This window comes from Pseudoalteromonas sp. SG45-3, assembly GCF_014164075.1.
Classification (GTDB): Bacteria; Pseudomonadota; Gammaproteobacteria; order Enterobacterales; family Alteromonadaceae; genus Pseudoalteromonas; species Pseudoalteromonas distincta.
This window is the reverse complement of sequence record NZ_JACJEN010000024.1, coordinates 1-55,796: the sequence shown is the minus strand read 5'-3', so window position 1 is coordinate 55,796 and position 55,796 is coordinate 1. Positions and strand designations below refer to the sequence as shown.

At 39.8% G+C, this 55,796-nt stretch carries 52 protein-coding genes and 1 rRNA gene; 22 read left to right on the top strand and 31 right to left on the bottom strand.

Annotation, left to right across the window (positions count from 1 at the left end):
• The 24 genes from H5126_RS19115 to rpmH all read right to left on the bottom strand — a co-directional run.
• Window positions 1–81: ribosomal RNA gene (locus H5126_RS19115) — 16S ribosomal RNA — on the bottom strand; the annotation flags it as partial.
• 647 nt (window positions 82–728) lie between these two features.
• The gene (locus tag H5126_RS19110) at window positions 729–2,522 is read right to left on the bottom strand and encodes a choice-of-anchor I family protein (RefSeq protein ID WP_182721357.1); all 1,794 of its coding nucleotides are present in this window, start codon (window positions 2,520–2,522) and stop codon (window positions 729–731) included.
• Between the two features lie 157 nt (window positions 2,523–2,679).
• The gene (locus H5126_RS19105) at window positions 2,680–3,285 is read right to left on the bottom strand and encodes a DUF1240 domain-containing protein (RefSeq protein WP_024597174.1); all 606 of its coding nucleotides are present in this window, start codon (window positions 3,283–3,285) and stop codon (window positions 2,680–2,682) included.
• Window positions 3,282–4,226, bottom strand: a complete 945-nt coding sequence (locus H5126_RS19100; RefSeq protein ID WP_024597175.1) for a hypothetical protein — start codon at window positions 4,224–4,226, stop codon at window positions 3,282–3,284. Before H5126_RS19100 ends, H5126_RS19105 begins: the two co-directional genes overlap by 4 nt.
• 112 nt (window positions 4,227–4,338) lie before the next feature.
• On the bottom strand, window positions 4,339–5,697 hold the full coding sequence (gene glmU / locus H5126_RS19095; protein WP_182721356.1) for a bifunctional UDP-N-acetylglucosamine diphosphorylase/glucosamine-1-phosphate N-acetyltransferase GlmU: 1,359 nt from the start codon (window positions 5,695–5,697) through the stop codon (window positions 4,339–4,341).
• Between the two features lie 304 nt (window positions 5,698–6,001).
• A complete protein-coding gene (locus H5126_RS19090; RefSeq protein WP_004335277.1) occupies window positions 6,002–6,424 on the bottom strand; it encodes a F0F1 ATP synthase subunit epsilon in 423 nt (140 codons plus the stop codon).
• A gap of 13 nt (window positions 6,425–6,437) precedes the next feature.
• Window positions 6,438–7,823, bottom strand: a complete 1,386-nt coding sequence (gene atpD, locus H5126_RS19085) for a F0F1 ATP synthase subunit beta (RefSeq protein ID WP_004335274.1) — start codon at window positions 7,821–7,823, stop codon at window positions 6,438–6,440.
• A 33-nt stretch (window positions 7,824–7,856) separates the two neighbouring features.
• Complete coding sequence (gene atpG / locus H5126_RS19080; RefSeq protein WP_024597176.1) at window positions 7,857–8,717, bottom strand: F0F1 ATP synthase subunit gamma; 861 nt, start codon at window positions 8,715–8,717, stop codon at window positions 7,857–7,859.
• A 60-nt stretch (window positions 8,718–8,777) separates the two neighbouring features.
• A complete protein-coding gene (gene atpA, locus H5126_RS19075) occupies window positions 8,778–10,319 on the bottom strand; it encodes a F0F1 ATP synthase subunit alpha (protein ID WP_004335270.1) in 1,542 nt (513 codons plus the stop codon).
• 14 nt (window positions 10,320–10,333) lie between these two features.
• The gene (gene atpH, locus H5126_RS19070; protein ID WP_004335267.1) at window positions 10,334–10,867 is read right to left on the bottom strand and encodes a F0F1 ATP synthase subunit delta; all 534 of its coding nucleotides are present in this window, start codon (window positions 10,865–10,867) and stop codon (window positions 10,334–10,336) included.
• 16 nt (window positions 10,868–10,883) lie between these two features.
• Window positions 10,884–11,354 (bottom strand): F0F1 ATP synthase subunit B, encoded by a 471-nt coding sequence (gene atpF, locus H5126_RS19065; RefSeq protein WP_004335264.1) that lies wholly within the window; start codon window positions 11,352–11,354, stop codon window positions 10,884–10,886.
• A gap of 41 nt (window positions 11,355–11,395) precedes the next feature.
• Complete coding sequence (gene atpE, locus H5126_RS19060; protein ID WP_007585980.1) at window positions 11,396–11,638, bottom strand: F0F1 ATP synthase subunit C; 243 nt, start codon at window positions 11,636–11,638, stop codon at window positions 11,396–11,398.
• 61 nt (window positions 11,639–11,699) lie between these two features.
• The gene (gene atpB, locus H5126_RS19055) at window positions 11,700–12,557 is read right to left on the bottom strand and encodes a F0F1 ATP synthase subunit A (protein ID WP_024597178.1); all 858 of its coding nucleotides are present in this window, start codon (window positions 12,555–12,557) and stop codon (window positions 11,700–11,702) included.
• Window positions 12,558–12,571: 14 nt separating this feature from the next.
• Entirely contained in the window at window positions 12,572–12,952 is a 381-nt protein-coding gene (locus H5126_RS19050) for an ATP synthase subunit I (RefSeq protein WP_004335240.1), read from the bottom strand.
• Window positions 12,953–13,094: 142 nt separating this feature from the next.
• Complete coding sequence (locus H5126_RS19045; RefSeq protein ID WP_154904168.1) at window positions 13,095–14,021, bottom strand: ParB/RepB/Spo0J family partition protein; 927 nt, start codon at window positions 14,019–14,021, stop codon at window positions 13,095–13,097.
• Between the two features lie 20 nt (window positions 14,022–14,041).
• A complete protein-coding gene (locus tag H5126_RS19040; protein WP_004335235.1) occupies window positions 14,042–14,827 on the bottom strand; it encodes a ParA family protein in 786 nt (261 codons plus the stop codon).
• A gap of 14 nt (window positions 14,828–14,841) precedes the next feature.
• Window positions 14,842–15,462, bottom strand: a complete 621-nt coding sequence (rsmG, locus tag H5126_RS19035) for a 16S rRNA (guanine(527)-N(7))-methyltransferase RsmG (protein ID WP_004335232.1) — start codon at window positions 15,460–15,462, stop codon at window positions 14,842–14,844.
• A gap of 15 nt (window positions 15,463–15,477) precedes the next feature.
• Window positions 15,478–17,367: a tRNA uridine-5-carboxymethylaminomethyl(34) synthesis enzyme MnmG gene (mnmG, locus tag H5126_RS19030; RefSeq protein WP_004335230.1), complete on the bottom strand. Its 1,890-nt coding sequence runs from the start codon at window positions 17,365–17,367 to the stop codon at window positions 15,478–15,480.
• A gap of 428 nt (window positions 17,368–17,795) precedes the next feature.
• Window positions 17,796–18,245, bottom strand: coding sequence for an FMN-binding protein MioC (gene mioC / locus H5126_RS19025; protein ID WP_024604761.1), 450 nt, complete (start codon window positions 18,243–18,245; stop codon window positions 17,796–17,798).
• A gap of 1,061 nt (window positions 18,246–19,306) precedes the next feature.
• A complete protein-coding gene (gene mnmE, locus H5126_RS19020; RefSeq protein ID WP_007584209.1) occupies window positions 19,307–20,671 on the bottom strand; it encodes a tRNA uridine-5-carboxymethylaminomethyl(34) synthesis GTPase MnmE in 1,365 nt (454 codons plus the stop codon).
• Window positions 20,672–21,066: 395 nt separating this feature from the next.
• Window positions 21,067–22,704, bottom strand: coding sequence for a membrane protein insertase YidC (gene yidC, locus H5126_RS19015; protein ID WP_024597181.1), 1,638 nt, complete (start codon window positions 22,702–22,704; stop codon window positions 21,067–21,069).
• 8 nt (window positions 22,705–22,712) lie between these two features.
• Window positions 22,713–22,988 carry a membrane protein insertion efficiency factor YidD gene (yidD, locus tag H5126_RS19010; protein WP_004335219.1) on the bottom strand — a complete coding sequence of 92 codons (276 nt, stop codon included), beginning with the start codon at window positions 22,986–22,988 and terminating at the stop codon, window positions 22,713–22,715.
• A 129-nt stretch (window positions 22,989–23,117) separates the two neighbouring features.
• Window positions 23,118–23,540, bottom strand: a complete 423-nt coding sequence (gene rnpA / locus H5126_RS19005) for a ribonuclease P protein component (protein ID WP_004335217.1) — start codon at window positions 23,538–23,540, stop codon at window positions 23,118–23,120.
• Window positions 23,541–23,547: 7 nt separating this feature from the next.
• Window positions 23,548–23,682, bottom strand: a complete 135-nt coding sequence (rpmH, locus tag H5126_RS19000) for a 50S ribosomal protein L34 (protein WP_004335215.1) — start codon at window positions 23,680–23,682, stop codon at window positions 23,548–23,550.
• A gap of 518 nt (window positions 23,683–24,200) precedes the next feature.
• Between rpmH and dnaA the strand changes: the two genes are divergently transcribed.
• The 8 genes from dnaA (at window position 24,201) to H5126_RS18960 (ending at window position 34,449) form a co-directional block, all read left to right on the top strand.
• Window positions 24,201–25,583, top strand: coding sequence for a chromosomal replication initiator protein DnaA (gene dnaA / locus H5126_RS18995; RefSeq protein WP_004335207.1), 1,383 nt, complete (start codon window positions 24,201–24,203; stop codon window positions 25,581–25,583).
• A gap of 13 nt (window positions 25,584–25,596) precedes the next feature.
• The gene (gene dnaN, locus H5126_RS18990) at window positions 25,597–26,700 is read left to right on the top strand and encodes a DNA polymerase III subunit beta (RefSeq protein ID WP_004335206.1); all 1,104 of its coding nucleotides are present in this window, start codon (window positions 25,597–25,599) and stop codon (window positions 26,698–26,700) included.
• A 15-nt stretch (window positions 26,701–26,715) separates the two neighbouring features.
• Window positions 26,716–27,810 carry a DNA replication/repair protein RecF gene (gene recF / locus H5126_RS18985; RefSeq protein WP_004335205.1) on the top strand — a complete coding sequence of 365 codons (1,095 nt, stop codon included), beginning with the start codon at window positions 26,716–26,718 and terminating at the stop codon, window positions 27,808–27,810.
• A 12-nt stretch (window positions 27,811–27,822) separates the two neighbouring features.
• The gene (gyrB, locus tag H5126_RS18980) at window positions 27,823–30,249 is read left to right on the top strand and encodes a DNA topoisomerase (ATP-hydrolyzing) subunit B (RefSeq protein WP_024597183.1); all 2,427 of its coding nucleotides are present in this window, start codon (window positions 27,823–27,825) and stop codon (window positions 30,247–30,249) included.
• 140 nt (window positions 30,250–30,389) lie between these two features.
• Window positions 30,390–31,292, top strand: a complete 903-nt coding sequence (glyQ, locus tag H5126_RS18975; RefSeq protein WP_004335201.1) for a glycine--tRNA ligase subunit alpha — start codon at window positions 30,390–30,392, stop codon at window positions 31,290–31,292.
• A 1-nt stretch (window position 31,293) separates the two neighbouring features.
• Window positions 31,294–33,363 (top strand): glycine--tRNA ligase subunit beta, encoded by a 2,070-nt coding sequence (gene glyS / locus H5126_RS18970; protein WP_165743947.1) that lies wholly within the window; start codon window positions 31,294–31,296, stop codon window positions 33,361–33,363.
• A 74-nt stretch (window positions 33,364–33,437) separates the two neighbouring features.
• Window positions 33,438–33,887: a hypothetical protein gene (locus H5126_RS18965; protein ID WP_182721040.1), complete on the top strand. Its 450-nt coding sequence runs from the start codon at window positions 33,438–33,440 to the stop codon at window positions 33,885–33,887.
• A gap of 67 nt (window positions 33,888–33,954) precedes the next feature.
• Window positions 33,955–34,449 (top strand): hypothetical protein, encoded by a 495-nt coding sequence (locus H5126_RS18960; RefSeq protein ID WP_182721039.1) that lies wholly within the window; start codon window positions 33,955–33,957, stop codon window positions 34,447–34,449.
• A gap of 6 nt (window positions 34,450–34,455) precedes the next feature.
• Here the strand turns inward: H5126_RS18960 and tusA are convergent, their stop codons facing one another.
• The 3 genes from tusA to fadB form a co-directional block, all read right to left on the bottom strand.
• Window positions 34,456–34,695, bottom strand: coding sequence for a sulfurtransferase TusA (gene tusA / locus H5126_RS18955; protein ID WP_058548180.1), 240 nt, complete (start codon window positions 34,693–34,695; stop codon window positions 34,456–34,458).
• 244 nt (window positions 34,696–34,939) lie between these two features.
• Complete coding sequence (fadA, locus tag H5126_RS18950) at window positions 34,940–36,109, bottom strand: acetyl-CoA C-acyltransferase FadA (RefSeq protein WP_024597185.1); 1,170 nt, start codon at window positions 36,107–36,109, stop codon at window positions 34,940–34,942.
• Between the two features lie 4 nt (window positions 36,110–36,113).
• Complete coding sequence (fadB, locus tag H5126_RS18945) at window positions 36,114–38,273, bottom strand: fatty acid oxidation complex subunit alpha FadB (protein ID WP_138489862.1); 2,160 nt, start codon at window positions 38,271–38,273, stop codon at window positions 36,114–36,116.
• Between the two features lie 192 nt (window positions 38,274–38,465).
• Here fadB and H5126_RS18940 point away from each other — a divergent pair, with 192 nt between their 5' ends.
• The 8 genes from H5126_RS18940 (at window position 38,466) to H5126_RS18905 (ending at window position 46,260) form a co-directional block, all read left to right on the top strand.
• On the top strand, window positions 38,466–40,352 hold the full coding sequence (locus H5126_RS18940; RefSeq protein ID WP_149601906.1) for a transglycosylase SLT domain-containing protein: 1,887 nt from the start codon (window positions 38,466–38,468) through the stop codon (window positions 40,350–40,352).
• Between the two features lie 310 nt (window positions 40,353–40,662).
• Window positions 40,663–41,985 (top strand): Xaa-Pro dipeptidase, encoded by a 1,323-nt coding sequence (gene pepQ, locus H5126_RS18935; RefSeq protein WP_182721038.1) that lies wholly within the window; start codon window positions 40,663–40,665, stop codon window positions 41,983–41,985.
• 86 nt (window positions 41,986–42,071) lie between these two features.
• Window positions 42,072–42,686: a YigZ family protein gene (locus tag H5126_RS18930; RefSeq protein WP_182721037.1), complete on the top strand. Its 615-nt coding sequence runs from the start codon at window positions 42,072–42,074 to the stop codon at window positions 42,684–42,686.
• A gap of 96 nt (window positions 42,687–42,782) precedes the next feature.
• Window positions 42,783–44,234, top strand: a complete 1,452-nt coding sequence (locus tag H5126_RS18925) for a TrkH family potassium uptake protein (RefSeq protein ID WP_004335179.1) — start codon at window positions 42,783–42,785, stop codon at window positions 44,232–44,234.
• Between the two features lie 45 nt (window positions 44,235–44,279).
• Window positions 44,280–44,939: a flagellar brake protein gene (locus tag H5126_RS18920; RefSeq protein WP_182721036.1), complete on the top strand. Its 660-nt coding sequence runs from the start codon at window positions 44,280–44,282 to the stop codon at window positions 44,937–44,939.
• A 464-nt stretch (window positions 44,940–45,403) separates the two neighbouring features.
• Entirely contained in the window at window positions 45,404–45,616 is a 213-nt protein-coding gene (locus H5126_RS18915) for an EF-hand domain-containing protein (protein WP_004335175.1), read from the top strand.
• Between the two features lie 140 nt (window positions 45,617–45,756).
• Window positions 45,757–45,969: a calmodulin gene (locus H5126_RS18910; protein ID WP_004335174.1), complete on the top strand. Its 213-nt coding sequence runs from the start codon at window positions 45,757–45,759 to the stop codon at window positions 45,967–45,969.
• Window positions 45,970–46,044: 75 nt separating this feature from the next.
• Window positions 46,045–46,260, top strand: coding sequence for an EF-hand domain-containing protein (locus H5126_RS18905; RefSeq protein WP_024597191.1), 216 nt, complete (start codon window positions 46,045–46,047; stop codon window positions 46,258–46,260).
• Between the two features lie 81 nt (window positions 46,261–46,341).
• On the opposite strand, the gene trkA is transcribed toward H5126_RS18905, so the two are convergent.
• From trkA to def, 4 genes are all read right to left on the bottom strand, one after another.
• Entirely contained in the window at window positions 46,342–47,718 is a 1,377-nt protein-coding gene (gene trkA, locus H5126_RS18900; RefSeq protein ID WP_154904167.1) for a Trk system potassium transporter TrkA, read from the bottom strand.
• A gap of 86 nt (window positions 47,719–47,804) precedes the next feature.
• Window positions 47,805–49,100 carry a 16S rRNA (cytosine(967)-C(5))-methyltransferase RsmB gene (rsmB, locus tag H5126_RS18895; RefSeq protein WP_004335167.1) on the bottom strand — a complete coding sequence of 432 codons (1,296 nt, stop codon included), beginning with the start codon at window positions 49,098–49,100 and terminating at the stop codon, window positions 47,805–47,807.
• On the bottom strand, window positions 49,093–50,046 hold the full coding sequence (gene fmt / locus H5126_RS18890; RefSeq protein ID WP_182696206.1) for a methionyl-tRNA formyltransferase: 954 nt from the start codon (window positions 50,044–50,046) through the stop codon (window positions 49,093–49,095). The genes rsmB and fmt overlap by 8 nt, the downstream gene beginning before the upstream one ends.
• A gap of 21 nt (window positions 50,047–50,067) precedes the next feature.
• On the bottom strand, window positions 50,068–50,574 hold the full coding sequence (gene def, locus H5126_RS18885) for a peptide deformylase (RefSeq protein ID WP_004335162.1): 507 nt from the start codon (window positions 50,572–50,574) through the stop codon (window positions 50,068–50,070).
• Window positions 50,575–50,692: 118 nt separating this feature from the next.
• Here def and H5126_RS18880 point away from each other — a divergent pair, with 118 nt between their 5' ends.
• The 6 genes from H5126_RS18880 (at window position 50,693) to hemF (ending at window position 55,640) form a co-directional block, all read left to right on the top strand.
• Window positions 50,693–51,811, top strand: coding sequence for a LysM peptidoglycan-binding domain-containing protein (locus tag H5126_RS18880; protein ID WP_138489867.1), 1,119 nt, complete (start codon window positions 50,693–50,695; stop codon window positions 51,809–51,811).
• 31 nt (window positions 51,812–51,842) lie between these two features.
• The gene (gene dprA / locus H5126_RS18875; RefSeq protein WP_182721035.1) at window positions 51,843–52,934 is read left to right on the top strand and encodes a DNA-processing protein DprA; all 1,092 of its coding nucleotides are present in this window, start codon (window positions 51,843–51,845) and stop codon (window positions 52,932–52,934) included.
• A 1-nt stretch (window position 52,935) separates the two neighbouring features.
• Entirely contained in the window at window positions 52,936–53,409 is a 474-nt protein-coding gene (locus H5126_RS18870; RefSeq protein ID WP_004335158.1) for a DUF494 family protein, read from the top strand.
• Between the two features lie 114 nt (window positions 53,410–53,523).
• Entirely contained in the window at window positions 53,524–54,099 is a 576-nt protein-coding gene (locus tag H5126_RS18865) for a type I DNA topoisomerase (RefSeq protein WP_004335155.1), read from the top strand.
• Window positions 54,100–54,124: 25 nt separating this feature from the next.
• Entirely contained in the window at window positions 54,125–54,688 is a 564-nt protein-coding gene (locus tag H5126_RS18860; protein ID WP_004335153.1) for an L-threonylcarbamoyladenylate synthase, read from the top strand.
• A 1-nt stretch (window position 54,689) separates the two neighbouring features.
• Window positions 54,690–55,640, top strand: coding sequence for an oxygen-dependent coproporphyrinogen oxidase (gene hemF / locus H5126_RS18855; RefSeq protein WP_024594982.1), 951 nt, complete (start codon window positions 54,690–54,692; stop codon window positions 55,638–55,640).
• Window positions 55,641–55,796 lie beyond the last annotated feature (156 nt).

Here is a 55,796-nt window from a genome sequence, read left to right as displayed (position 1 = left end):
TACTTTCTGTTACCGCTCGACTTGCATGTGTTAGGCCTGCCGCCAGCGTTCAATCTGAGCCATGATCAAACTCTTCAATTAAAAAGTTTTATGTCTTTCGACAGCTCAATGAATTCTGAATTTTTGTTTTTGTTGCCAAAAACGAATTGACTGTGCGTTATTATTTTCACTTTTAAAAAGTGAAATCAAAACAGCTCAAGGCTGAATCTTTTAATAACATATGGTCACTCAGTTTCAATTGAGACTCTAATTTGTTTGCCTCGCTACCTAAGTAGCTTGGCTGTTAGAACTCAATCTGTACGAGTGCCCACACAGATGATTGCTTTATATTGTTAAAGAACGTTTTGAGCCGCTTTAGCGCCTCAAGGGATGCGAATAATACACCCTTTATTTTTCGAGTCAACACTTAGTTTTAAACTTTCTATTTGGAAGATTTAAAACCGAAGTTTTACTTAACTCTCTGAGTAGTTCGTGCCTCGCTATGCGTTGGCGTTTCCTGTCTCAGTGGGGTCGCATTATAGGGAGATTCGAGCGGGGGTCAATGTTTTATTTCAGCTTTTTGATAATTAAATGAATTTAGTATGAAAGCTATACAAATAAAGGGCTGCAGGATACTTTTAGTTTAAAAAACACTCATAATATAAGTATCTATTGATGATGTATTAGTAAGGTTTAAACTAAGCTGTATGTTAAACAAACAACACACAGCTTTATTTAAAATTAAAGATTTATTTAGATGCTATTTCCCATACGGCAATAGAGCCTGATATTTCATTTCCAACAATTAAGAGTGGATTTCCTGTTGCACTTTGCTCTGCTGAAACGAATACCATTCCTTCAGGTGCCAAATCGCCTGTAATATTCGCTCCTTTAATTAAGCCTCTATTATAGAAGTAGTCTTCAAATTGCACATTGTATGGATTAGTAATGTCGTAAACCATAATACCGCCCATACGTTCTAATCCAATAAAAGCAAATGTACGATCGTCAATTTTACCAATAGCCAACGCTTCAGGCTCTGCGCCTTTATCATCTGAACGTGAGTCACCTTTGTTTTCATCTTCATTATTGTTAAATAATTCACCATGCACAGATGCTGTTATACGTGCTATATCGTCACCTGAATCAAAAACCACCAGCCCATTGCTATCCCAAATAGTAAAAGAACGTGCGCCATAGCCGTAAAGCGATTCGTATTGTCCGTCGTTATTGGTATCGCCTTTTATTGTTGTTACTTTTAAGCGACCAATATCATCATCGTCGTTATTTAAGTAATCAAAATTAGCAGCAAGAGTTAAGTCTTCAACGCGGCTTTCATCTATATAAGCTAAGCAGCCATCGTCTTCATCGTAATCAAGTCCGCCCTTTGCTATACAGTCTGCTTCATCCGTTGTATCAAAAAAGTATTCTCTTGCGTCACCTTCGTTGGCAGTGACTATAAAGTTAGCGCCTTTCCAACTAAAGCTTGAGATAGTATCGGGCTGGTACATACCATAGAGCCCTGGGTATGATTTAAAATTAACGCCGCCATCTTTATCTGAGGCATCAAGTTGTAAGCTTGACCACTCTTTAAAGCCTAAGCCCTTTAGCTCAAGACTGTTGTCTTGTAGGTTAACTATTGCAAGTGCATTGTTTTCTTGAATAGATACATAAGCATATTTGTTATCTTTAGAAATGCTAACGTACTCGGGCTCTAAATCCATAGCTACTGTGGTATTTATTAGATTACCGTTAATAGTACGACCATTTGGATTTGCAAAAACGACCCCTTGCGCTTCTAGTTCGGTTTGTTTGTTGTTATAGGCTTTAAAATCAATATTTATTGCTGTATCAGCTATTACATTATTTGTTATATCGATAATACTAATAGAACCTTCAGGATCTACGCTGTAGTCGCCACTTGGTTCACCTTCGTTAGCAACCACTGCCTTTGCGCCATCGTGGGTGAACGTCACCATGTCTGGTAAAAATCCGACTGTAACATTTTTAATAAAGACAGGTGATTCGCCGCTTATATCGTAAAAAGCAATTTGACCTTCATCACCCGTGCTTTCAGCAGCCATTGCAACCGCTAGTAAATTATTGTTTTCATCAATAGCAATGCTGTTTGCATCGCCTTGGGTGTTCTCGTTTAAAGGTAGCGTAATGACCGAGGTTAAGTTAGTGGCGCTTATAACCCCTTCGTTATCTTTAACAAGTGCGGCAGTATCAAAGGTGTCTGCGGGTAAAATATTAACAACAGCGTCATCACCTGAACTGTTAATAGCGTAAATCCATTTTTTAGATGCTTGATATGCAACTATTTCAGCTGCACCTTCTGGGCTTTGTGCATTTAATACACCTCTACCCACAAGGTTAATATTTAATGCTGAATTGGCATTTATACCATTTAACCCATTAATTCCATCTGTGCCTTGTTCTCCCTGTAATCCTTGAGAGCCGTTTTGACCATCGTCACCATCAAGTGAGCAACCAGTAAGAACAGATATAAGTGACAGCGCAATAATTGATTTTTTAAACATGTGATTTTCCTTAGTATTGTATTTGCTAAATATCAACACACAGGCATGACAAGATTATGGCAGTTTTATTTTGATTAGCTTTCGGCAATAAAAAAGCGAGTGTTAAACTCGCTTGCAGCTAAGGAGTAGCTTATTACCCATGAAATCAGCTTTGTAACTAAAAGCTATTAATATGCTCATTACGCCTTTTTCGAGTTTCTTCTATAAACTCTTTTAGCTCATCAACAGAAGGTTCAATACCTTGTTGGTTTTTTTGCTCGAACCAATCGGCTATATCACTGATTATGACAGAGCCACCTTGTAAGCATAACTCATCGTTTTTTAGCCAAACATCAGGCGCTCGAAGTGAGGGTCCGGTGTACCAACTACAATAAGTGTAACCTTTGCTTTTTAAATTAGACTCTATAACAAGATTCGTCGGGATTGATAGAATTAATAAAACAATTAAACCTACAACTGCACTTTTAAATGCATTAATTAAAGTTAACTTTATATCAAACCCCAAAAAACGCTGTAAAGTTGATAAAAACGTTAAAAATAAGCAAGGTAATAATAAAAAAGATAATAGTATGGTGGCTTGCTCTTTGATAAAAAATTGAGGCTGACTAACTAAAAATATAGTTTCCACTTCGGAAAAAAAGTTTAAGGCTATCTTGTAGCACAGTCCCCCACTAACAATTAACAAGAAAAAAACAGATGCTAATTCTTTCATATTTGCAAGAGATAACTTTTTATCTGCTTTTTTCCATTCTAAAAACTTCACAAGTTATAAGACCTAGTTTTTTTAAACATAGGAACTCCAAAGGTTTCATGTAAAAATTCATTTGGATTTTCTTTATATTCGCTATTAATTTTTTGCGCTCCAGCCTTAATTTTAACTACACCACTCTGTATCTTATTTTCAATATTTCTTAACTCATCAGAAAGTACTTTTACATAATCACTGGTATCTGAAAATGCAATTGAAAAAGCCACCCCAACGATTACAACAACCAACAAGGGCACTAATACTGTACCTGCAATTATTGTTGCTAAACCTGCTGATGCTGCTGATGCGACACCTAATATTGTACTAGTAGTCACAATAGCAGCTCCAACTACAGCCATATCCACGGCTACACCTGCCACTAAGTCATGCCATGTTTTTTGATCGTTTAAAAGGTAGTCTGTAGCATGAAATGTCACTGAAATTACTAGAGTGAGCACAAACCCACCCTTCATAGCTTTTGCAGCTTCTAATTTACCGACACCGATAGTAAAAAGTTTGGGGTTACTTGCTAAATAACGAGTACCCGTTAAATGAGCTTTGATACCAGGATAAGAAGACATTATAATAGCAGGGGAACCATTATAAACTTTAATTTTAAACTTACCAAAAACATTACCTTGGCGCTGCATTGCAGCCGCTATAATGGCTAATGCCTTCATATCATCAAATAAAGGGTATAACCCACCCCCTGTCTTTAATGGATCTTTAATTCGTTTCCATTTACTTGATAGTGAATTATGCTCTTCCAGTAACTCATCAAGCCAATCAACCACTTCTGAACGAGATTTACCTTGCTTCATCTTTACAGAAATAATGTATTCTACAAACTCTGCAGAATTCATTTGTATCAGCGTGTGATTGTTACCTGATAGAAGACTTTTAATTTGATTTTGACGTTGCCTTTCGGCAATAGCACGGCGAGCATATGCAGACATAGGAGTTCCTTAAGTGTATTTTTTAATCCGTTAATCATAAGTTTAAATAATAGTCAAAATATAAGCAATAAAAAAGCGAGTATATAACTCGCTTTAAAAAGGTGTTGGCTTATTATTTTTTAACAGGTCGTTTCCAGCCAGTTAAATTACGCTGTTTAGAGCGTGCTATTGCTAATTGGTCATCTTCAACGGTACTGGTGATCACAGAGCCTGCACCAATTGTTGCAGTTGCACCTATATTTACAGGGGCAACGAGTGATGAGTTAGAGCCAATAAAGGCATTATCGCCAATAATAGTTTTTGCTTTATTAACACCATCGTAGTTACAGGTAATAGTGCCTGCACCAATATTTACTTTTTCGCCAATTTCAGCATCACCTAAATAACTTAAGTGGTTGGCTTTAGAGCCTTTACCTAATCGGGTTTTTTTCATCTCTACAAAGTTACCAATGTGCGAGTCTTCTTCCATTACAGCGCCAGGGCGAAGGCGAGCATAAGGGCCCAGCGTACATTTAGCAGCTACGCTTGCATCTTCAATTAGGGTATTAGCCTTTATTACCACGTTATCGCCTATGGTACAGTTTTTAAGTACACAGTTAGGGCCAATTTGTACATTGTTACCAAGGGTTACATCACCTTCAAAGATAACGTTTATATCAACTAATACGTCTTCGCCTGTTTTAACATTGCCACGCACATCTATACGGGCAGGGTCGGCCAGGGTAGCGCCATTTAACATTAACTCTTCTGCTTGCCATGCTTGGTAAGCGCGCTCTAAGCCTGCAAGTTGTACACGGTTATTTGCGCCTTCAACTTCCATTGCATGATCTGGCTGCGCGGAAGTGATCTCTACGCCTTCACTGTGAGCCATTGCAACGATATCTGTTAAGTAGTACTCGCCTTGTGCATTATTGTTAGATAAGTTACCTAACCATGTTTTTAATAGCTTACCGTTAACAGCCATAATGCCTGTATTTACTTCGTTAATAAGTAACTGCTCTGAGCTTGCATCTTTTTGCTCAACAATACCGACTAACTTACCACCAACACGAAGCATGCGACCATAGCCATTTGGGTTTACCAAATTTACCGTTAATACCGCTAAACCATTTTTAGGTGTTGCAGCTAATAAACGCTCTAGAGTTGATTGTTTTGTTAGCGGTACATCGCCGTATAAAATCAATACTGTGTCTTCATCGTTAATATGAGAGTTGGCTTGCGCTACTGCGTGGCCAGTACCGAGTTGTTCTGCTTGAAGTACCCAATTTACATCGTTATCGGCAAGTTGTTGTTGTAATAGATCGCCGCCGTGTCCGTAAACTAAGTTTGTAGTCGTTGCACCTAATGCCATCGCATTATCAATAACGTGCTGTACCATTGGTTTACCTGCAACATTGTGCAAAACTTTAGGTAGAGCAGAGCGCATACGAGTACCTTTACCCGCAGCAAGAATAACAGTTGTTAGAGCCATTAAAACAATTTCCTTTTTCCGTTGTTTTAGCTAAATAAGTATTATGTTTGTGCAGAAGATTACGTAAATCACTTCTTGTGCAGATACTCAGTAGGTTAGTTTATTCGTACTGAATCTTGACTGAAAAACACACTTAATTGGATGACGTTATTGTAGCGAGGATTGGTGAAGGATATAAGTGATAAAGCACAGATAATAGTCTGATAGACCTGTTATTTAACAATTATAAATAAGCGATACACCATGTTTAAATTACAGACACAAAAAAGCCCACATAAAGTGGGCTTTTCAAAACCGGATAGGCTTACTTGTGACGTAATTGCTGAATTACGCGTAACTGAGCAACTGCTTCTGCCAGTCGCGTAGCCGCTTGTTGATAATCAAACTCAACAGCTGACGAATTCGCCATATGTTCTTCAGCTTCACGTTTAGCTTTTTGTACAGAATCTTCATCTAAATCTTCACCACGAACCGCAGTATCTGCAAGAATCGTGATGTGATTTGGTTGAACTTCTAATGTACCGCCAGCAACATATAACACATCTTCGTGACCATATTGCTTAACTAAACGTACCATACCAGGTTTAAGGGCAGTTAGTAGTGGAGCATGACCTAGGTTTACACCCAGCTCGCCTTCACTACCAGATACTTGAATCGATTCAACAAGACCAGAGAACAAGCTCTGCTCTGCGCTTACTACGTCAAGATGTACAGTCATAGCTGTCATACTACCCTCCTAGTTACATGCCTTTGGCTTTTTCTTGAGCTTCTTCGATAGAGCCAACCATGTAAAACGCTTGCTCTGGAAGCTCATCAAACTCGCCGTTTAAAATGCCTTTGAAGCCAGCAATTGTATCTTTCAGTGATACGTATTTACCAGACGCGCCTGTAAACACCTCTGCCACGAAGAATGGCTGAGATAGGAAACGTTGGATTTTACGTGCACGAGATACAAGTTGCTTATCTTCGTCAGAAAGCTCGTCCATACCTAGGATTGCAATGATGTCTTTAAGTTCTTTGTAACGCTGAAGAACTGTTTGAACGCCACGTGCTGTATCGTAGTGCTCTTGACCAATTACTTGTGGGTCAAGTTGACGCGAAGATGAATCAAGTGGATCTACCGCTGGGTAGATACCAAGTGATGCGATATCACGTGAAAGTACTACTGTTGCGTCTAAGTGAGCAAAGGTAGTTGCTGGAGATGGATCCGTTAAATCATCCGCAGGTACGTATACCGCTTGGATTGATGTAATTGAACCAGTCTTAGTTGAAGCGATACGCTCTTGAAGCACACCCATTTCTTCAGCAAGTGTAGGCTGGTAACCTACCGCTGACGGCATACGACCAAGAAGTGCAGATACTTCTGTACCAGCAAGTGTATAACGGTAGATATTATCTACGAAGAAAAGTACATCGCGACCTTCATCACGGAACTTTTCAGCCATAGTAAGACCTGTTAACGCTACGCGTAAACGGTTACCTGGAGGCTCGTTCATCTGACCGTATACAAGCGATACTTTATCAAGTACGTTTGAATCGTTCATCTCATGGTAGAAATCGTTACCCTCACGTGTACGCTCACCAACACCTGCGAATACTGAGTAGCCGCTGTGCTCGATTGCGATGTTACGGATAAGTTCCATCATGTTTACAGTTTTACCAACACCGGCACCACCGAATAAACCAACTTTACCACCTTTGGCAAACGGACATACAAGGTCGATAACCTTGATACCAGTTTCTAAAAGCTCAACTGAACTTGATTGCTCTTCGTATGAAGGCGCTGCACGGTGAATAGACATACGGTCTTCTTCGCCGATTGGACCCGCTTCATCGATTGGCTCACCAAGTACGTTCATGATACGACCAAGTGTTGCTTTACCAACTGGAACTTGAATCGATTCACCTGTATTCATAACTAAAGCACTACGACGTAAACCATCAGTAGTACCCATAGCGATAGTACGCACTACACCGCCACCTAGCTGTTGTTGAACTTCTAAAGTCAAACCAGCTAAATCGCCATCTGTTACTCTTAGTGCGTGGTATACCGCTGGCACGCTATCTTGTGGAAATTCAATATCCACAACGGCGCCGATAATTTGGACGACCTTACCTAAACTCATGTCTATTCCTCTCGTTAATCTTTACCCGAAGCATTAAACTGCTGCTGAGCCAGAACAAATCTCACTAATTTCTTGTGTGATTGCTGCTTGGCGAGCCTTGTTATAAACAAGCTGTAGCTCGTCCATAAGGTCACCTGCGTTATCAGTTGCAGCTTTCATTGCAACCATACGAGCAGCCTGTTCTGAGGCAGCATTTTCTACCACACCTTGGTATGCTTGAGACTCAATAAAGCGTACTAACAAAGACTCTAAAATAGCCTCTGGGTTTGGCTCGTATAAGTAATCCCATGTGTGAGCAGATACTTCTTCTTCAGCTTTTGGCAAAGGGAGTAACTGATCTATAATTGGCTCTTGCTTCATGGTATTAACGAATTTGTTATATACCAAGAATAAACGGTCTATTTTGCCTTCAGAAAATGCATCAAGCATAATTTTTACAGGACCAATAACGTCTTGTACTGAAGGTTTATCTCCTAGGCCCGCTTTTTTAGCGAGTAGTTGACCACCAAAACGTTGAAAGAAGCCTGCTGCCTTACTACCTAAAGTAGCAAATTCAGCATCAACACCTTTCTCTTTCCACGCTTTAACATCAAGTGCAACTTTCTTAAACTCGTTTGAGTTTAAACCGCCACACAGACCACGGTCTGTAGAGATAACAATATAACCAACTCGTTTCACTTCACGTTCTTTTAAGAACGGGTGAGTAAAATCAAGATTTGCTTGAGCAACACGACCAATTACTTCACGTAATTTATTAGCGTATGGACGGCTTGAAGCAACGCGTTCTTGCGCCCTTTTCATTTTAGACGCAGCAACCATTTCCATTGCGCTAGTGATCTTTTGAGTGTTTTTAATACTCCCGATCTTGCTTTTAATCTCTTTTCCGCTGGCCATGACTCTCTCTCCGAATCAAGGTGTGCTTTAGTTTCCTAAAGCGCACCATTAATAACTAAATTACCAAGTTTGCGTAGACTTGAACTTCGTAAGAAGTTCTTTAAGCTGCGCTTCGATCTCGGCATTCAAGTTACCAGTTTCATTGATTTGAGCCACAAGCTCTGCGTATGTGCTAGTTGCATACGAAAGTAAAGCTGCTTCAAAGTCACCGATTTTCGCGATTTCGATGTCTTGAAGGAAGCCTTTTTCAGCAGCAAATAACGACAAAGACATTTCAGCAACAGACATTGGCGCGTACTGTTTCTGCTTCATTAGCTCTGTTACACGCTCACCATGCTCAAGTTGAGCACGAGTTGCATCATCAAGGTCAGACGCGAACTGCGAGAACGCAGCTAATTCACGGTACTGAGCTAGGGCTAGACGAATACCGCCACCTAGTTTCTTAACGATTTTAGTTTGTGCAGCACCACCAACACGCGATACCGAGATACCAGCATTTACTGCCGGACGGATACCTGAGTTGAATAAGTCAGTTTCTAAGAAGATCTGACCATCGGTGATAGAGATAACGTTAGTCGGTACGAACGCAGAAACGTCGCCGCCTTGAGTTTCAATGATTGGCAATGCCGTCAATGAACCAGTTTTACCTTTCACTTCACCATTAGTGAACTTTTCAACGTAATCTGCGTTTACACGCGATGCACGCTCTAAAAGACGAGAGTGAAGGTAGAATACGTCACCTGGGTATGCTTCACGGCCTGGTGGACGCTTAAGTAGTAATGAAATTTGACGGTAAGCAACTGCTTGCTTAGACAAATCATCATATACGATTAATGCGTTTTCACCACGGTCACGGAAGTATTCACCCATAGTACAGCCCGCGAACGGTGCTAAGTACTGAAGTGCCGCAGATTCAGAAGCAGATGCAACAACTACGATAGTATTTGCTAGTGCACCATGCTCTTCTAATTTACGAACTACATTTGCAATAGTAGATGCTTTTTGACCAATCGCAACGTACACACACTTAACGCCTGTGTCTTTTTGATTGATGATTGCATCGATTGCTAGTGCAGTTTTACCTGTTTGACGGTCACCGATGATAAGTTCACGTTGACCACGACCAACTGGAATCATCGCATCGATAGATTTATAACCAGTTTGAACTGGCTCATCTACTGATTTACGCTCGATTACACCTGGTGCAATTTTTTCTACAGGTTCAAACCCGTCGTTATCTAAAGCGCCTTTACCATCGATTGGAGCACCTAGTGTGTTTACAACACGACCAAGTAGACCAGGACCAACAGGAACTTCTAAAATACGACCAGTTGTATATACTTTTACGCCTTCAGTAAGGTCAGCGTACGGACCCATTACTACTGCACCAATTGAGTCGCGCTCAAGGTTTAGTGCGATAGCATAACGGCTGCCAGGAAGCTCAATCATTTCACCTTGCATACAGTCAGCAAGACCGTGGATGCGGATGATACCGTCAGTAACAGATACAATAGTACCTTCGTTACGAGCTTCACTTACAACTTCGAACTTCTCAATACGTTGTTTGATCAGATCTGAAATTTCAGTGGAATTAAGTTGCATGCTCTTTTTCCCAATTACGATTGTAGTGTTGTAGCTAAGCGGCTTAATTTACCGCGAATAGTACCGTCGATTACAGTGTCGCCAGACCTAATAATAAGTCCACCAACCACTGACGCGTCTTCACTACAATTCAGCTTAACTTTGCGTGCGAAACGTTTTTCAAGTGCCGCTACCAATGACTCTTGTTGCGCAGCAACAAGAGGAGTTGCAGAAATCACATCTACTTCGATTTCTTTATCGTATTCTGCTTTAAATTCAGCAAATAACTCAGCAACGTCAGGTAGAGCTGTCAAACGTCCATTTTCAGCCATCACCTTAACTAGGTTCTGACCTTGTTCGTTGAGCTGCTCAGCACAAAGTTGAATAAATAATTCAGCTTGTGCAGTAGCTGTAGGCATACCTGCTAAAGCAGATGATGCTTGTTCATTGCTGGCTACGTGGCCTGCAAAGAACAACATATCATTCCAGCTTTCTAGAGTGCCTTTCTCAACGGCAAGTTCAAAAGCCGCTTTAGCGTATGGGCGAGCGATAGTAGTCAAATTAGACATGCTCATACCCTCCTAATTACAGCTCAGCGACAAGTTTTTCAACGATGTCACTATGTGCGGCTTGATTAATTTCACGCTCTAAAATACGTTCTGCACCAATCACTGCCAGAGTTGCTACTTGCTTACGTAGCTCTTCTGTTATGCGATTACGTTCAGACTCAACTTCAGAGTGCCCTTGAGCAATGATACTTTCACGCTCTTGCTGACCACGAAGTGTTTCTTCGTCAACAATTAGCACTGCACGCTTTTTAGCTTGATCAATGATATCAGCCGCTTGAGCTTTTGCATCTTTAAGCTGTTCAGCAGCTTTCTTTTGCGCAAGTTCTAAGTCTTTTTCGGCTCTATCAGAGGCAGCTAAACCATCTTCGATTTTTTTCTGGCGAGCTTCAATTGCACCGTTCAATGGTGGCCATACGTATTTCATACAAAATAATACGAACACCGTAAACGCAATCAATTCACCGATAAGAGTGGCGTTTAAATTCACAACCGCTCCTCCTTAAATAGTAAGCTGTTCAAAAAATAAAATTAAAGTACGAACAACAATACCATAGCGATACCAACACCAATCATTGCTACAGCATCGATTAGACCAGCAAGAATAAACATCTTAACTTGTAGCGAAGGTGCAAGCTCAGGTTGACGCGCACATGCTTCAAGGAATTTACCGCCCATGTTACCAAAACCGATTGCTGTGCCGATTGCACCAAAACCGATTAGTAAAGCTACTGCGATGTATTTTAAGCCTGTTAATAATTCTAAAGCTTCCATTTATTTCTCCAAAGTTTCAATTGTAAAGTTAAAAGTAAAAGTAAAATTGTAAATCTAAAAATTAGTGATTATCTGAACTTGCCATGCTTAGGTATACGATTGTTAGCATCATAAATACGAATGCTTGCAATACAATTACTAAGATGTGGAATACAGCCCAAACAAAATGCAATGGTAATTGCATAAATCCGATAGCGCCGATCAAGATGAAAATCAATTCACCTGCATATAAGTTACCAAACAGACGTAGCGCTAATGAAAACGGTTTAGAAACCAGCGCAATCAGTTCAAGTAATAAGTTAAACGGGATTAAAAGGATTTGTAGTGCAGTATTATTTGAACTAAACGGGTGAAGTGTTAGTTCTTTAATAAAACCACCGATTCCTTTTATTTTAATTGAGTAGCCTATCATTAAAATAAATACACCCAGCGCTAGCGCTGCAGTCATATTAATGTCAGTCGTTGGTACAATTTTCATGTACACATCGTGTGAATCCATACCAAACGCAGTCTCACCAACAAAACCAGCTAATGCAGGTAAAAAGTCAACCGGTATTAAATCCATTAAGTTCATTAAAAATATCCAAACGAATATTGTTAATGCTAATGGTGCAATAAGCTTGCTTTTACCATGGAAAGTATCACGTACGTTGTCACCAACAAACTCTACTACCATTTCAATGAAACATTGAAATTTTCCAGGTACACCTAGTGTTGATTTTTTAGCGGCACTACGAAAGATCCATAAAAATATAAGACCTAAACCGATAGACCATGCGAGGGTATCTATATGCCATGTCCAGAAACCACTATCCGTACATGCTTTATTGAAGGCGAGACCTGTATCGGTCGAACACATCTTAGCATTGGTCAAATGGTGCTGGATATGGCCAGATAGAGTAACTTCTTCTGCTGCCATGTTATATCCCAAAGTTAATGTTTAAAAAAAACGGGTGCGAACAATCCAGTAAAGAGCGCCAGTATATAAGTACTAAAAAAGGGTAATAAAATTACCGGAAAATGCTTCAGTACTAGCGCAAACAATACAATTGTTAGCATAAATTTTAATCCGTTGCCGCGTTTCAACGAGGCATACGCTTGATTTGCTCGACTTGCACCCATATGTCTGAATGCATAAAGACCAAATACAAAGTGCGGAAGTACTGCGACAACTCCACCAGCGAGTGATGAAAGCGCGGCATTGACTCCCGAACTAAAACAAATAATTACAGCAGCAACTAATGCTACAACACCCTGAAGGCAAATTAACTTTAATACGGCAAGTCGATATGGACTCGCTAACTTATCAGTCACGTTTAGTTAACCTTTATTGCGTTCTAATTGTTAGGGTGTGAAAACTGGCGAAATTATACTTAATCCTGCCAGTTTTGCAACTTGAGTAGACGCTTTGTAACACGAAATAGCTACAAATGTCCCTTTTTAGACATGTAGAAAACTAATGGTGGGTATTGTCTTGATTAATGCGATTTAAAATGCCGTCAAGTTCGTCCAAATTAGTATAAGAAATAACAAGCTTACCTTTGCCTTTTTTGTTGTAATTTATTTCTACTTTGGCACCTAGGTTTTCAGCGAGTTGTTGCTCTAACTGTTTAACATCTGGATCTTTTTCAGCTATTTCTTTAGCTGGCACGGGTTCTAAAATTGAACGAACTAACTTCTCGGTTTCACGAACGGTTAGTGCTTTAGCAACAGCTAAACGAGCAGCATCTGATTGTGCTTCTCCCTCAAGGGCTAATAAACAACGAGCGTGCCCCATTTCAATGTCGCCATGTTCTAACAGAATTTTTACATCACTGTTTAAATTATTTAAACGAAGTAAGTTAGTTACTGTAGTGCGTGATTTGCCAACCGCATCTGCTACTTGTTGATGTGTTAGTTCAAACTCATTGAGTAAGCGATTTAACGCAACCGCTTCTTCCATGGCATTTAAGTCTTCACGTTGAATATTTTCTATTAGCGCAATAGCTACTGCAGCTTCATCTGGTACGTCTTTAATAATACAAGGTACTGTTTCAAGCTTAGCTATTTGCGCTGCACGCCAACGACGCTCACCGGCGATAATTTCAAAACTATTATGTGCAATAGGGCGCACGACTATAGGTTGAATAATACCTTGTGAGCGAATAGAACTAGCAAGCTCTTCTAGTGCCTCTTCGGACATGTCTTTACGAGGTTGATATTTACCAGAGTGTAAAAACTCGATTGGGAGTTTTTGTAATTCACTGTTATTTGGCCCAGCCGCATTTTTTACAGCTTCAGTCACGTTTGATGTGTCTTGTTCCTTGCTTGCGCTCGGTGTAGGCTTTGACGAACTTAAAAGTGCATCGAGTCCTCGGCCTAAACCTCGTTTTTTAGCAGACATGTTATTTTTTTACCTCAAAGTTAGGCGACAACGGACGCTGTTTTTTCTTTTCTACGTAACATTTCACCAGCGAGTGCTAAATATGCTTTAGCGCCACTTGATGCCCGGTCATAATACATAGCAGGTGTACCAAAACTAGGTGCCTCTGCTAAACGAACATTACGCGGGATCACCGTACGGTATACTTTGTCGCCAAAATGTTGTTTTAATTGTTCTGATACGTCATTCGCTAAACGGTTACGCGGATCGTACATAGTACGAAGTATGCCTTCAATTTGTAAGCTAGGGTTTACTAACTTAGCAAGCTGCGTAATCGTATCCATTAATGCGGTTAACCCTTCAAGTGCATAATACTCACACTGCATTGGCACTAAAATAGAATCAGCTGCGGCCATTGCGTTAACAGTTAACATATTTAAAGAGGGTGGACAGTCGATAAAAATAAATTCGTACTGATCCTGAATTTTTTCAAGTGCGTTACGTAAACGCACTTCACGGGCAAATAATTCCATAAGTTTAACTTCTGCAGCGGTTACATCACCGTTTGCAGCAATCATATGGTATTCGCCAGACGTTTCTTTGATAATAACGTCTTCTATAGGTTTATCTTCAATGAGTAAGTCGTAAATAGTTGGTACGTCGCCGTACTTATCTACGCCACTTCCCATAGTCGCATTGCCTTGCGGATCGAGATCAATTAACAGCACTTTACGTTTCGTTGCAGCCATAGACGCAGCGAGGTTAACAGCGGTTGTAGTTTTACCCACTCCACCTTTTTGATTTGCTAATGCGATGACTTTTGCCACAGTGTCTCTGATCCCTAGTCTTTAGAAAGAATAATTAAATGTCGTTGTGCATCTAACTTAGGTACTTCTAATGCAATTTTTTGCTCAAACTTAACGCCAGTAGGTAATGACTCTAGCTCTTCACTAGGGAACACACCTTTAAGCGCTATAAATTTACCCGAATGATCAATTAAGTGCGAACACCAGTCAACCATATCTTGTAATGAAGCAAATGCACGACTGAGTACGCCATCTAATTTAACACTTGGCTGATATTCTTCAACTCTTGACTGAACAGGTGTTACGTTATCAAGGCCAAGCTCATGTTTAACATGCATTAAAAAGCGAACGCGTTTACCTAGACTATCTAGTAACACAAATTGTGTGTTAGGTAATGCAATCGCTAATACAATGCCCGGAAGGCCAGGCCCTGTGCCAACATCAATATAATGATGACCGGGTAAGTGAGGTGCAACAACTAAACTATCCATAATATGCTTAATCATCATTTCTTCAGGTAAGCGTACCGAAGTTAAATTATAAGCTTTATTCCACTTATCTAATAACTCGACGTAACGAACTAGCTGTTGCTGTTGTTTTTCCGTTAGCGCAATATCAGTTTGCGCTAACAATGTAGTTAATTGTTGCTGTAACACTATGTACCCTTATCGTTACGCAGATTTGCGTAATAAGCCTTGCTTCTTCAGATACACTAATAATAGCGAAATCGCCGCTGGGGTGATACCAGAAATACGCGATGCTTGGCCAATAGTGTCTGGACGTGACTCAATAAGCTTAGCAACAACCTCATTTGATAAACCTGATACAGTTTTGTAATCAAACTCTTTTGGTAAAATTGTTTGCTCATGACGAAGCTGCTTATTGATCTCATCTTGTTGACGCGCAATATAGCCTGCGTACTTAGTATGGATCTCAACTTGTTCAAGTGCTGCTACGTTTGTAAATTCAGATCCTAAACCGTCAATAGCCATAAGATCGTTATAACGAATCTCTGGACGACGAAGTAATTCTTCTAAACTTGCTTCACGAGTTAATGGTGTTTTTAGTAATGCATTTACTTGATCAACAACAACGTGATCTTTATGAATCCACGTATCTTTAATGCGTTGTTTTTCTTTCTCAATTACTTCCATTTTTTCGTTAAATGCCTGCCAACGTTCGTCATTAACTAAACCCAGCTCACGGCCTTTTTCAGTTAAGCGAATATCTGCATTATCTTCACGAAGTAGTAAACGGTATTCGGCACGGCTAGTAAACATGCGGTACGGTTCTTTCGTACCCAGTGTTGCTAAGTCGTCGATTAATACACCCACGTAAGCTTCATCGCGACGTGGCGTCCAAGAATCTTTACCTTGCACTTTTAACGCAGCATTCATACCTGCGATTAAGCCTTGTGCACCCGCTTCTTCATAACCGGTAGTGCCGTTAATTTGACCCGCGAAAAATAAGCCTTCGATAAATTTTGTTTCTAAAGACTGTTTTAAGTCGCGTGGATCAAAGTAGTCATATTCTATTGCATAGCCTGGTCGACAAATATGTGCATTTTCAAAACCAGAAATAGATTGCACAATCTCAAGTTGTACATCAAACGGTAAACTAGTAGAAATACCATTTGGATATAATTCGTATGATGTTAAGCCTTCAGGTTCAACAAATATTTGGTGCTTATCTTTATCCGCAAAACGTACAATTTTATCTTCAATTGATGGGCAGTAGCGTGGACCAATACCTTCAATAACACCTGAGTACATAGGTGAGCGATGTAAGTTTTTACGAATAACATCATGTGTTTTTTCGTTGGTGTAAGTGATGTAACACGGTATTTGTTGTGGGTGATCTGATTGTTTACCCATAAATGAAAATACAGGTGTTGGCATATCACCAGGCTGTGCTTCCATTTTTGTAAAATCAACAGTACGTGCATCAATACGTGGCGGAGTACCTGTTTTTAAGCGATCCACTCTAAAAGGGTGTTCGCGTAAACGTTCAGCCAATGCAATTGATGGTGGATCACCAGCACGACCGCCTTTGTAATTTTCTAAACCAATGTGTATTTGGCCACCTAAAAAAGTACCCACGGTTAAAACAACACTTGGAGCACTAAAACGTAAACCCATTTGAGTTACTACGCCAGTAACACGATCGTTTTCAACAATAAGATCATCACATGATTGTTGAAAAATCTTAAGGTTATCTTGATTTTGTAATGTTGTTTGAATAGCTGCTTTGTACAAAGCGCGATCTGCTTGTGCTCGAGTTGCACGAACAGCAGGTCCTTTTGAAGAGTTTAGTGTGCGAAATTGGATCCCGCCTTTGTCAATGGCCTGTGCCATTGCACCGCCAAGCGCATCAATTTCTTTTACCAAATGACCTTTGCCAATCCCACCAATCGCTGGGTTACAAGACATTTGACCAAGGGTATCCATATTGTGAGTCAGTAGCAGGGTATTCATCCCCATACGGGCAGCTGCTAATGCGGCTTCAGTGCCAGCATGTCCACCACCTACTACGATAACGTCAAAATTTTCGTGAAAAATCATTAATGGGATCCTACTTAAATCAAACCGGTAAACTTCAAAAGGGAGCGTATTCTACCTAGAAATTGGCAGAAGATAAATGATTAAACAAAGAGCAAGATCTAAGTATGTGATCTCCAATAATATAAAGGATCTTTTAAAGAGATCTTTTATTACTATTACTACTACTGATCAGCTTTTCTGTTGATAAGGTTTAGATCTTCATTTAAAACATGAAATTAGATCAGATCTAAAGGTGTTAATATGATCGGATCATCCAGCAAATAAGCTCTGATCAAAAAGGCACCTTATGCACAGGGCTGAATCATTTGGATCTTATCCCATGGATAAGCATGCTTTAAAAAGCAGTTTATTCAATCTTTATCCACAAAATCTATTAAATTATTAGTAAATTGTGGGTAACTTTATATATAACTTTTTACTTGATCTATTTATTTTAAGCCTGTTTTGGTTATCCAAGAGTCTAACCATGCTAATGCTGTGTCTTCTGGTAGTGCTTCATCGAGAATATTAAGCTCTAAGCGTTCTGCTACTTTTATAGCGCCTTTTTGAGATAATAAGGCATCTATATTACGTCCAGCTTGGTTGTAAGTGTCATAACTGGTATCACCTAAAGCGATTACTGAGTATTTTAATTCTGATAAATCATTAGCTTGAGTCACATCTTCAACAAAGCTAATAAAGTTTTCAGGATAATCACCTGCACCATAAGTAGATGTGCAAATTAACCAAATGGTATTTTGCTGATCAATATCGCTAAATTCAGGTTGATCATGTAGTTGTGTAGTAATACCAAGGTTATTAAGCGCGTCGCTTAGTTGCTCTGCAACATACTCGGCTGATCCCATTTGGCTGCCAACAATAAGATTTACTGAACTCATGAATATTAGTGATCACATTGGTTTTAATTGCTGCCTATGATAACTGAGTGTGAGTAACAGTAAAGTTAAGAGTGCTTTTTTGTATAACTATTTTTGTGCTAATTTTACTCTTATTTGAAAGTGCCTTCTTAAGTTGTTGATATTATAGGAATTAACAAAATATCTTTAAATGTAATCTTCTGATCAAGTTGTTGATAACAGTGGGGAAAGCTCTGTTTAAACACACCTTTTAGGTTGTTTAATAATCGCTAAGTTATTGATATTACTATTTAGTGAAAGATTTAATTATAAATCTAGGCATAAAAAGCACAAGGTGATCATAATGTGGATATAAAGGTTGTTGATAACCTTAAATTTAGATCGAAAATAATTTTATTAAATGATCTAATTGAGCTGATCTAACGAAATTAATTAAAAATAAGCTTATAAACAGATAATTTTTAATAGAACATTAGGTTTTTCTCTGCGAGGTGGCTCAATTTACTATTTATTTGAGCTAAAAATTAGGTTTTGTGGATAAGTGATCTCAATATATTTAATTTAATGCGTATTTATAGCTGCTTTTTTTATGTATTTTGCTGGTGGATTAGTAGATCAAAAGTTTGATGCACTCAAATCTCGAGTCATTTTTATTAAAAAGCCGCAGTGATCGTCTGTCCATATGTTGTATAAAGTTGATTATTTAGAGTGTTTATCGTCACGTTTTAGCTCTTAAATTGAGCAAATAACATTAGTTTTTATGAGCTAGGTAATTATAACAAAGCTATTTATAACTAACTTTTGTGTGGAGGATAACGATTTTAAAACGTATTTTTGTTTGAAATATGTATCGGTTTTGACCTTAAAATGGGTGTTACTTGCGCTATTAATACCTTACTTAAAGGCTCTTTTCACTGTCTAATCTACATGATCTGGCTGGTAATAATTATCGCTTTGGGTATGATTTTATTGGCAGAACTGGCTGGGATTGACGGTATAAATACATATTTTATAGTTAATATTTTACATAAAAAAGAGCACCTAAGTGCTCTTATAATAAACATATATCTGTAATGAGGTGCTTATTTACCGATACAAAATGAGCTAAATATCTTGCCAAGTAAGTCGTCTGAGGTAAATTCACCGGTTATTTCGTTTAAATACTGCTGTGTTAAACGTAGTTCTTCAGCCAATATTTCACCAGCAATGTGCATTTCTAATTGTGTTTTACCTGTTTCTAAATGATACGCAGCACTCTCTAGTGCATCCAAATGACGACGGCGCGCCATAAAGCCACCCTCTGTTGCGCCTTGAAAGCCTATACAGGCTTTTAAATGCTCGCGAACAAGTTCAATACCGTCAGCATTTTTAGCACTTAAGCTGATGACCGGGTATTGTTGCTCTTGCTCCATTCCGACTATATCACCCGATAAATCAGCTTTATTTCTGATGACCGTAACCCCCATACCTTCTGGTAATTTGGCCATAAATTCAGGCCAAATTTTATGCGGGTCAGTATCTATAGTGTCAGTGCCATCAAGCATAAATAAAACGCGATCGGCTTGGTTTATTTCATCCCACGCCCGTTCAATACCTATTTGTTCTACGCGGTCAGGGCTCTCTCGTAGGCCTGCGGTATCTATAATATGCAGTGGCATACCATCTATATGTATATGCTCTCGTAGTACGTCGCGAGTGGTACCGGCTATTTCTGTTACGATTGCAGCTTCACGACCGGCTAGGGCGTTTAGTAGGCTTGATTTACCGGCATTTGGGCGACCAGCAATAACAACACGCATACCTTCGCGCATGATGCTGCCTTGTTTTGCTTGGTTGGTTACGGTATTAAGCTGGGTAATAATGGCGTCTAAGTCGCCTGATACCTTACCGTCTGATAAAAAATCAATTTCTTCATCAGGAAAATCTATTGCCGCTTCTACATACATACGTAAGTGAATTACTTTTTCTACAAGCGTTTCTATGTGTTTAGAAAATTCACCTTGGAGAGACTGTAGGGCGCTTTTGGCAGCTTGTTCGCTCGTAGCATTAATTAAGTCGGCGATGGCCTCTGCTTGTGTTAAATCAAGCTTGTCATTCATAAATGCGCGCTCAGAAAACTCACCAGGCTTTGCTAAACGAACGCCCTCTATTTTACTAATTTCTTTAAGTAGCATATCAAGTACTACAGGACCGCCGTGGCCTTGTAGTTCAAGTACGTCTTCGCCTGTAAATGAGTTAGGACCTGCAAAGTAAATGGCAATACCTTGATCAAGTTGCTCGCCAGCTAGGCTTTTAAATGGCACGTAATCGGCGTAGCGAACTTTAGGAATTTTACCTACTACTTTTTCGGCGACACTTTTAGCAAGGCTGCCTGAAACGCGAATAATACCAACACCACCACGTCCGGGGGCAGTTGCTTGTGCTGCAATTGTATCTTGATTGATCATGCTATTAATTTGCCAACGATGAGTAACTTTATGGCGGTATTGTAACCTATGAAATAAACACTCGCGAATACTCTGGTGAAAAACAGGCAATAAAAAAGGCGACCGAAGTCGCCTTTATATAAGTAATATACCCAAGCCATCTCAAGATGCGAGTTTCAGTTGGAGTTAAAAGCTATTTAGGCAAGGCATTGATTGAGAATAATAGTGGTTCTATTGTTAAAATCAATAACGCAGTATAAATCGCTTTTAAACCAACCCTTTGGGCGTTTCACAGGTACTTAATTTCATCGTTGTTACTTTTTAAAAGGGACTGCCATTCTTGCAAAGTAACGCCTTGATCTTAAGCCCCTGTGAAACGCTGAATTTTGCATCTTGATGTGGCTTGGGTATAGGCGCTAGCCTCTTACTTTAATTCCTTTCTTTTCCATGCCACGGTAGATGATTAACATCTGGACAATAGAAATAAGGTTAGACACTAACCAGTAAAGAACTAAACCCGATGGGAACCATAAGAAGAATACAGAGAAGATAACCGGCATAAAGGTCATCATTTTTTGCTGCATTGGATCAGTTACCGTCATAGGCTGTAGTTTTTGCGTCACAAACATACTCGCACCAAATAAGATTGGTAATACGTAGTACGGGTCTTGTGCAGAAAGGTCTGTTAACCAAAAAATAAATTCAGCATGGCGAAGTTCAGTTGACTCTAAGAATACGTAGAACAAGGCTAAGAAAATTGGCATTTGTAGCAAAATAGGGAAACAGCCACCCATTGGGTTAACTTTTTCTTTTTTGTACATTTCCATAGTTGCTTGGCCGAACTTTTGACGGTCGTCACCAAACTTTTCTTTAAGAGCTGCCATTTTAGGCTGTAGGGCACGCATTTTTGCCATTGAAGTGTATTGCGCTTTAGTAAGTGGGTACATTAACGATTTAACGATAATAGTGATGGCAATAATTGCTACACCCCAGTTACCTAAAATGCTATGTAGCCATTTTAGCAATACAAATAAAGGTTGCGAAATAAACCATAACCAACCGTAATCTACAGTTAAGTCTAAGTCTGGGTGAATTGCTTCAAGAATATCTGACTCTTTCGGACCCATATAATAAGTAGCAGTTAGTGTTTGCTCACTACCAGCTTGAATATTTACAGCGGGATCTTTAGCACCAATAATAGCGGCATTACTTTTTGTAATTAAGCTATAAATTGTATTTGTTTGATCCTGCATTGGAACCCAAGCACTTACAAAGTAATGTTGTATAAATGCAACATAACCACCTTGCGTGTTTTTGTTTAGGTTTTTATCAGCCATATCTGAAAAACTATACTTTTCGTATGGTTCTTCGTCAGTACCGTATGCAGCACCTAAATAGTTTTGATCAACCATGCTACCTTTTTCTTGTACGGTACGCTTAATTTGCGTGTATAGCTGTACTTGAAGAGGTGCGCTGGTAGTGTTGTTAATTTTGTATTCTAAGCCTACGTCATACTGACCTTTTTTGAATACATATGTTTTAGTAAAACTAACACCATTACTATCAGTAAACTGAAGTGGAACGCGAAGCTCATCACCCGTTAAGGTATATGATTTTTGTTCGGTGCTATAAGTAGGGCGACCGTTAGCTGATGCGTCAGGGCCATTTAAGCCAATTAAGCCACTTTGTGAAAAGTATTGTTTGCCACTATCAAGCTGACCAAGAAGCATATAAGGTGTTTCACTTCCTTTAGTTTCTTCGTATTGAAGAAGGTCTGTTTCAACAATGTCACCGCCTTTGGTGTCAATTTTAACTTTAAAAACGTCAGTTGTGATTTCAATAACTGAACGTTTAGCTAAAGTTGCTGAAGCGGGTAAACCTGAATCTGACGATGAAGGAATATAATCATCCGACTCTGGTGAATTTGCTTGTAGTGTTTGTGTTGTGGCACTTGGATCGGCTTTAGGCTTGTTGTAATCATTATCCCATTCTTGGAACAATAAAAACGACACTAGCATTAGGCCAATTAATAAAAACGTGCGTTGCGATTCCATAACAGCTCTTATTTCTCGTGTTGGTGGTTAATATGGGTTAATTTTTCAGGTACGGGGTCGTCTCCACCTGAATGTAAAGGATGGCATTTTAATATGCGTTTTAAAGCTAACCAACTACCTTTTATAAATCCATGCAAATTAATTGCTTGAATTGCATAATGTGAGCAGCTTGGATTAAAACGACAATGCGGACCTAACAGCGGGCTAATCCACTTTTGATAACCGCGGATAAATAACACTAAACAAATCTTAGGAAAAGCAACAAGTGGTTTAATTAACCTCATGATGTTTATGCCCCTACTTAAGTTTAGTGAGATAGATATCATGTATTTAAAGACTCAATTAGAAATTTTAAATGCATGATTAAAAGGTGAGCTAAAGATACATTAATTAACCCTGCAATTCTATTGCAATTAGGTTTGTTTATTAGATTTAGCTGATTTGTTTGGGCGTTTCTTAAAAGGTGGCGGTTTAGGTGCACCTGGTTTACAGCGTTCGTTAATTTTTCGCCATAATTTAGTAAGTTGTTTGGTTAATTCTTCATTAGACTGTTCATCAATACCACTTTTCACCATAAGCACAATATCAATATTATCGATGCTGTGTTGATTTAAACGAAAACTTTCGCGAGCGAGACGTTTAATACGGTTTCGTTGGCATGCCTTTTTTACGCGTTTTTTAGCAACAGTAAGACCTAACCGAGGTTTTTCTTGGTCATTTGGTTTAGCTAATAGAGTAAAGAAAGGAGTTGCAGCCCGAGCGGGTTCATTAAATATGCGAGAGTAATGCGAGGGAGTTAACAGACGTAACTCCCTGCCAAAGCTAAAGTCTTCCACTTATAAATTAAGCAGAAAGAACTTTGCGGCCTTTAGCGCGGCGACGTGCTAATACTTTACGGCCATTTACAGTTGCCATGCGAGCACGGAAGCCGTGTGCACGTTTGCGTTTTAAAACGCTAGGTTGAAAAGTTCTTTTCATAACAATCTCATCCGATCGGTTAAAGTTAAAACATCCTATACAGGTCGCGATCCTGGCATAGGTGCCATTGCGAGCGCGAGATATTATAGAGTAAGTAACGTAAAGTCAATCATAATTACGTTCGCAGTATATAGCCTACTTATGGCCCATAAAGAGATCATGTAGAGCGATCTGATAGGATCATCATAAATAAGAAGTTTTCCACAGCCCCTGTATAAAAAGTGAATAAAAGCGGGGGAAAAGAAAATTGGATCGTAAATTTGGTTCGCGATCTTGGTGTTATTTTGTTATGATCTCCTCTTCGGATCTAAAATAAAAACTGTTTTAAATCAGGTTGTTAATGATTTTATACATCGATATCAACAATTTTATAAAAATCAATCTTTTACTTGTGGATAAAGTGCCTTCATAATACGCGGTCTTGGGTCGCTTATTGGACCATTTGAACGCAATAAATGTATGATTTATAATCATTAATGATGTGCGGGAATAAAAATTATATCTCTGGGAGTTTAACTGTGTATCTGTCGGTTTGGCAAAGTTGTTTATATGTATTGCAAGATGAGCTGCCTTCGCAGCAATTCAGTATGTGGGTAAGACCACTACAAGCAGAAAGTACCGAAGATACCTTGACGATTTATGCACCTAATCGCTTTGTGCTTGATTGGGTAAGAGAAAAGTACCTAAATAGAATTAACGAATTATTAGTAGAAATTTGTGGTGTTGAAGCACCAAAGCTACGTTTTGATGTAGGTAGTAAGCCTTTATTAAATGCACAAGCTGCACCGGTTATAGAAACACAATCAGCACCACAAGCTTCTACAAAACAACAGCCTCGTGAGCAAAAGCCTGTTGTTGAACCTGCACCTAAGTCAGGTTACAAATCTAACATTAAAGAAAACTATACCTTTGACAGCTTTGTTGAGGGTAAGTCAAACCAATTAGCAAAAGCAGCGGCCACTCAAGTTGCCGATAATCCTGGCTCTGCTTTTAACCCTGTATTTATTTACGGTGGTACTGGTTTAGGTAAAACTCACTTATTACATGCAGTAGGTAACGGCATTATGGCAAACAAGCCAGATGCTAAAATTGTTTACATGCATTCAGAACGCTTTGTTCAAGATATGGTAAAGGCACTGCAAAATAATGCGATAGAAGAATTTAAGCGTTATTACCGCAGTGTTGACGCATTAATGATTGATGATATTCAATTTTTTGCTAATAAAGAGCGTTCACAAGAAGAGTTTTTTCATACCTTTAATGCATTGCTTGAAGGCAACCAACAAATTATTTTAACCTCTGACCGTTATCCAAAAGAGATTGAAGGGGTCGAAGACCGTCTTAAATCACGTTTTGGTTGGGGATTAACAATCGCGATTGAGCCACCAGAGCTTGAAACTCGCGTTGCTATTTTGATGAAAAAAGCACAGCAAAGTAAGATTAACTTACCACATGAAGTTGCCTTTTTTATCGCCAAAAAATTACGTTCAAATGTACGTGAACTAGAAGGCGCACTTAACCGTGTAATCGCTAATGCTAATTTTACAGGTCGTCCAATTTCGATTGATTTTGTAAAAGAAGCACTACGCGATTTACTTGCCTTGCAAGATAAGCTGGTTACGATAGATAATATTCAGCGCACCGTTGCTGAGTACTACCGAATTCGAGTGTCAGATCTATTGTCTAAGCGCCGCAGCCGCTCTATAGCAAGGCCACGCCAAGTTGCCATGGCATTATCTAAAGAATTAACTAATCACAGCTTACCTGAGATTGGTGACGCATTTGGTGGACGCGATCATACGACCGTATTACACGCATGTCGTAAGATAAAATCACTACGTGACGAAAGCCACGAAATTAAAGAAGATTACCAAAACTTAATAAGAACATTGTCATCTTAGGGCTGACTTTATTATGCAAATAACAATATCAAGACAACAATTTTTAAAGCCATTGGTGCAAGTGTCGGGTGCAATAGAGCGCAAACACACTCTACCAATCTTATCTAACGTTTTGTTAGTGGTAGAAAACGGACAACTTTCAATGACGGGTACTGACCTTGAAATTGAATTAGTTTCTGGCGTATTTGTAGGTGATGATATTGCCGATACAAAACTAACGTTACCCGCTAAAAAGTTACTCGATATTTGTAAAAGTCTACCTGATGGTTCAGACATTACTTTAAGCTTGCAAGAGCACCAATTACTTTTAACCAGTGGTAAAAGCCGTTTTTCATTAACGACTTTATCTGCTGATGATTTTCCTAATTTAGAGCAGTGGGATGGTGAGGTTGAATTTCAACTAACTCGTTTAGAGCTTCGTAAATTACTCGAAAGCACACATTTTTCGATGGCAAATCAAGACGTACGTTATTACTTAAACGGTATGTCGTTTGAAGTAGATAATACAGACATAAAAACAGTAGCAACAGATGGTCACCGTTTAGCTATTGCACAAAAGCAATTAACGCAATCGCTTAATACTCAACGTCAATTAATTATACCTCGCAAAGGTGTGCAAGAAATTATGCGCCTTATGGTAGCTGACGACGAATTGGTTACAATTCAGTTTGGTGCTAACCATATTCGTATCATTGATATTGAGTTTACATTTACAAGTAAGCTAGTTGATGGACGCTTTCCTGATTACCGTCGTGTATTACCACGTGGTGGTGACAAAGTAATTACAGCTAACCGAGAATGGTTACGAAATGCGTTTCAACGAGTGTCTATTTTATCGAATGAAAAATTTCGTGGTGTACGCTTAAACCTATCAAACGGTTTATTAAAAATTACTGCCAATAACCCAGAGCAAGAACAAGCTGAAGAAGTTGTTGAAGTAAGTTACGAAGGCGCAGACCTAGAAATAGGATTCAACGTGTCTTACGTATTAGATGTACTAAACACATTAAAAACAGAAGACGTACTATTTACATTAGCCGACTCAAACAGCAGTGCATTAATTGAAGGTGCAGGCGATGAAGAAGCAATGTACGTTGTTATGCCTATGCGTTTATAAGACTATAAATACATAATGAGCTTAAGTCATTTGAGCCTCAAATATTTTCGTAATATTGAGGCGCTGACGCTAGAACCAGTCAACGGCGTTAATATAATTTATGGTGAAAATGGCAGCGGAAAAACCAGCCTTTTAGAGGCTATATATTACCTTTCTCATGGCAAATCTTTTCGTACTCCAAAACACAAAAGTATTATTGCGCACCAGCAAGAGCAATTTGTAATTCACGGGCGTAAAACAATACACGATTTATCAATTCCAATTGGTATTAGTAAAACGCAAACGGGTGAGACCAATTTAAAAATTCAAGGTAAGGCGAGCCGCAGGATATCAGAACTCGCTCAACTTATGCCTGTACAAATTATTACACCAGAGAGTTATTCTTTGTTTTTTGGTGGACCTAAAGAGCGCAGAAAGTTTTTAGATTTAGGTTTGTTCCACGTGGAACATGAGTTCTTTTTTTTGTGGCAATCATTTAATAAAGTACTTAAGCAACGTAATGCATTGTTAAAAACTAAGCCCAAGAATTATTTTGACCAAATTAAGTTTTGGGACAAAGAATTTGTTAGACTGGCTGAAGAAATAAATAAATTAAGATTGGCGTATATAAGTAGGTTTAAGCAGCAATTTTTTGATAAAATGTGTGCAGAATTGACGCTTGTACGTGATTTAGAAATGACCTTTAGCGCAGGCTGGAAAGAGACTGAATCTCTTGCAGATGCGTTAGAGCAAAACTTTGAGCGAGATGCTCGCCAAGGGTTTACAAGTAAAGGCCCTCATAAGGCCGATTTTAGTTTTAGTGTCGCTGGCAACAGTGTGGAGAATACATTCTCACGCGGTCAATTGAAGCTATTATTGTATGCGTTGAAAGTTACGCAAAATAGCTTAATTGAGTCAGAGACAGATAAGCAATCTATATTGCTAATAGATGATCTACCTTCAGAATTAGGCGAAGATACAAAAGAGAAAGTGGGACAATTACTTGCTCACTGCAGTTCTCAAATTTTTATCTCTTCAATTTTATCTGAAAGTATTTCTGCTGTGGTGGAACCCATGCAACGAGAACTACAAATGTTCCACGTGAAACATGGCAACCTAATAACAAGATAAGTGGGATTAACCATGTCTGAGAATTATGACTCGTCGAGTATTAAAGTACTTAAAGGATTAGACGCAGTAAGAAAGCGTCCTGGAATGTATATTGGGGACACCGATGATGGCACAGGCTTACACCACATGGTGTTTGAGGTCGTTGATAACTCGATCGATGAAGCCTTAGCAGGTCATTGTGATGATATTTATGTAACGATTCACTTAGACGGTTCTGTCTCAGTTCGAGATAACGGTCGTGGTATCCCAACTTCTATCCATGAAGAAGAAGGCGTATCTGCAGCCGAAGTTATTATGACGGTACTTCATGCCGGTGGTAAGTTTGATGATAACTCTTATAAAGTATCAGGTGGCTTACACGGTGTTGGTGTTTCTGTTGTAAATGCACTTTCAGAAAAACTAAAACTGACTGTTCGTCGTGAAGGAAAGCTTCATGAGCAGTTTTATACTATGGGTGTTCCAGATGCACCTTTAGCTGTAATTGGTGACTCAGAAACAACTGGTACAGAATTACGTTTTTGGCCAAGCGCTGAAACATTCACAAATTTAGATTTTCATTACGACATTTTAGCTAAGCGTTTACGCGAGCTTTCATTCCTAAACTCAGGTGTGAGCATCATCTTAAATGATGAGCGTGAAGAAAATAAATCTGACCACTTTAAATATGAAGGCGGTATTCAAGCTTTCGTAGAATACTTAAACCGTAATAAAACACCTATACATAAAGGTGTGTTCCATTTTACTCACGAACGTGAAGAAGATGGTATTAGTGTTGAAGTATCAATGCAGTGGAATGATGCATACCAAGAAAACATTTACTGTTTCACAAATAATATTCCACAACGTGATGGTGGTACTCACTTAGCCGGTTTTAGATCAGCGCTAACACGTACACTTAATAACTACATGGAAAAAGAAGGCTTTAACAAAAAAGCTAAAACAACCAGCAATGCTACCGGTGATGATGCCCGTGAAGGCTTAACGGCTGTTGTTAGTGTTAAAGTTCCTGATCCTAAGTTCTCATCACAAACTAAAGACAAGCTAGTATCAAGTGAAGTTAAATCTGCGGTTGAACAAGCAATGGCTGAAAAATTCACTGAGTTTTTACTAGAAAACCCAACTGATGCCAAAATTGTTGTAGGTAAGATTATTGATGCCTCACGTGCTCGTGAAGCGGCGCGTAAAGCCCGTGAAATGACACGACGTAAAGGTGCAATGGACTTAGCAGGCTTACCTGGTAAGCTAGCTGATTGCCAAGAAAAAGACCCAGCCCAATCTGAACTATATATAGTGGAAGGGGACTCTGCTGGCGGATCAGCCAAGCAGGGACGTAACCGTAAAAACCAAGCTATTCTTCCGCTTAAAGGTAAAATATTAAACGTAGAAAAAGCACGTTTTGATAAAATGTTATCTTCGCAAGAAGTAGCAACACTAATTACTGCATTAGGGTGTGGTATTGGTCGTGACGAATATAACCCTGAGAAATTACGTTATCACCGTATCATCATCATGACCGATGCGGACGTGGATGGTTCTCACATTCGTACGTTACTACTAACATTCTTCTATCGTCAAATGCCTGAAATTGTAGAACGCGGTTATATTTATATTGCTCAACCACCACTTTATAAAGTGAAAAAAGGTAAGCAAGAGCGTTATATTAAAGATGATCCAGCATTAGTAGAGTACTTAACGTCGCTTGCACTTAATAATGCTGCTTTATATCCAAGTGCAGATGCTTCTGCGCTAGAAGGTGAAGCGCTAGAGAAAGTCGTTCACGATTACCAAAATACAGTTAAGGTTATTGAGCGTTTAAAGCGTAAATATCCTAACACGGTAATGGAACGCTTAATCTACCAAACAGAGTTGAAAACTGATGACCTTTCTGACGAAGCTAAAGTAATTGCTTGGACAAAAGAGTTAGTTGATGACCTGATTGCACGTGATGAAGATGCAACTATTTTCCATGCAGGCACAGAGTTTGACGCTGAGCGTAATATGTATTACCCGGTTGTGAATATTCGTCAGCACGGTGTTGATAAAGCACATGTACTTCATTATGACTTTATTGCATCACGTGACTACCAACGCATTGCTGTGACTGGTACTAACATTGCAAACATCCTAAAAGAAGGTGCTTATATTCAACGTGGTGAGAAAACAAAACCTGTTGATAACTTTGTGGATGCTTTGGAATGGTTGATCACAGAATCTAAGCGCGGGATCTACATTCAACGCTATAAAGGACTGGGTGAAATGAACCCAAGCCAGCTTTGGGAAACAACAATGGATCCTAGTGCTCGTCGTATGTTACAAGTAACGATTGAAGATGCTGTTGGCGCGGATCAATTATTTGCCACCTTAATGGGTGATCAAGTAGAGCCTCGTAGAGAGTTTATCGAAACTAACGCTCTACGCGTAGTTAATCTAGACGTGTAAAAATATTACTTACACCGAAAAAGGAGCCTAATGGCTCCTTTTTTATTTTTTCAATTACACAAACTGCTTAAAACCTGAGTGTACACACGGTATACTAAGGGTAATTTTCACGCTACTTCTTAGATAGTAAAAAGCCAAATATGCAAAAATATGACGTAAAAACCTTTCAAGGTTTGATCCTGGCTTTACAGGATTATTGGGCGCAGCAAGGCTGTGTCATTATTCAACCACTTGATATGGAAGTGGGCGCCGGGACATTTCACCCGCAAACATTTTTAAAGTCTATTGGTCCAGAGCCAATGTCGAGCGCGTACGTTCAGCCGTGTCGTCGTCCTACGGATGGCCGCTATGGTGAAAACCCAAATCGCCTACAACATTACTACCAATTCCAAGTAGTTTTAAAGCCATCGCCAGATAACATCCAAGAGCTTTACTTAGGCTCATTAGCGGCAATGGGTATTGATACCCTTACTCACGAAGTTCGCTTTGTAGAAGATAACTGGGAATCACCTACGCTAGGCGCATGGGGCTTGGGATGGGAAATTTGGTTAAACGGCATGGAAGTAACGCAGTTTACCTACTTTCAACAAGTGGGTGGCTTAGAGTGCTCACCAGTAACAGGCGAAATTACTTACGGCCTAGAGCGTTTAGCAATGTACATTCAAGGCGTAGATAGCATTTACGACCTAGTATGGGCAGACGGTCCACTAGGGCGCGTAACATACGGCGACGTGTTCCATCAAAATGAAGTAGAGCAATCTACTTATAATTTTGAACATGCAAACGTAGAAGACTTATTTGCACAGTTTGATAAGTGTGAAGCAGAAAGCCAAAAGTTAATTGAAGCTAACTTACCACTACCTGCATACGAGCAAGTAATGAAAGCATCGCACGCATTTAACTTACTAGACGCACGCCACGCAATTTCGGTAACCGAACGTCAGCGTTATATTTTACGCGTTCGTGCGTTATCAAAAGCGTGTGCACAAAGTTACTATGACAAACGTGAAGCGCTTGGTTTCCCGCTGTGTAAGGATAAGTAAAATGTCAGCACAAAATTTATTAGTAGAAATTGGCACAGAAGAGTTACCACCAAAAGCACTGCGTAAATTAGCAGAAGCCTTTGCTGCAAACTTAACTCAAGAGCTAGAAACATTAGAATTAGCACACCAAGGCGTAAGCTGGTATGCATCGCCTCGTCGTTTGGGTTTACAAGTAAAAGCGCTTGAAGCTAAACAACAAGACAAAGAAGTTGAAAAGCGTGGCCCAGCAACAAAGGCAGCGTTTGACAGCGAAGGTAACCCAACAAAAGCAGCAATGGGTTGGGCACGTGGTTGTGGTATTGAAGTAAAAGACGCACAAACACTTGAAACCGATAAAGGCGCTTGGTTATTGCACATTGCTAAAGTAGCAGGGCAAGAAACTAAAACGCTAATGACAGATGCTATCACTAAAGCGTTAAGTAAATTACCAATCCCTAAACCAATGCGTTGGGGCGCGAATAAAACACAATTTATTCGCCCTGTGCATACAGTAACTATTTTATTTGGTGATGAGCTACTTGAAGGCGAAATTCTTGGTAAGCAAATAACTAACCAGCTTCAGGGTCATCGTTTCCATCACCCAGAAAAAATTAGCATTAACCATGCAGATGACGTTTTTGACGTACTTAAATCTGCTTACGTTATTGCTGATTACGAGCAACGTAAAGCGCAAATTCGAGCACAAATAGAAGAGGCTGCAAGCGCAGTTAACGCTGTTGTTGCAATGGATGAAGATTTACTAGAAGAAGTAACATCACTTGTAGAGTGGCCAGTTACTTTAACGGCAACATTTGAAGAAGCATTTTTAGATGTACCAGCCGAAGCGTTAATTTACACCATGAAAGACGATCAAAAATATTTCCCGTTATTAGATCAAAACGGCAAACTTTTAAATAAGTTTTTGTTTGTATCTAACATCGAAAGTAAAGATCCAAGTGTGGTTATTTCTGGTAACGAAAAAGTAGTGCGCCCGCGTTTAGCCGATGCACAGTTCTTCTTTGAAACAGATAAAAAGAAAACCCTAGAAAGCCGATTAGAGTCGCTTGATAGCGTATTGTTCCAAAAGCAACTTGGTACGCTTAAAGATAAGTCTCAGCGCATTAGTGAACTTGCAGGTTATATTGCTGAGCAATTAGGTGCTGATAAAGACCTAGCACAGCGTGCAGGCTTATTAAGTAAAACTGACCTAATGACTGAAATGGTTATGGAATTTACCGACGTGCAAGGTGTAATGGGAATGCATTACGCTCGCCACGATGGTGAAGCCGAAGATGTAGCCGTAGCGCAAAACGAGCAGTACATGCCACGCTTTGCAGGGGATAACTTACCAACAAACTTAATTAGCTGCGCAGTAGCGATTGCTGATAAGTTTGACACGCTGGTGGGTATTTTTGGTATAGGCCAAGCACCTAAAGGTGACAAAGACCCATTTGCTCTTCGTCGTGCTGCTATTGGTGCACTGCGCATCATGGTAGAAAAAGAACTACCACTTGATATTTTAGACCTAGTAGCTAAATCGCAAACATTGTTTGGCGACAAGTTAACTAACTTAAATGTATCAACTGACGTATTTGAGTTTATGCTAGGGCGCTTCCGTGCTTGGTATCAAGACGAAGGTATTGAAGTAGACGTAATTCAAGCAGTGCTTGCACGTCGTCCGACTAAACCTGTTGATTTTGACCGCCGTGTTAAAGCCGTAAGCCACTTCCGTACATTAGACGCAGCAGAAGCGCTTGCAGCAGCTAATAAGCGTGTAGGTAACATTCTGGCTAAAAACGACATTACCAGCCAAGGTAGTGTTGATGAGAGCTTATTAAGCGACGACGCCGAAAAAGTATTGGCATCACAAGTAGCAAAATTTGCCACTGACCTTGCACCACTTTACGCAGATGGAAACTACCAAGAAGCATTAAGCCAATTGGCGGGTATTCGTGAAAGTGTTGATAACTTTTTTGACAACGTAATGGTTATGGCCGACGATGAAGCTGTTAAGCAAAATCGTCTTGCGCTATTAAGCCAGCTAAGCGGATTGTTTTTAGGTATTGCAGATATTTCTGTGTTACAAAAATAAGCTAACTTAGCAATTTAAAAAGCCAGCGATTTGCTGGCTTTTTAGTTTTCACAGAACGTAAAGGATACCTATTGATGAACCCAATGAAACGAATTTTAACCCTTGCTATTGCCGGCTTACTTACAGCCTGTACTAGCCAAATTTCTATTAACGACGTACTGCCACAACAAGAGCTAGATAAAACCATTTACTTAAGAGGCGACTTTACGCTTTGGGATGCTGAACCTCAGTATCAATTTATGCCAGTAGGTCCTGCGCTCTACCAAGCAGAAGTTAAATTTAGTACGCCAGGTAAAGTATACGAGTTTAAAATAGCCGATGCCGATTTTAGTGAAGGCTACAACTGTGGCTATAGCGACGCACAACCTGAAGGGCAAAAACTAACACTTGGCCAACCAGCGCTTGCCGACTGTAATACTATTTATAATTACTTCAGTTACTCACCTGCAATAAAAGGCACATACATAGTCAGCATTGATTACAGTGACTACGATAAGCCGAAAGTGACGATAACGAAGAAGTAACTCTTTCTTTATATTTCATACGTTATCTAAATAGTAAGTATAAATATTATTTATAAGGAAATTTCTAGTGGGATCAGAGAGGATAAATGATGAAAATTGGATTAATTACTCGATAGCTGCAGGAGCAAGTTTTGCTTACTTTTTAGCGCTGCCTAGCTTTTCAAATGTTGATAAAGGTTTGATGGGTATATCTACTTATCTATTTGGGTTAAGTTTAATTTGGAATACCTTGCTAACAGTAGGATTAAAGAAAGACCAAAAATTGAACGCATTCATTTTTAAAGGATTGGGCGAAACAGGCCATTATGTGTTTTTATTGACCCCATTACTCACATTTGGGATGGCTATGCTTTGTTATATATGGTCGATATCAGGTTCAATAGTTTTATTTATACTGGGTGGATTATGTGCATTTGGTGGGGTATTAAAGCTATCAGCTGTTAAAGGTGAAAAGAATATGACGGAGGATTTTTATTTTTCAAAAGAGTCCTCCATGCTTTCATGTGTGGTTTTGTTTTCTATAGCTTTTCTCTTAAGCATATTGGCTTTAGTAAATATATAAACAAGCTTATAATCCTTTCTTCACCACATACCTATACGGTGCTTCATCGGCGTCTGTAGCCACCAGCGTGTGATCCATAAACGTACAAAAGCTGGGAATGTCGCGGGTGGTTGATGGGTCGTCGGCAATGATAAGCAGTGTTTCGCCTTCATTAATTTTGCGAATAGCAGCGCGAATCATCATTACAGGTTCTGGGCAGCGAAGGCCCATGGCATCTAATTGGTGATCGGGGTTATCAAAGCTCATAAAAAGTTACCTGTAAAAATAGTCGCGGCTTGGTTAGGTCGGGTAGTTTAGCGCAAATAAACCTGTGGGTTAACTATTTTGCATATAACGAATCAGCTCAATAAAGTAATAAATAATCTGGCTTAAATTTAATACACCCGATCACATTATTCATTTAGCTGGTGGCACAATAAAAAAAGGCGAACTGATTTGCATCAGTTCGCCTTTTTAATCACCAAGATGGTTTACATGTTTAAGCTAATAGTTAGTCTTGAACACGTTCAAATACAGTGGCAATGCCTTGGCCTAAACCAATACACATAGTTGCTAAACCGTATCGTACATTTTTGTCTTCCATTAAGTGAATAAGCGATGTGCTAATACGCGAACCCGAACAACCCAGTGGGTGACCAAGTGCGATTGCGCCGCCATTTAAATTCACTTTTTCGTCAACAACATCCATTAACCCTAAATCTTTCATTACAGGTAATGATTGTGCTGCAAAGGCTTCATTAAGTTCTACTACGCCTAGGTCATCAATTGTAATACCGGCTTGAGCAAGTGCTTTTTTACTTGCTGGTACTGGGCCGTAACCCATAATTGATGGATCGCAACCAGCGACTGCCATTGCTTTAATGCGCGCACGAATTGGTAAACCAAGTTCTTTTGCTTTTTCTTCGCTCATTACTAACATTGCAGATGCGCCGTCAGAAAGTGCTGAAGACGTACCGGCTGTTACCGTACCTGATGCAGGATTAAATACTGGGCGAAGCTTTGATAGACCTTCTACTGTTGTTTCTGGGCGAATTACTTCGTCGTCTTCAACTAAGATAAGCGAACCATCTGCATCGTGACCTTCCATTGCTAAAATTTCGCGACGGAAGCGGCCTTCAACAGTTGCAGCTTGTGCACGTTGATGTGAACGGTAAGCAAATTCATCTTGTTGCTCACGGCTAATGCCATGAAGCGTTGCAAGGTATTCTGCTGTTAAGCCCATAGAGCCAGACGCTTGTGCAATTGATGTTGCTAAGCCTGGGTGAAAGTCGTTGCCGTGAGTCATAGGTACGTGACCCATGTGCTCAACACCACCAATTAGGTAAGTGTCGCCAGCGCCTGTCATTATTGCGCGTGCTGCGTCATGCAATGCTTGCATAGAAGAGCCACATAAACGGTTAACCGTAACAGCAGGAACGCTGTGCGGAATACCGGCAAGCAATGATGCGTTACGTGCTACGTTAAAGCCTTGCTCTAATGTTTGCTGTACACAACCCCAATAAATATCGTCAATTGATGCAGGATCAACTGCAGGGTTGCGATCTAGTAAGCCTTTCATTAAATGTGCGCTTAAGTCTTCTGCACGTTTATGTTTGAATACACCACTTTTAGAGCGACCCATTGGTGTGCGGATACAATCTACAATTACTGGATTATTCATGATATTAACCTTCCACCTTATAGAAAACACGACCTTCTTCGGCCCACTTGCGAGTTTGTTCAGATACTTGGTAAATCGCACCTAGGTGAGCGTATTTGTCTGCTGCTGCAACAAAGTTAGCTAAACCAGTTTGATCTAAGTAACGGAACGCGCCGCCTCTAAATGGAGGGAAACCAACACCGTAAACTAATGCCATATCTGCTTCTTGCGGCGAGGCAACAATGCCTTCTTGCAAACACAGTAGCACTTCGTTAATCATTGGAATCATACAACGGTCGATGATTTCTTGTTTATCAAATTCTTTTGGTGCGTCTGTAATTGGGCTTAATAGCTCAATTGCTGTCTCGTCATGAGACTTTTTAAGACGACCGCGACGATCTGTTTCGTATTTATAAAAACCGGCTTTGTTCTTTTGACCAAAACGTTTTTCGTTGGCAAAAATAGTCACAGGGTCTTTATCAGCACGCGCCATACGCTCAGGGAAACCGTCAGCCATTACGCCAGTACAATGAAACGCTGTATCAATACCTACAACATCAAGTAGGTAAGCCGGACCCATAGGCCAGCCAAATACGTTTTCCATTACTTTATCTACTTTTGCAAAGTTAGCGCCTTCAACCACTAATTTGCTAAAACCTGCAAAGTAAGGGAATAAAACACGGTTTACAAAAAAACCTGGGCAATCGTTAACAACAATTGGCGATTTACCTAATTTAAGCGCGTAATCAACTACTGCATTAATAGTTTTATCTGAGGTTTTTGCGCCACGGATAATTTCTACTAATGGCATTTTTGGCACTGGATTGAAAAAGTGCATACCACAGAAATTTTCTGGCTTATCTAGCGCTTGTGCTAGTAAATCAATACAAATAGTCGATGTATTTGAAGTAAGTACAGTGCCTTCTGGCATGTTTTTTTCAAGATCAGCGAGTACTGCTTGCTTAACTTTAGGGTTTTCTACAACGGCTTCAACAATGATGTTGGCACTTTGTAGGTCTGACTCGTTAAGTGTTGGTTTAATTTTGCTAAGTGTTGCCAACATTTTTTCCATTGGCATGTGGCCACGCTTAACTTTTGCACCTAACAATTTAGATGCTTCACCCATACCTAAATCAAGCGCATCTTGTTGGATGTCTTTCATTATAATAGGTGTGCCTTTATAAGCAGACTGGTATGCAATACCGCCACCCATAATACCAGCACCTAATACAGCGGCTTGTTTAATTTCTACATCGCTGTGCTTAGCAAATTTACGTGCTTTACCTTTAATGTATTGATCAGCTAGGAATATACCAGTTTGTGCTGCTGCTTCTGGTGTACGTGCTAATTTAGCAAAGTTAGCGTTTTCGATTGCCATTGCTTCATCGCGAGTACAGTTTGCCGCTGCTTTAATAGTACGTACAGCCATAACCGGTGCAGGATAGTGGCCTTTGGTTTTACCCATTACCATACCTTCTGCCATAGCAAAGCTCATGCCTTGCTCAACACGGTTTAATTTAAGTGGCTGTAGTTTTACGTTGCGTTTTGCTTGCCAATCTAGCTTGCCAGCAATCGCCAGTTCAAGTGTTGATACACTTGACTCTAAAAGTTTGTCAGCACTAACTACCGCGTCAAACGCACCTACTTTAAGGGCATCTGCTGCGCGGTTTTCTGCGCCTGAGGTAATCCACATCATCGCGTTATCGGCGCCAATGATACGTGGTAAGCGCACTGTGCCACCAAACCCTGGCATTATGCCAAGTTTAACTTCTGGTAGGCCCATTTTAGCTGTTTCGCTTGCCACACGATAATCGGTAGCAAGTGCCCACTCACAACCACCGCCAAGTGCCATACCGTTTATAGCGCTTAGAGTTGGGAATGGTAAATCTTCAATTGCATCAAAAACGTCGGTTGCGTTTTTGATCCACACTACTAATTCTTCTTCAGGTTTAGTAAATGTAGGTAAAAATTCGAAGATATCGGCACCAATAATAAAGTGGTCTTTATCACTGGTAAAAATCATGCCTTTGATATCAGTATTGGCGGCTAATTCTTTTAATGCTGCTGCGCAATCTGAAAGAGTTTTTTGAGATAGTGTGTTTACAGAACCTGCAACACAAAACTTAAACTCGGCGATGTTTTCCTTTAGGAAGCTAACTTCAAAGGAATCGCTTTTATATAACATTATTATTCTCCCTAGTTGACGAACTAAGACTGGTACGATGAGTTTGCATTTCAATCAGTGTGCTTGCTTTAAATTAAAAATGCAACGAAAAATTTAACTCGGTTACAATCGACTGGTTAAAATATAGCTGGTTTGGTGCTAAGGTGGTTGAAAAGTTTTTATTCACAACTTTAATTTTTATTAAAGGACATTATGAAAAAATATTTACTAAGTGTTGCGGCAGCTGCATTCATTTTTCCTCTTCATTCTGCCGAGGCAAGTAACGATAACGATGCATTTTTAGATGCCGAAAAAAAAGTAAGGTACGGCAGTTACCAAGACTTTAAACAAGCGGTTAGTAACCTAAATCATCCGTTAAAACCTTATGTTGAAAAAACGTATTGGCAACGCCATCCGAGCATTAAACATCAGGCAGAAATAGAAGAATATTTAAATATATACCAGCATACGCCGCTTGAGTGGCCGGTCCGTAAAGCGTGGTTAGAGTATTTAAAAGATAACAACGAAAAGGCGGCGTATATCCGCAACTATCGTGAAACGTCTAATACGGAGCTTACTTGTACTTATTTAGATTTTCAGCTTGATTTAGGTGCGCCCGAAAAGGCAATTCTAAATCAGGTGACCGACTTATGGGCTGTAGGTAAATCGCAACCTAATGGTTGTGATAGTTTATTTTCTACGTGGCGTAAAAAAGGCTACATGAAAGAAGAAACGGTTTGGAAGCGTGTAACACTTGCTGCACAAGGCGGAACGCAAAGCTTATTACCTTACTTAAAAACTTTATTACCAAGTAAGGAGCGTTACTTAGCTGACTTATATTTAAAAGTGCGAAAAGATCCAAGCGCAGCCGCTGGATTATATAGATATAAAAACAAGTCGGCTAAAGAAGGGCAAATAGCTATCTATGGTGTTAAGCGTTTGGTTTGGCGCGATAAAGAGCTAGCTTTAAAAGCATGGGAAAAGCTAGAAAAAATATTTAAGTACAGCGATGAAGAAAAAGCGGATGTGTATTACACTTTTGCATTGTCACTTGCCTCTAGCGGGCATAAACAAGCGAGCTTTTGGCTAAATAAAGTGCCAAAAGAGCGACTAGACAGCAAGCTTATTCAGTGGCAACTGGGCAATATGCTCAAAACCCAAGATTGGGAAGGGATTGCTGCATTTTTTACAGGTAAAGAAAATTTAAGTCTTGGTCAGCAATATTGGTTAGCTTATAGCTATGCACAACGTGGCGAGCAACAAAAAGCAGACGACATTTGGAAAAAAGTAGCGGCTAATCGTGATTATTACGGCTTTTTAGCCGCAGCACGTTTGGGGTTGCCCGTTGATTTAAATAATCAGCCTTTAGCAGTCGATAAGGTACTTGTAGATAAAGTGAGTAATGCACCAGGCTTTAAGCGTGCAAAAGCACTTTATGATATTGAGCGCTTTACGTCGGCACGCCGTGAATGGAATTACCTAACGGATACCTCCAGCGATGAAGAAAAGCTGGCAGCATCACAGTTATCTACCGATTTAGGCTGGCACGACAGTACTATTTTTACTTTAGCAAAAATTAAAGCATGGGATAACGTAGAGCAACGTTTTCCGTTTGCGTTTCAAGATGTTTTTGAGCGCTACAGTAAACGTAGCAAGATAGATGTTGCTTGGAGTATTGCTATTGCGAGGCGCGAAAGCTCTTTTGCGCCAGATGCACGCTCGCATGCTAATGCGCGTGGTTTAATGCAGTTATTACCAAGTACTGCTGAGTATGTAAATAAAGGCAGTGTGACAAGTAGTCGTTTATATCAACCTAAAACAAATATTAGGTTGGGTACGAGTTACTTACAATACTTAAAAAAGAAAAACCATGGCAATGAAGTGCTGGCTACGGCTTCTTATAATGCGGGTTATCACCGTATAAAGCGTTGGTTACCTGATGACGCTATTCCGGCTGAGTTATGGGTAGAGCTTATTCCGTATCGCGAAACCCGCGATTACGTAAAAAATGTATTTGCGTACAGGCAGGTTTACCATACAAGAATGGGCCGAGAAGGTAATGTATTAGCGCCGCTACTCGAAATGAAAATGGGCGGTTGAATATATGATACCAGTCGACCAATAACTTAACACGATAGGTATAGGTATTAATAAGGGGGATGTTTACATGTTAAATATCCCCCTTTTTTGAGCGCTGAGGGTCATACCAATTTTATTAAAAACATGATCATTCTAGCGTATTAAATAACTCAATAACTGCGTTAAAAATTATTTATATAGAACAACTATGTATCATAATTTTAGCCTTGTTATTAAGCTATTTTCTTATCGCTATAATAGATCATTAATTTAATGCAATTGGTATAAGTGATAGACTCATAGCAAGTTAAATTTAACAGATGGATTAACAATGGATAAATTAGCCGTTTTATACGCCGAACATATTGCAACACTGCAACAGCGTACTCGTACAATTTGTAATAGCGAAGGGTTAGAAGGATTAGTAATTCATTCAGGCCAAGCTAAGCGCCAGTTTTTAGATGATATGTATTATCCATTTAAAGTTAATCCACAGTTTAAAGCATGGTTACCGGTTATTGATAATCCTCATTGCTGGATTGTGGTAAATGGCTGCGACAAGCCAAAACTCATATTTTATCGCCCGGTAGATTTTTGGCATAAAGTACCAGACGAGCCTCGCGACTTTTGGGCAGAGTACTTTGATATAGAGCTACTACTTCAGCCTGATCAAGTAGAAAAGTTATTACCATACGATAAAGCTAAATATGCTTACATGGGTGAATACATTGAAGTAGCGCAAGCACTTGGTTTTAGTATTATGAACCCTGAGCCTGTACTTAACTATTTTCATTACCACCGCGCTTATAAAACCCAGTACGAACTTGAATGTTTACGCAACGCTAACCGCATTGCAGTAGATGGGCATAAAGCTGCACGCGATACATTCTTTAATGGTGGTAGCGAGTTCGACATTCAGCAAGCGTACTTAATGGCGACACGTCAAAGCGAAAATGAAATGCCGTACGGCAACATTGTTGCGCTTAACGAAAACTGCGCTATTTTGCACTACACGCACTTTGATCCAAAAGTGCCACACACCCACAACTCATTTTTAATTGATGCCGGTGCAAACTTTAATGGTTACGCTGCTGATATTACTCGTACGTATGATTTTAAAAAGCAGGGTGAGTTTGCTGAGCTTGTGCAAGCGATGACTGTTCAACAAATCGAGTTAGGTAAAGGTTTAAAGCCGGGTATGCTTTATGGTGATTTACACGTTGAATGTCATAATCGTATCGCACAAATACTTAGTGACTTTAAAATTGTTAACCTACCCGCGGAGGAAATTGTTGAGCGTAAAATTACATCTACTTTCTTCCCGCATGGACTAGGACATCACCTAGGTTTACAAGTGCATGATATGGGCGGTTTTATGAGTGACGAAAAGGGCACACATCAACCATCGCCTGAAGGGCATCCGTTCTTGCGTTGTACTCGCCTGATCGAAAAAAACCAAGTGTTTACTATTGAGCCAGGTTTATACTTTATTGATTCACTGCTTGGTGATTTAGCGCAAACCGATAATAAGCAGTTTATTAACTGGGAAAAGGTAGAGTCATTTAAACCATTTGGCGGCATTCGTATTGAAGATAACATTATTGTTCACGAAGATAGCCTAGAGAATATGACGCGTAATTTAGAACTCGATTAATTTCTATAAAGACGAGTTAGCGAATAAACGTTAAAATATGCATATGAACGGGGCCTTTAGGCCCCATTTTTAATTGAGCTCTTAATATGTCTGAATATAAATATCCTGCTGCTGACGTTTTTCATCAAGAAGAAATAAAAAAAAGTACGTTTATAGTCCACATTGCACACACCCCCGATTTAAATTCAGCAAAAACATTTATTAAAAGCATTGAAGAAAAGTATAGCGATGCACGTCATAACTGCTGGGCACATGTGGCAGGCAATCCTGGTGGCAGCCATGTTTATGGTTTTTCGGATGATGGTGAACCTAATGGCACTGCGGGGAAACCTATGTTAAATGTGCTGGTGGGTTCGGGCCTTGGCGAAATCACTGCCGTGGTGACACGTTATTTTGGCGGCATAAAATTAGGCACCGGCGGGCTAGTACGTGCTTATGGTGGCTCATTAAATAATGCACTAGTAAAATTGCAAACGGTGCTTAAAGTTCCCAGCGTTGAAATTACTGGGAGTAGTGAGTACAGCATGCAAGGCGCGATTGAGCAGTTATTAAAAACAAAGTATCAAGTGCTTAATATTGATAAGCAATTTACTGCTAATATTGAGTGGGTGATTACAATCGATAGCCGTAAAGCTCAGCAAGCAATCAAAGATATTTTTGATTTAAGTCACGGCGCAGTTGAGTTAACTATTAAAGAGTAATAACCTACACAAATTGCATATAATGCATACTGACCCTATTTAATTTGGTTGATACTACTCAGCCTGAATTTACTAATAATAAAAGCGACAAGCTAAATGCAATTTCGTACCATCATAAAAATTCTTGGCCAACTTGTTGCGCTGTTTAGTATTACCATGGTGCCTCCGGCACTGGTGTCTTTAATATACAAAGACGGTGGTGGTGTTCCTTTTGTTTTAGCATTTATCTTTAGTGTTGTTATTGGCATGATGGCTTATTACCCAAACCGCCATGAAAACGGTGATTTAAAAGCACGTGAAGGCTTTTTAATTGTTGTTTTGTTTTGGCTGGTACTTGGGGCGTTTGCGTCCTTGCCGCTTATCTTTTTACAAGAACCTAACTTATCGCTCGCCGATGCGGTATTTGAAGCATTTTCTGGCTTAACAACCACCGGCGCTACGGTGCTTACCGGTATTGAGTATTTACCCAAGTCGGTATTGTTTTATCGCCAGCAACTCCAGTGGTTTGGCGGTATGGGTATAATCGTACTCGCTGTTGCTATACTCCCAATGCTAGGTGTTGGTGGTATGCAGTTGTACCGCGCTGAAATACCAGGGCCTGTAAAAGATTCTAAAATGACCCCGCGAATTGCCGATACTGCAAAGCACCTTTGGTATATTTATGTGTCGTTGACTATTACTTGTATGCTGGCTTATTGGGCTGCGGGAATGGAGTGGTTTGATGCTATATGCCATGCATTCTCAACGGTGGCGATAGGTGGTTTTTCTACTTACGACGCCTCCATGGGGCACTTTGACAGCCCTGTAATTAACTTTATTTGTGTGTTCTTTTTAATTATTGCCGCTGTTAACTTCTCCCTGCATTACGCCGCAGTGGCGAGCCGAAATATACAAGTTTATATTAGAGACCCAGAGTTTAAGGTGTTTTTGTGTATTCAATTAGCGCTGGTGGTTATTTGTTTTACCGTACTTTCCTCTAACGAAATATTTGCTAATGGCGACGAAACCCTAGATCAGGCGTTATTTCAAGCTGTTTCAATGAGTACAACAGCAGGCTTTGCTACTGATAACTTTTCAACATGGCCATTGTTTTTACCTATTTTACTTATATTTTCGAGCTTTATTGGTGGCTGTGCAGGCTCTACCGGTGGTGGCATGAAAGTAGTCCGCGTATTTTTACTTTATTTGCAGGGCGTGCGTGAGCTCAATCGTTTAGTGCATCCTCGTGCTATATATTCAATCAAGCTGGGTCGTAAGGCGTTGCCAGATAAAGTAGTAGAAGCCGTGTGGGGATTTTTCTCTGCATATGCGCTTGTATTTATTATTATTATGTTAGCGCTTATGGGCACGGGTATGGATAACATAACTGCGTTCTCAGCCACTGCGGCTTGTTTAAATAACTTAGGGCCTGGTTTAGGGGATGTAGCGTCGCATTATGGTGCTATAACAGATGGAGCTAAATGGTTGCTTACCATTGCAATGGTGTTTGGTCGCCTAGAAATATTTACTTTATTAGTGTTATTTACGCCTACTTTTTGGCGTGGATAAACGAGCGGCTTAAGTTTTAAATTACAAAATATTGGAAAAAGGGATATGCCAACAAATTTAGAAAAGCTAAAGCATATAAGTGTAGGCAGCTTAGTCGACCTAGAAATATTAACACCTACAAGCAGTAAGCGTGTTAAAACTGAATTAGTTGGTTTACTCGATAAACAGTTTATTATTTTAAATTATCCCAATGCTAAGCGTTTACCTGCAGCGAGTGACTATTTACGTGATGGCGTAATGGTTGTTGTAAGAGCGCTTATTGAAGGTAGTGGTGGGCAAGTTATTGCGTTTCGCCAACAAATTATGTCAGTAGCCTCTCATCCCGCTAAACTCGTCTTTATTAATTTTCCTAAGCAAGTGCAGTTATTTGCGCTACGCTCGCAAACACGCATACCTACCTTATTACCTGCAAAGCTAAAACTAAGTGACGATAGGGTACTTGAAGGCCTTATTAAGGACATTTCACTCACTGGTGTAATGTTTGATATTAGAGGCGATCAGCAAGCTGAAGGTATTAAAGATATGCAATGCACTGTCGTACTCAATAGTAGTGATAACGATTTTGAAGGTGAAATTTGCAGTGTTAAAGAGCATGCCGCAGGTGTGCACTGCGGAATTAAGCTACTAGCAAGCGAGGATGAAATGAAAACCTTTATGAAAGAGCATTTTATAGACCCATCTGCGCTTGAGCCCACCGTTGAATAAATCGTTTTTCGCTTATTTGCAACAAAATGGCGTTTTAAGCGGATATTTATAAAGTATTTTTTGTTTTTATATAATTAAAAATATTATTCAAATAAAACAGTGTTTTACGTATTGTTTGTTATGGCTTGTTTTTTGTTGTTATAGCTACTTCGTTAAAATTAACCTGAATTGTTTTTTAAAATCCCTCCTTTTATAGCTCTACATTTTAAAATGTATCTTTTTATATAAACATAACTATTTGTTTTTAATAACTTTAGTTCTTTACCTCTAAAGCGTGTTGCGAAAAGGCAACAGTAATGACTCTGAAAATTCCTAATTATTGTACGTTTTATTTTTAACTTATTGAAAGTTAATGTCTTTTCAATGTTGGCATTTAAGTTGTAATAGTCAGGGTGTACTGAACGAAATCGTGGTTCAAAGTGAAATACTTAATCGCACACACATAAATTTGAAGGATACATATTATGAAAAGCATTAATAAAACTTTAGCACTTATCGCTATTGCATCTTCTTCAGCCGCTTTTGCAGCAACAGATTTTGACACACTTGATGTAGACGGCAGTGGCACAATTAGCCAAGCAGAAGCATCAGTAGACGCAAAATTAATGAGCATGTTTTCTGAGCTTGATACTGACCAAAATGGTGAGTTATCAAAAGAAGAATTTTCAGAAGCTTAATTAAAAAGTATTTATCCTGAGTTGCCAAAGACAACCTAAGTAGGCAAGGGAGCTTACGAAAGAGGATAACAAGGAAGTGAAAAATTACGTTTTAAGTTAAACGAAGCAATTTTTTTGATAGAACATTGAAGGATTAAGTTATGAAACATTTAAATAAAGCATTAGCACTTATAGTACTAGCATCTTCTTCAGCTGCATTTGCAGCATCAGATTTTGACAGCCTTGATATCGATGGTAGCGGCACAATTAGCCCAAGCGAAGCGGCTGTCGATACCGATTTAATGGCTGAATTTATTGAGCTAGATACCGACGGTAGCGGCGAGCTTTCTAAAGAAGAATTCGCTAATTACTAATCTTTTTTCAGATTAAACATTTTTCACAGTCAGGGATCTTTGAAAAGGACTTCCCATATTACTAGGAATATTATTATGAAAACATTCAATACAACACTTGCAGTTATCGTTTTAGCATCTTCATCAGCAGCATATGCTGCAGTAGATTTTGCCTCTTTTGATGCAGATGGCGACGGTGCGATTACAATGGAAGAAGCGAAGGTTAACCCTCAACTTGTGAAGATTTTTGATGATTTAGATACTGATGGAAATGGTGAAATCTCTAAAGAAGAGTTTTCAAAGGTACAGTAATCAATATTCGAAGATACTCCACTAAAGCCGCCTTAGTCAGCGGCTTTTTTGTATTTTAAATTAACTAATTAGCGTAACTAGTTAAAGGAATATAGCACTTACTTGGAATAGTTTTTCTACAACGGTAATATGTTTTTTGTCGATTAAAAACATAATGACATGATCGCCCGACATAATAATTGTATCATCGTGGGCTATCAGTACATCGTCATTACGTACTATTGCGCCAATAGTTGTACCCGCAGGAAGTTTTATGTCGGCAATCGCACGACCAACCACTTTAGATGTGCTTTCATCACCATGAGCTACCGCTTCTATGGCTTCTGCTGCGCCTTTACGCAGTGAATACACATTAACAATATCACCACGGCGTACGTGCGTTAATAACGCTGATATTGTTGCTTGTTGTGGCGATATGGCAATGTCTATTTCGCCGCCTTGTACCAAATCAACGTAAGCACCACGCTGGATAAGCACCATGGTTTTCTGTGCGCCCATACGTTTTGCAAGCATGGCTGACATAATGTTTGCTTCATCGTCGTTGGTTACGGCAATAAACACATCTACTTGTTCAATATGCTCTTCTGAGAGCAGTTCTTGATCAGATGCGTCACCACAAAAAACGACCGTGTTATCGAGCATTTCTGAGAGTTGCTCAGCACGTTCTTTACTGCGTTCAATTAGTTTAACGGTGTGGTTTTTTTCAAGTGAGCGGGCAAGGCCTGCCCCAATGTTACCGCCACCAGCTATCATAATTTTTTTGTACGAACGCTCAAGTTTTTGTAGCTCGTTCATTACTGCGCGTATATGTTTTGTAGCGGCAATAAAGAATACTTCGTCATCGGCTTCAATAACGGTGGTACCCAATGGTTTTATTGCTTTACCTTGACGATAAATAGCGGCAACACGAGTTTCTACATTAGGAATATGTTCTTTAAGTGCAGATAACGCATAACCTACAAGTAAACCGCCATAGTAAGCTTTTACGGCTACTAACGAGAGCATGCCATCAGCAAACTGCAATACTTGCAGAGCACCAGGGTAGTCAATTAAACGGCGAATATACTTAGTGACCAGTGCTTCGGGAGCAATGTAATGATCGATTGGTAAATCATCGTTTTGAAATAGTTTTTCGCGGTATTTTAAATATTGCTCTGAGCGAATGCGGGCAATTTTAGTGGGCGTTTTAAAAATACTGTACGCCACTTGGCATGCAACCATGTTCACTTCATCTGAACTGGTTACCGCTATAATCATATCGGCATCTTCAGCACCTGCACGGCGTAATACATCAGGATGCGCACTGTGGCCCATAACCCCTTGTAAGTCGTACTTATCTTGAAGTTCACGTAATCGGTTACCGTCTATATCAACAACGGTAATTTCGTTTTGTTCGCCAACTAAGTTTTCAGCAAGCGTAGCACCAACTTGCCCGGCACCGAGTATAATTATTTTCATTATTTACCCGTGGTATTGATCATAATTTAATTAAAAAAATAGCCATTTAATGTTTCATAAATGGCTAACTATTTAGTGTACGGCTATTAGGCTTTTTTAACTAGCTTAGCGTAATAAAATCCATCACTTTCACCGGGCAGTAACTGCAAACCTGGCGTTGTTACGGTATCGTTTTCGTGTAGAGGTATATGTTCTACATCATCGTTATTAGCTAAAAACTTAGCAACTTGCTGTTGGTTTTCTTGTGGAAGAACCGAACACGTAGCATATACCAATGTGCCACCTGGTTTTAACAGTGGCCAAATGCTATCAAGAATATCGCTTTGTAACTTGGCTAAGTCTTCGATATCTGATGCGCGACGTAACCATTTTATGTCAGGGTGACGGCGAATTACGCCAGTGGCCGAACAAGGCACATCAAGTAAAATACGATCAAATAATTTTTCATCCCACCAGGTATGTGGTTGCGATGCATCGCCACATTGTAGGTCTGCACCTAAGCCAATACGAGTTAAGTTTTGCTTAACACGTTCAAGGCGAGTTGAGTCGCTATCAAGTGCAAGTACATCAGCATCAGCAAGCTCTAAAATATGACATGTTTTACCGCCAGGGGCTGCGCAGGCATCCAAAATATAGTCGTCTGCTTTAGGTTCTAAAAAGCGAGCTGCAAGTTGTGCGGCAGCATCTTGTACTGAACATGCACCTGTATCAAACTCAGGTAACGAAAATACATCACGTGGTTTGGCAAGCTTAATCCCATCAATAAAATCAGGGTTTAAGGTGTGTTCAATATCGTTAGCGCTAAGCATGTCGCTGTATTCTTGCGTGCTAAATTGTGCTTGGTTTACACGAAGCCACATCGGCGCTTGTTGCTGGTTTTCTTCAAGTAGTGCTTCCCAGCTATCTGGGTAGGCTGTTTGCACCTGTTTAATAAACCAATTTGGATGGTTGTATAAACATACCGGAATAAGCTTCGCTTTTTCTTCAAGCTCAGCTTGTTGACGCTGAAAGCTACGTAAAATGGCGTTTATCAGTCCTTTTAATCCTAAAGCGCGTAATTGAGCCAGTGCGTTAACCGTTTCTGAAATGGCAGCATGAGGTGGTACGCGCATATGCTGCAGTTGATAAATACCTACGTATAATAAAAACTGAAATATTCTACGTTTACCTTTTAATGGCTGCTCTACTAAGTGTTGGCAGTAATTTTCAAGGCTCGGTAAGTAGCGTAAAACGCCATAACAAATTTGCTGTAGCAACGCTTTATCTTTAGGCGGCAAGCCTTGGCTTGCAAATGGAAGTTCTTGATTAAGCGATGCGCCTTTATCAACTACGTTATATAAAGTTTCAGCGGCAAGCGCTCGTACGTTTGGAACATTACTCATTGTTTTCGCCTAATATTGTGCCAGGAGTAACCCAGTCACTACGACCATTTAAAAAGTCGTTAATTGCCATTGGTTTTTTACCTTGCGGCTGTAATTGCGTAATACATAAAGCGTGTTCGCCACACGCCACTACTACGCCATTTTTGTCGCTTGATAAAATTTGCCCAGGATCACCTGATTGCAGCATAACCTGCGCTTGATGAATCTTTACTGTTTGCCCACCCATTTGGGTAAAGCACATTGGCCACGGGTTAAAAGAGCGAATGTTTCGCTCGATTTGAAGCGCACTCATGGACCAGTCGATATCAGCTTCCTCTTTAGAAAGCTTTTTAGCGTAGTTAGCAAGTTCATCGTCTTGAGGTTCAGGGGTGATCTCACCATTAGCTAATTTATTAATGGTTTCAATTAACGCATCTGGACCTAGCTCAGCAAGCTTTGTATATAAGCTTGCGCTAGTTTCTGTTGTGCTAATAGGGCAGCGGCTTATATGTAGCATATCGCCGGTATCTAGCCCTTCATCCATTTGCATTATTGTTACGCCGGTTTGTTCATCACCTGCCCAAATTGCGCGTTGAATAGGTGCAGCACCGCGCCAGCGCGGTAATATAGAGCCATGCACGTTTAAACAACCTAAACGTGGCGCTTCTAAAATAGCTTTAGGTAAAATTAAGCCATATGCTACAACAATCATAATGTCGGCATTTAAGCTTGTTAGCTCAGCTAGTGCTTCATCATTTTTTAATGACTGTGGCTGAAAAACCGGTAAGTTGTGCTCAAGCGCTAGCTCTTTCACTTCACTGGCTTTTAATTTTTTACCACGACCTGCAGGGCGATCTGGCTGGCTATATACACCCACTATTTGGTGTTCGCTTTGTATCAGCGCTTGTAAATGACGTGCGGCAAAGTCCGGCGTACCGGCAAATATAATGCGTAATGGTTGAGTCACTGAGTTTTCCTAAGGTGCTTATTACTGTTCTGCAAACTTGGCTTCTTTTTCAAGCTTTTTACGAATACGTTGGCGCTTTAATGGAGATAAGTAATCAATGAATAGCTTACCTTGAAGGTGATCTAGTTCATGTTGAATACAAATAGCCAATAATTCATCTGCATCTAGTACAAATTCTTCACCGTTTTCGTTAAGTGCTGCGACTGTTACTGTTTCTGCGCGATCTACTTTTGCATACGAGTTAGGTACTGATAAACAGCCTTCTTCGCTAACGGTAGAGCCGTCTTTTTTAATGATTTGTGGATTAATTAATACCAGAGGCTCATTGCGCTCTTCTGATACATCAATAACAACGATTCGTTGATGAATATCTACTTGCGTGGCCGCAAGTCCAATGCCATTTTCATCGTACATTGTCTCTAGCATGTCTTTTACAATTTGGCGTACTGTGTCGTCAACTTGTACAACATCTTTTGCTACAGTACGTAAACGTTCATCTGGAAATCTTAAAACTTCTAACCTAGCCATAGTTACCTTTTTCACTTGTGCTTAATTTAGGGTATTGTATGCTCTTATTTTAGCCATTCGCGTTCACCTTTAACAGGTTTTGGGCAATAATAATGAAAAAACAATACAAGGAAGCTCGATGAAATCTCCACTACTTGCAATCATGCTTACGTTAAGCGCTGCGTTTCCCGCAGTTGCTGATGTACTTAAAATAAAAAAAGACGCACCAAAACAGTATGTTGTAAAAAAAGGCGATACACTTTGGGATATTTCTGGCATCTATTTAGATGAGCCTTGGCTATGGCCTGAACTTTGGCAAATGAATCCACAAATTGACAACCCACACCTAATTTACCCCGGTGATGCATTAGCGTTGATATACGATGCAGATGGAAACCCACGTTTAGTGATCAATAAAGGATATAGAAAGCTATCTCCTCAGGGTCGTATTACACCAAAAGGGCGTGATGCTATTACTACTTTGCCGCTTGAAATGATCAAACCTTATATCAGTTACGAGCAAGCAATGAACAGTGACGATATTAAAGGTAAACCTTATATTTTAGGTGCAAACGAAAATACTAAAACACAAACGCTAGGCCATATTTTATATGTTAAAGGCGACTTACAAGTACATAAAGCATATGCCATTTACCATAAAGGTGACCCCTACACTGACTTAACCGGTGAGGTGTTAGCAACGCGTGCATCTTATGTGGGTATAGCACGTGCTTTTAGAGCGGGCGATGAGAAAAATGGCGTGCCTTCATCATTACGTGTTGAGTCTGTTAAACGAGAAATTCAGCAAGGTGATTTTTTAATGCCGGCAATGGAAGGCCAAATGCTTCCTGCGTACTTTGATATACACCGTCCTTTAGAACCTGTAACAGGTAATATTATTGCTTCACCACGCGAAGTTAGAGAATTCAGCACAATGGATGTTGTGGTGCTAAACTTAGGCAGTGAACAAAATATAGAAGCGGGTCATGTATTAGATCTAGAGCGTCAATCACCAACGGTTATTGATGGTCCTCGTGGCCCTCGTTATCCAGAAGATTCTAGTAAATATGAGAAGCTTTTATCTGATGTGAGCCAATTATTTGGTGATGAGTCTGACGAACAAAACACAACGTGGACCATGCCTAAAGAAAAAGTTGGTGAGCTAATTGTCTTTAAAGTGTATGACAAAGTAAGTTATGCATTAATAACTAAAAACCAGCACCCAATTCGCATTGGAGATATTGCAGTTATTCATTAAGAAGTAGCGAGTCGGTGCTCTAGGAGAGAGCATGGATCAGTCATCTGGCAAGCTAGCCCACTGGCTTGCCTTTTATATGTGTAAAGGGTTGGGTATAAAAACCCTTTTAGCACTATCTACAAAATATTCCCTTGGGTCGTTATTCGACTTATCTCATGACAAGCTTTTACAGCTTGGGTTAACCGCTAATCAAGCGAGTAATTTACTCAACACCAATTGGCAACAAGTCAGTCATTATGAGCAATTAATAGCGCTGAACAACATTACTGTTGTCTGTATTTTTGATGCGCTTTACCCAGAAGATCTCCGGCAGATTGCCAGTGCGCCTTTATTACTATTTTGCAGGGGAGATGTCTCGTTATTATCAACTCCACAAATTGCAATTGTTGGCAGTCGTAATGCTACACCTACCGGGCTTGAAATAGCCTCAGAATTTGCATACGAGTTAACTTTGGCGGGTATTACAGTTACTTCAGGTATGGCGCGGGGAATAGATGGTGCAGCACATAAAGGTTCTCTTGCTGGTACAGGTAAAACCATAGCTGTGCTTGGTACTGGGGTTGATATTTACTACCCCAAACGCCATAAACTATTAACAGATCAAGTTTTAGAAAGCGGTTTGCTGGTGAGTGAGTTTTTACCAGGCACAGCTGCTCATGCGCACAACTTTCCGCGCCGTAATCGTATTATTTCTGGGTTATCGTTAGGAGTGCTTATTGTTGAAGCTGAAATTAAAAGTGGTTCGTTAATTACAGTACGCTATGCGCTTGAACAAAATAAAGAGGTATTTGCAGTACCGGGTTCTATTAAAAACCCGTTAGCGCAGGCAAGTCACTTTTTAATAAAGCAAGGTGCTAAGCTGGTAGAAAACGTGGCTGACATTCTTGATGAGGTGAGTTTCACTTACGACAATAATGTATTTAATAAAGAGCAGCCGATTCAAGCCAATTCTCAATGTGAGGTTCTAAATAGTATTGGCTTTGAAGTAACCAGTGTAGATGACATTGTGCGTCGTGCGCAGTGGCCAATAGATAAAGTACTCAGTAGGTTGCTCGATTTAGAATTAGACGATCAGATTGAGCGAGTCTTAGATGGTTACATCAAGTTAAGCGCAGGAAGGTAATATGTTTGATATTCTTTTGTATCTTTTTGAAAATTACATTCATAGCGAAGCGGATATATTTGCAGAGCAAAATGAGTTAACCGATGAGCTACTGCGTGCGGGCTTTAATAAGCCTGAGATATTTAAAGCTCTTGATTGGTTAGAGCAACTAGCCGATTTACAACACAGCGATGAGTCTCCTTATCTTATTGCTAACCCTAAAGATGCTGTGCGTATATTTACCGATAGTGAATGCCAAAGGCTCAGCGCTGAGTGTCGTGGCTTTTTAATGTTTATTGAACAAATAGGCGTAATTAACAATGTAACACGTGAAATGGTAATGGACTGTTTAGCCTCTCTCGATAAACCAACTATAAGCCTAGAAGACTTAAAGTGGATTGTACTTATGATCTTGTTTAACGTTCCTGGCTCTGAAGAGGCATATGAGCAAATGGAAGATTTGATTTTTGATGAACCCAGCGAACTTCTTCATTAGAGATAATTATCTTGATTGTACTCAAATTACTTAAAAGGATAAGCACGGCATTGCTTGTATCTTTAAGTGGTTTGGGTATATTAGGCGAAAATTCACCAACCTATTAGGATCACCATGAGTAAAATCGACCATTCGCTTTTCTCGGCGAACAAGCACGCCCTCGAAAAAGAATACGAGATATGCCCACAGTGTGGTTCAGAGTTAGTGATCCGCAATAGTAAATCAGGCCCTTTTTTAGGATGCGCAAGTTATCCCAAATGCGACTTTATTAGGCCGCTGGCACATCACGACAGTAACGAAATCAAAATATTAGAAGATTCTGCATGTCCTGAGTGTAGCAAACCGCTGGTGGTTAAAAATGGCCGCTATGGTATGTTTATTGGGTGTACGGGTTATCCAGAGTGTCATTATATTGCTAACGAAAATGAAGAAAAGCAAAGCGAAGATACTTTGCCTAGTTGCCCTAAATGCAAAAAAGGTCATTTAGTCGCGCGCAGTAATAAGTTTGGTAAAGTATTTTATTCTTGTGATTGCTACCCAAGTTGTAAATACACGCTTAATAATAAACCGGTTGAACATCCGTGTCCTGAATGTGACTGGCCTATCGTCATAGAAAGAAATATGGCAAACGGCATATTATTGCAATGCCCACAAAAAAGCTGCATGCATAAGCTCACCCCAACTGAATAACGTTTAATTATATCTGGAGACTACTTTGTCAGACCTTTCAAATACGCCCACTGCAATAACATGCTTAACGCAAGGCGAAGTTATTTTATACCCAACAGAAGCTGTATATGGTTTAGGTTGTGATCCAGATAATCAACAAGCCGTTGAGGCACTATTAGCTATTAAGCAGCGCCCGGTTGAAAAAGGGCTTATTTTAATCGCTGATAACTACGGACAATTATTAAAATACGTAGATGATGCAAAAATACCAATGGATAAACGCGCTGATATTTTTTCGAGTTGGCCTGCTGCAATTACATGGGTTATGCCTGCATCTAAAAATACGCCTAAATGGCTCACAGGGCAGTTTGATACCATCGCGGTAAGAGTAACAAACCATCCAACAGTAAAGCGTTTGTGCCAAGAGTTTGGCAAGCCATTAGTATCAACCAGTGCAAACTTAACCGGTCAAGAAACGGTAATTAGTATTGAGCAAGCCAAAGCGCAATTTGCAGAACAAGTTGGCTTTTACGTTGACGAGCCGTTAGGTGGTAATACTCAACCAAGCACAATAAAAGACGCCATGACTGGCAAAATATTTAGAGGTTAATATGCAAAGCGAATTATTAAATCAAGTAAAAGCATACTTTATGGCTTTGCAAGACACTATTTGCCAAGGTTTGGAGGCTGCAGATGGCAGTGCTAAATTTATAGAAGATAACTGGCAGCGAGCAGAAGGCGGTGGTGGTCGTACACGCGTAACCACTAATGGCACTGTAATAGAGCAAGGCGGAGTTAATTACTCTCATGTATTTGGCGCTTCAATGCCTGGTTCGGCAACAGCGCACAGACCAGAGCTTGCAGGGCGCAGCTTTCATGCGTGTGGTGTGTCGTTAGTTATTCACCCTAAAAACCCTCATGTACCAACAAGTCATGCCAATGTGCGCTTTTTTATAGCCGAAAAAGAAGGCGAAGAGCCAATATGGTGGTTTGGTGGCGGGTTTGATCTCACTCCTTTTTATCCAGTATTAGAAGACGTACAACATTGGCATCAAGTTGCTCACGACATTTGTGCGCCTTTTGGCAGCGACGTTTATCCAAAATACAAAACCTGGTGCGACGAGTACTTTTATTTAAAGCACAGAGATGAGACTCGCGGAGTAGGCGGTTTATTCTTTGACGATTTAAACGAACTTGGTTTTGAAAAGAGTTTTGCGTTTATGCAATCGGTGGGTAATGGATTTTTAGATGCCTATTTACCTATTATTGAACGTCGCAAAAATGACGAATACACAGAGCAACAACGTGATTTCCAGCTTTATCGTCGCGGGCGCTACGTTGAGTTTAATTTAGTATGGGATAGGGGCACTCTATTTGGATTACAAAGTGGCGGGCGCACTGAGTCTATATTAATGTCTATGCCACCACTTGCACGCTGGGAATATAACTATAAACCAGAGCCAAGTAGCCCAGAAGCTAACCTATATCAGTATTACTTACGCCCGCAAGAGTGGTTAACGAGTCAACCAAGTGAGCTGATAGCCAGAGAGTGGCAATTATAAAAATTAAACAATAATCAAAAAGGCGCTAATTAGCTGTCTCTTGATCACAAGTCTGACTCAAGAGATTTTGCTAAATCGTAGCCTTCCAGGATGGCTTGTAACTTAAGCCATCCTTGCCATAACACTTTCACAGATGCACGCCCTGTGCGCTTGGTA

Coding starts and splice junctions, on each gene's coding strand:
- H5126_RS19110 (WP_182721357.1), bottom strand. CDS start 2,522: ATGTTTAAAAAATCAATTATTGCGCTGTCACTTATATCTGTTCTTACT.
- H5126_RS19100 (WP_024597175.1), bottom strand. CDS start 4,226: ATGTCTGCATATGCTCGCCGTGCTATTGCCGAAAGGCAACGTCAAAAT.
- glmU (WP_182721356.1), bottom strand. CDS start 5,697: ATGGCTCTAACAACTGTTATTCTTGCTGCGGGTAAAGGTACTCGTATG.
- H5126_RS19090 (WP_004335277.1), bottom strand. CDS start 6,424: ATGACAGCTATGACTGTACATCTTGACGTAGTAAGCGCAGAGCAGAGC.
- atpD (WP_004335274.1), bottom strand. CDS start 7,823: ATGAGTTTAGGTAAGGTCGTCCAAATTATCGGCGCCGTTGTGGATATT.
- atpG (WP_024597176.1), bottom strand. CDS start 8,717: ATGGCCAGCGGAAAAGAGATTAAAAGCAAGATCGGGAGTATTAAAAAC.
- atpA (WP_004335270.1), bottom strand. CDS start 10,319: ATGCAACTTAATTCCACTGAAATTTCAGATCTGATCAAACAACGTATT.
- atpH (WP_004335267.1), bottom strand. CDS start 10,867: ATGTCTAATTTGACTACTATCGCTCGCCCATACGCTAAAGCGGCTTTT.
- atpE (WP_007585980.1), bottom strand. CDS start 11,638: ATGGAAGCTTTAGAATTATTAACAGGCTTAAAATACATCGCAGTAGCT.
- atpB (WP_024597178.1), bottom strand. CDS start 12,557: ATGGCAGCAGAAGAAGTTACTCTATCTGGCCATATCCAGCACCATTTG.
- H5126_RS19045 (WP_154904168.1), bottom strand. CDS start 14,021: ATGTCTGCTAAAAAACGAGGTTTAGGCCGAGGACTCGATGCACTTTTA.
- mnmG (WP_004335230.1), bottom strand. CDS start 17,367: ATGATTTTTCACGAAAATTTTGACGTTATCGTAGTAGGTGGTGGACAT.
- mioC (WP_024604761.1), bottom strand. CDS start 18,245: ATGAGTTCAGTAAATCTTATTGTTGGCAGCCAAATGGGATCAGCCGAG.
- mnmE (WP_007584209.1), bottom strand. CDS start 20,671: ATGATCAATCAAGATACAATTGCAGCACAAGCAACTGCCCCCGGACGT.
- yidC (WP_024597181.1), bottom strand. CDS start 22,704: ATGGAATCGCAACGCACGTTTTTATTAATTGGCCTAATGCTAGTGTCG.
- yidD (WP_004335219.1), bottom strand. CDS start 22,988: ATGAGGTTAATTAAACCACTTGTTGCTTTTCCTAAGATTTGTTTAGTG.
- rpmH (WP_004335215.1), bottom strand. CDS start 23,682: ATGAAAAGAACTTTTCAACCTAGCGTTTTAAAACGCAAACGTGCACAC.
- dnaN (WP_004335206.1), top strand. CDS start 25,597: ATGCAAATAACAATATCAAGACAACAATTTTTAAAGCCATTGGTGCAA.
- recF (WP_004335205.1), top strand. CDS start 26,716: ATGAGCTTAAGTCATTTGAGCCTCAAATATTTTCGTAATATTGAGGCG.
- gyrB (WP_024597183.1), top strand. CDS start 27,823: ATGTCTGAGAATTATGACTCGTCGAGTATTAAAGTACTTAAAGGATTA.
- glyQ (WP_004335201.1), top strand. CDS start 30,390: ATGCAAAAATATGACGTAAAAACCTTTCAAGGTTTGATCCTGGCTTTA.
- glyS (WP_165743947.1), top strand. CDS start 31,294: ATGTCAGCACAAAATTTATTAGTAGAAATTGGCACAGAAGAGTTACCA.
- H5126_RS18965 (WP_182721040.1), top strand. CDS start 33,438: ATGAACCCAATGAAACGAATTTTAACCCTTGCTATTGCCGGCTTACTT.
- tusA (WP_058548180.1), bottom strand. CDS start 34,695: ATGAGCTTTGATAACCCCGATCACCAATTAGATGCCATGGGCCTTCGC.
- fadA (WP_024597185.1), bottom strand. CDS start 36,109: ATGAATAATCCAGTAATTGTAGATTGTATCCGCACACCAATGGGTCGC.
- fadB (WP_138489862.1), bottom strand. CDS start 38,273: ATGTTATATAAAAGCGATTCCTTTGAAGTTAGCTTCCTAAAGGAAAAC.
- H5126_RS18940 (WP_149601906.1), top strand. CDS start 38,466: ATGAAAAAATATTTACTAAGTGTTGCGGCAGCTGCATTCATTTTTCCT.
- pepQ (WP_182721038.1), top strand. CDS start 40,663: ATGGATAAATTAGCCGTTTTATACGCCGAACATATTGCAACACTGCAA.
- H5126_RS18930 (WP_182721037.1), top strand. CDS start 42,072: ATGTCTGAATATAAATATCCTGCTGCTGACGTTTTTCATCAAGAAGAA.
- H5126_RS18925 (WP_004335179.1), top strand. CDS start 42,783: ATGCAATTTCGTACCATCATAAAAATTCTTGGCCAACTTGTTGCGCTG.
- H5126_RS18920 (WP_182721036.1), top strand. CDS start 44,280: ATGCCAACAAATTTAGAAAAGCTAAAGCATATAAGTGTAGGCAGCTTA.
- H5126_RS18915 (WP_004335175.1), top strand. CDS start 45,404: ATGAAAAGCATTAATAAAACTTTAGCACTTATCGCTATTGCATCTTCT.
- H5126_RS18910 (WP_004335174.1), top strand. CDS start 45,757: ATGAAACATTTAAATAAAGCATTAGCACTTATAGTACTAGCATCTTCT.
- H5126_RS18905 (WP_024597191.1), top strand. CDS start 46,045: ATGAAAACATTCAATACAACACTTGCAGTTATCGTTTTAGCATCTTCA.
- trkA (WP_154904167.1), bottom strand. CDS start 47,718: ATGAAAATAATTATACTCGGTGCCGGGCAAGTTGGTGCTACGCTTGCT.
- rsmB (WP_004335167.1), bottom strand. CDS start 49,100: ATGAGTAATGTTCCAAACGTACGAGCGCTTGCCGCTGAAACTTTATAT.
- def (WP_004335162.1), bottom strand. CDS start 50,574: ATGGCTAGGTTAGAAGTTTTAAGATTTCCAGATGAACGTTTACGTACT.
- H5126_RS18880 (WP_138489867.1), top strand. CDS start 50,693: ATGAAATCTCCACTACTTGCAATCATGCTTACGTTAAGCGCTGCGTTT.
- dprA (WP_182721035.1), top strand. CDS start 51,843: ATGGATCAGTCATCTGGCAAGCTAGCCCACTGGCTTGCCTTTTATATG.
- H5126_RS18870 (WP_004335158.1), top strand. CDS start 52,936: ATGTTTGATATTCTTTTGTATCTTTTTGAAAATTACATTCATAGCGAA.
- H5126_RS18865 (WP_004335155.1), top strand. CDS start 53,524: ATGAGTAAAATCGACCATTCGCTTTTCTCGGCGAACAAGCACGCCCTC.
- hemF (WP_024594982.1), top strand. CDS start 54,690: ATGCAAAGCGAATTATTAAATCAAGTAAAAGCATACTTTATGGCTTTG.